This window comes from Haloechinothrix aidingensis (assembly GCF_013450155.1).
Classification (GTDB): Bacteria; Actinomycetota; Actinomycetes; order Mycobacteriales; family Pseudonocardiaceae; genus Haloechinothrix; species Haloechinothrix aidingensis.
The window spans coordinates 1-52,490 of record NZ_JACCKD010000002.1 but is presented as its reverse complement, the minus strand read 5'-3'; the positions used below and the strand labels follow the sequence as shown (position 1 = coordinate 52,490).

At 70.1% G+C, this 52,490-nt stretch carries 43 protein-coding genes; 22 read left to right on the top strand and 21 right to left on the bottom strand.

The annotated features are described in order from the left end of the window. A partial coding sequence (locus tag H0B56_RS04810; RefSeq protein ID WP_180891742.1) for a DUF222 domain-containing protein occupies positions 1-1,067 on the bottom strand: 1,067 nt, incomplete at its 3' end. 128 nt (positions 1,068-1,195) lie between these two features. Here H0B56_RS04810 and H0B56_RS04805 point away from each other — a divergent pair. Beyond that, a complete protein-coding gene (locus H0B56_RS04805; RefSeq protein WP_180891741.1) occupies positions 1,196-1,495 on the top strand; it encodes a thiamine-binding protein in 300 nt (99 codons plus the stop codon). 81 nt (positions 1,496-1,576) lie between these two features. Here H0B56_RS04805 and rpmB read toward each other — a convergent pair whose 3' ends face one another. Next, positions 1,577-1,768 carry a 50S ribosomal protein L28 gene (gene rpmB / locus H0B56_RS04800; RefSeq protein WP_180891740.1) on the bottom strand — a complete coding sequence of 64 codons (192 nt, stop codon included), beginning with the start codon at positions 1,766-1,768 and terminating at the stop codon, positions 1,577-1,579. A 171-nt stretch (positions 1,769-1,939) separates the two neighbouring features. Between rpmB and H0B56_RS04795 the strand changes: the two genes are divergently transcribed. The 4 genes from H0B56_RS04795 to H0B56_RS04780 all read left to right on the top strand — a co-directional run bounded on the left by H0B56_RS04795 (position 1,940) and on the right by H0B56_RS04780 (position 10,950). After that, positions 1,940-3,583, top strand: a complete 1,644-nt coding sequence (locus H0B56_RS04795; RefSeq protein WP_180891739.1) for a DAK2 domain-containing protein — start codon at positions 1,940-1,942, stop codon at positions 3,581-3,583. A gap of 5 nt (positions 3,584-3,588) precedes the next feature. Then, entirely contained in the window at positions 3,589-5,745 is a 2,157-nt protein-coding gene (recG, locus tag H0B56_RS04790; protein WP_180891738.1) for an ATP-dependent DNA helicase RecG, read from the top strand. A gap of 180 nt (positions 5,746-5,925) precedes the next feature. Next, the gene (locus tag H0B56_RS04785; RefSeq protein WP_180891737.1) at positions 5,926-9,300 is read left to right on the top strand and encodes a pyruvate carboxylase; all 3,375 of its coding nucleotides are present in this window, start codon (positions 5,926-5,928) and stop codon (positions 9,298-9,300) included. 24 nt (positions 9,301-9,324) lie between these two features. Further along, the gene (locus H0B56_RS04780) at positions 9,325-10,950 is read left to right on the top strand and encodes an adenylate/guanylate cyclase domain-containing protein (RefSeq protein WP_343063756.1); all 1,626 of its coding nucleotides are present in this window, start codon (positions 9,325-9,327) and stop codon (positions 10,948-10,950) included. Here H0B56_RS04780 and H0B56_RS04775 read toward each other — a convergent pair. Further along, positions 10,910-13,048, bottom strand: coding sequence for a UvrD-helicase domain-containing protein (locus H0B56_RS04775; protein ID WP_180891736.1), 2,139 nt, complete (start codon positions 13,046-13,048; stop codon positions 10,910-10,912). The genes H0B56_RS04780 and H0B56_RS04775 overlap by 41 nt on opposite strands. Positions 13,049-13,346: 298 nt before the next feature. On the opposite strand from H0B56_RS04775, the gene rsmD reads away from it, so the two are divergent. From rsmD to mutM, 7 genes are all read left to right on the top strand, one after another. Continuing rightward, positions 13,347-13,919, top strand: coding sequence for a 16S rRNA (guanine(966)-N(2))-methyltransferase RsmD (gene rsmD, locus H0B56_RS04770; protein WP_180891735.1), 573 nt, complete (start codon positions 13,347-13,349; stop codon positions 13,917-13,919). A gap of 62 nt (positions 13,920-13,981) precedes the next feature. Continuing rightward, the gene (coaD, locus tag H0B56_RS04765) at positions 13,982-14,464 is read left to right on the top strand and encodes a pantetheine-phosphate adenylyltransferase (RefSeq protein WP_180891734.1); all 483 of its coding nucleotides are present in this window, start codon (positions 13,982-13,984) and stop codon (positions 14,462-14,464) included. Between the two features lie 139 nt (positions 14,465-14,603). Beyond that, a complete protein-coding gene (locus H0B56_RS04760) occupies positions 14,604-15,323 on the top strand; it encodes a DivIVA domain-containing protein (protein ID WP_180891733.1) in 720 nt (239 codons plus the stop codon). Positions 15,324-15,497: 174 nt separating this feature from the next. Continuing rightward, positions 15,498-16,133, top strand: a complete 636-nt coding sequence (locus H0B56_RS04755) for a YceD family protein (protein ID WP_180891732.1) — start codon at positions 15,498-15,500, stop codon at positions 16,131-16,133. Between the two features lie 83 nt (positions 16,134-16,216). Then, complete coding sequence (rpmF, locus tag H0B56_RS04750; protein ID WP_089302460.1) at positions 16,217-16,399, top strand: 50S ribosomal protein L32; 183 nt, start codon at positions 16,217-16,219, stop codon at positions 16,397-16,399. Positions 16,400-16,413: 14 nt separating this feature from the next. Next, positions 16,414-17,157, top strand: coding sequence for a ribonuclease III (gene rnc / locus H0B56_RS04745; protein WP_180891731.1), 744 nt, complete (start codon positions 16,414-16,416; stop codon positions 17,155-17,157). Next, complete coding sequence (gene mutM, locus H0B56_RS04740) at positions 17,150-18,049, top strand: bifunctional DNA-formamidopyrimidine glycosylase/DNA-(apurinic or apyrimidinic site) lyase (protein ID WP_180891730.1); 900 nt, start codon at positions 17,150-17,152, stop codon at positions 18,047-18,049. Before rnc ends, mutM begins: the two co-directional genes overlap by 8 nt. Before the next feature lie 44 nt (positions 18,050-18,093). Here mutM and H0B56_RS04735 read toward each other — a convergent pair whose 3' ends face one another. Beyond that, the gene (locus H0B56_RS04735; protein WP_180891729.1) at positions 18,094-18,753 is read right to left on the bottom strand and encodes a hypothetical protein; all 660 of its coding nucleotides are present in this window, start codon (positions 18,751-18,753) and stop codon (positions 18,094-18,096) included. 245 nt (positions 18,754-18,998) lie between these two features. Between H0B56_RS04735 and H0B56_RS04730 the strand changes: the two genes are divergently transcribed. From H0B56_RS04730 to H0B56_RS04705, 6 genes are all read left to right on the top strand, one after another. Beyond that, complete coding sequence (locus H0B56_RS04730) at positions 18,999-19,280, top strand: acylphosphatase (protein ID WP_180892324.1); 282 nt, start codon at positions 18,999-19,001, stop codon at positions 19,278-19,280. Between the two features lie 271 nt (positions 19,281-19,551). Then, positions 19,552-23,214 (top strand): chromosome segregation protein SMC, encoded by a 3,663-nt coding sequence (smc, locus tag H0B56_RS04725; RefSeq protein ID WP_180891728.1) that lies wholly within the window; start codon positions 19,552-19,554, stop codon positions 23,212-23,214. A 72-nt stretch (positions 23,215-23,286) separates the two neighbouring features. Then, a complete protein-coding gene (ftsY, locus tag H0B56_RS04720) occupies positions 23,287-24,750 on the top strand; it encodes a signal recognition particle-docking protein FtsY (protein WP_180891727.1) in 1,464 nt (487 codons plus the stop codon). Positions 24,751-24,909: 159 nt separating this feature from the next. Beyond that, positions 24,910-26,238 carry an allantoinase AllB gene (allB, locus tag H0B56_RS04715; RefSeq protein ID WP_180891726.1) on the top strand — a complete coding sequence of 443 codons (1,329 nt, stop codon included), beginning with the start codon at positions 24,910-24,912 and terminating at the stop codon, positions 26,236-26,238. 52 nt (positions 26,239-26,290) lie between these two features. Continuing rightward, positions 26,291-26,545 (top strand): thiamine-binding protein, encoded by a 255-nt coding sequence (locus H0B56_RS04710; RefSeq protein WP_180891725.1) that lies wholly within the window; start codon positions 26,291-26,293, stop codon positions 26,543-26,545. Beyond that, positions 26,538-26,915 carry a helix-turn-helix domain-containing protein gene (locus H0B56_RS04705; protein ID WP_180891724.1) on the top strand — a complete coding sequence of 126 codons (378 nt, stop codon included), beginning with the start codon at positions 26,538-26,540 and terminating at the stop codon, positions 26,913-26,915. The genes H0B56_RS04710 and H0B56_RS04705 overlap by 8 nt, the downstream gene beginning before the upstream one ends. A 53-nt stretch (positions 26,916-26,968) precedes the next feature. Here H0B56_RS04705 and H0B56_RS04700 read toward each other — a convergent pair whose 3' ends face one another. Beyond that, entirely contained in the window at positions 26,969-27,751 is a 783-nt protein-coding gene (locus tag H0B56_RS04700; RefSeq protein WP_180891723.1) for a DUF899 domain-containing protein, read from the bottom strand. Between the two features lie 295 nt (positions 27,752-28,046). On the opposite strand from H0B56_RS04700, the gene uraD reads away from it, so the two are divergent. The 4 genes from uraD to H0B56_RS04680 are packed head-to-tail and all read left to right on the top strand — an operon-like array spanning position 28,047 to position 31,232. Further along, on the top strand, positions 28,047-28,589 hold the full coding sequence (uraD, locus tag H0B56_RS04695) for a 2-oxo-4-hydroxy-4-carboxy-5-ureidoimidazoline decarboxylase (protein ID WP_180891722.1): 543 nt from the start codon (positions 28,047-28,049) through the stop codon (positions 28,587-28,589). Further along, positions 28,586-28,918 (top strand): hydroxyisourate hydrolase, encoded by a 333-nt coding sequence (gene uraH / locus H0B56_RS04690; protein ID WP_180891721.1) that lies wholly within the window; start codon positions 28,586-28,588, stop codon positions 28,916-28,918. The genes uraD and uraH overlap by 4 nt, the downstream gene beginning before the upstream one ends. Positions 28,919-28,920: 2 nt before the next feature. Continuing rightward, the gene (pucL, locus tag H0B56_RS04685; RefSeq protein WP_180891720.1) at positions 28,921-29,826 is read left to right on the top strand and encodes a factor-independent urate hydroxylase; all 906 of its coding nucleotides are present in this window, start codon (positions 28,921-28,923) and stop codon (positions 29,824-29,826) included. Positions 29,827-29,837: 11 nt separating this feature from the next. Then, positions 29,838-31,232 carry a nucleobase:cation symporter-2 family protein gene (locus tag H0B56_RS04680; RefSeq protein WP_180891719.1) on the top strand — a complete coding sequence of 465 codons (1,395 nt, stop codon included), beginning with the start codon at positions 29,838-29,840 and terminating at the stop codon, positions 31,230-31,232. A gap of 93 nt (positions 31,233-31,325) precedes the next feature. On the opposite strand, the gene H0B56_RS04675 is transcribed toward H0B56_RS04680, so the two are convergent. From H0B56_RS04675 to H0B56_RS04600, 16 genes are all read right to left on the bottom strand, one after another. Beyond that, the gene (locus H0B56_RS04675; RefSeq protein WP_219632409.1) at positions 31,326-31,709 is read right to left on the bottom strand and encodes an allophanate hydrolase-related protein; all 384 of its coding nucleotides are present in this window, start codon (positions 31,707-31,709) and stop codon (positions 31,326-31,328) included. Between the two features lie 84 nt (positions 31,710-31,793). After that, complete coding sequence (alc, locus tag H0B56_RS04670) at positions 31,794-32,975, bottom strand: allantoicase (RefSeq protein ID WP_180891717.1); 1,182 nt, start codon at positions 32,973-32,975, stop codon at positions 31,794-31,796. 121 nt (positions 32,976-33,096) lie between these two features. Continuing rightward, a complete protein-coding gene (locus H0B56_RS04665; RefSeq protein ID WP_180891716.1) occupies positions 33,097-34,272 on the bottom strand; it encodes a glycerate kinase in 1,176 nt (391 codons plus the stop codon). A gap of 6 nt (positions 34,273-34,278) precedes the next feature. Then, a complete protein-coding gene (gene gcl / locus H0B56_RS04660) occupies positions 34,279-36,096 on the bottom strand; it encodes a glyoxylate carboligase (RefSeq protein ID WP_180891715.1) in 1,818 nt (605 codons plus the stop codon). 49 nt (positions 36,097-36,145) lie between these two features. Continuing rightward, positions 36,146-37,030 carry a 2-hydroxy-3-oxopropionate reductase gene (locus H0B56_RS04655; protein ID WP_180891714.1) on the bottom strand — a complete coding sequence of 295 codons (885 nt, stop codon included), beginning with the start codon at positions 37,028-37,030 and terminating at the stop codon, positions 36,146-36,148. Between the two features lie 24 nt (positions 37,031-37,054). Further along, entirely contained in the window at positions 37,055-37,858 is an 804-nt protein-coding gene (locus H0B56_RS04650) for a hydroxypyruvate isomerase family protein (protein ID WP_180891713.1), read from the bottom strand. A gap of 84 nt (positions 37,859-37,942) precedes the next feature. Further along, the gene (locus H0B56_RS04645; protein WP_180891712.1) at positions 37,943-39,052 is read right to left on the bottom strand and encodes an ABC transporter ATP-binding protein; all 1,110 of its coding nucleotides are present in this window, start codon (positions 39,050-39,052) and stop codon (positions 37,943-37,945) included. Beyond that, a complete protein-coding gene (locus H0B56_RS04640) occupies positions 39,037-39,693 on the bottom strand; it encodes an ABC transporter permease (protein WP_219632344.1) in 657 nt (218 codons plus the stop codon). The genes H0B56_RS04645 and H0B56_RS04640 overlap by 16 nt, the downstream gene beginning before the upstream one ends. After that, entirely contained in the window at positions 39,693-40,514 is an 822-nt protein-coding gene (locus H0B56_RS04635) for an ABC transporter substrate-binding protein (protein WP_180891711.1), read from the bottom strand. Before H0B56_RS04635 ends, H0B56_RS04640 begins: the two co-directional genes overlap by 1 nt. Continuing rightward, a complete protein-coding gene (locus H0B56_RS04630) occupies positions 40,511-41,431 on the bottom strand; it encodes a substrate-binding domain-containing protein (RefSeq protein ID WP_180891710.1) in 921 nt (306 codons plus the stop codon). The genes H0B56_RS04635 and H0B56_RS04630 overlap by 4 nt, the downstream gene beginning before the upstream one ends. Positions 41,432-41,563: 132 nt before the next feature. After that, positions 41,564-43,570: a molybdopterin biosynthesis protein gene (locus tag H0B56_RS04625; protein WP_180891709.1), complete on the bottom strand. Its 2,007-nt coding sequence runs from the start codon at positions 43,568-43,570 to the stop codon at positions 41,564-41,566. Between the two features lie 81 nt (positions 43,571-43,651). Continuing rightward, a complete protein-coding gene (locus tag H0B56_RS04620) occupies positions 43,652-44,878 on the bottom strand; it encodes a molybdopterin-binding protein (protein WP_180891708.1) in 1,227 nt (408 codons plus the stop codon). A gap of 19 nt (positions 44,879-44,897) precedes the next feature. Next, entirely contained in the window at positions 44,898-46,589 is a 1,692-nt protein-coding gene (locus tag H0B56_RS04615) for an NAD(P)H-dependent oxidoreductase subunit E (RefSeq protein WP_219632342.1), read from the bottom strand. Further along, a complete protein-coding gene (gene fdhF / locus H0B56_RS04610) occupies positions 46,586-49,492 on the bottom strand; it encodes a formate dehydrogenase subunit alpha (RefSeq protein ID WP_180891707.1) in 2,907 nt (968 codons plus the stop codon). The genes H0B56_RS04615 and fdhF overlap by 4 nt, the downstream gene beginning before the upstream one ends. Continuing rightward, complete coding sequence (locus H0B56_RS04605; RefSeq protein WP_180891706.1) at positions 49,489-51,291, bottom strand: aldehyde ferredoxin oxidoreductase family protein; 1,803 nt, start codon at positions 51,289-51,291, stop codon at positions 49,489-49,491. The genes fdhF and H0B56_RS04605 overlap by 4 nt, the downstream gene beginning before the upstream one ends. A 5-nt stretch (positions 51,292-51,296) precedes the next feature. Continuing rightward, entirely contained in the window at positions 51,297-52,169 is an 873-nt protein-coding gene (locus tag H0B56_RS04600; RefSeq protein ID WP_180891705.1) for an NTP transferase domain-containing protein, read from the bottom strand. Positions 52,170-52,490 lie beyond the last annotated feature (321 nt).

Genomic DNA, 52,490 nt, shown 5'->3' with positions numbered 1-52,490 from the left:
CAGCCGGGTGTGGTGCATTCGGCGTCGCGCACGGCGATGAGGTCGCGGATGGCGGTGGTGGGCCGGTAGCGCTTGCGGCCGACGTCGAGGACGGCGCTGCTGGCGGGGTCGGTGAGGACTTTGCGCCACACACTCTGCTGGCTGGCCATGATGTGCCGGGCGATGGGTGCGGGTAGGGGTCCGTAGCCGGAGAGTTCGCACCCGGTGTCGCTGATGCCGAGGGCGGTGTCGACGGGCATGTGCAGGTACACCGTCGCCGCCGTCTCCGGGGCGGCCACGTCGGGATCCTGCCCCAGCAGGAGGGTGGCGTGGATGTCGGCCCGCAGCTGGTCCAGGGTGCGCTCATCGCCCCGGTGGCGGGCCCGGTGGGCCATCGCATCGATGCGGGCATACGCTGAGGCGGCGACCTCGGCGGGCAACTCCGCCGCCAGGGTCGATAACCCGTCCTCCCCGGGTAGGAGTTCCACCTTCCGCCCGGCCCGGGCCTGCCGCGCACGGGTGGCGTGCCCCTCCGGGTCGGCCTGCTCCACGAGCCGGCGCGCCGCCCGGGCCAGGTTGGCGGGGCTGGTGGGACTGACCCGCCGGGATTCGAGTTTCTCGGCCAGCTGGTCGTCTACCTGGCGGGCCTGCTGGTCGTCCACCGTGTCGGTCGCCTCGGTGATCCGCCCGGCGGCAGTCGCTTCGATCTGCCCGGCCTCCATGGCCGCCAGCACCCGCGGCATCCGCTGCGTGAGCTGGCGCGCCCGGTGCAGCCGCAGCGCCGCCGTATGCCGCGACACCCGTAGTTCGAGCGCGGCCTCGTCGGCCACATACCGGTCACCACCGCGTAGCTGGTCGAGCCGGGCCAGGGCGTGCGCCTCGATCGCGTCGGTGTGCGCCCGGATCCGCCGGGCCGCGGCCAGCGTCTCGATCACCTGCTCGGCACTCAACTCGCCGACCTGCTGCCCGGTGAAGGTGCGGCAGCGGATCTCGGCCTGCTCTTCGGGTGTGAACGCGACCGCAGGCGCCTGCCCGGCCGGGACGAACATCACCCCGGCCGGACCAACAACCTGCACGAACTCCGACACACCCACAGCATATCGCACACACGTTCGACCACCCCGCAACGACACGCCGGACATGCACAACAACCCAGCCGATCCACAATGCGCGTCAAGGTGGCGGCGAACGCCGAGAAACCTGGCAGAGTGAACGCATGATCGTAGCGTTCAGCATCAGCCCGGGCGTGGCCGACGAGCATGGTAGCGCCGGTGAGGCAGTGGCGGAGGCCGTGCGCGTGGTCCGTGAGTCGGGTTTGCCTTACGAGACCAACGCCATGTTCACGAACCTGGAAGGGGAGTGGGACGAGGTGATGGCGGTGATCAAGCGGGCCGTCGAGGTGGTCTCAGCCCGCTCGCCCCGTGTGGGTCTGGTACTCAAGGCAGATATCAGGCCCGGATACGAGGGCCAGCTCCAAGCCAAGGTCCAGCGGATCGACGAGTACCTGGACGGCTGAGCGACCCCCTACAACCGGCATGAGTCGGCCCGGGCACGTGATCCGTGCCCGGGCCGCTGAACCGACTTGGAGATCGCGGCGTCAGCCGTGCGCGACCTTGCCTCCCTTGATGCAGGAGGTGCACGCGTTGATCCTCTTCTTGTTCGAACCATCCGACTTCACATGCACGGTCTGGATGTTCGGGTTCCACCGGCGGTTGGTACGCCGGTGCGAGTGAGAGACCTGCTTGCCGAAGCCCGGCCCCTTGCCACAGACGTCGCACACGGCAGCCACGTCGAACACTCCTTCAGACTAGGGAAATCGAATACGCCTCATGGCGTATCAGGCACCTTGGACAGCGTAGCCGGTGCGGATCCAGCGCCGGCAACGGGGTCGATAAGCTCACGGAGCGGGCTGGGCCCGAGGTGAACACACCGTGATCGACACGACGAGTCGAGGGTAGGGATGCAGGCGTTGCGCGTGGCCGAGGTATCGGCGTGGGCCGCGGCCTGTGTCCGCAGCCTGGAAGGGCTGCGGGCCGATATCGACAGCATCAACGTCTACCCGGTGGCCGACTCGGACACCGGGTCGAACCTGGTGCACACCGTCACCGGTGCCCACGAGGCGCTTGTGCGTTCGACCCCGGACGCAGCGGGTCGTGCGCTGGACACGCTGGCCCGTGGCGCGATCGCCGCGGCGCGGGGTAACTCCGGTGTGATCCTGTCGCAGGCGTTGCGTGGCATGGCCGAGGCGTGCCGGTCCAGGGACTCGGTGGATGCGGAGACGCTGATCAGCGGGCTGATCCACGCCGACCGGCTGGCGACGGAAGCCGTGGCGCGCCCGGTCGACGGCACCATGCTCACCGTGCTGCACGCCGCCCGGCGGGGCGCCGAAGCGGAGTACGACCGCACCGGTGCACTGGAGCGGACCGTGACGGCCGCGGCGACCTCGGCCGCGGAGGCACTGGGGCGCACGCCCAGCCAGCTGGCGGTGCTGGCCGAGGCAGGCGTGTTCGACGCAGGTGGGCGCGGGGTGCTTGCGGTACTCGACGAGCTCGTCGCCGTGGTGACCGGCCACTCCGCGTGCGCCCGGCCGGAGTTCGCTGTGGATGCCTCGCGCGGCCCCGCGCAGCGCGCGTCGTCGGCCGTGTCGTCCCCGGGCACGGCGAGCGCGCAGCCGTGGGAGGTGATGTACCTGCTCAACGGCGCGAGTGAGGCCGCCCTGCCGGCACTTCGTGACGAGCTCAGCGCGATCGGGGACTGCGTGACCGTCGCAGGCGACGGGGCGGGAAGCCACGCGGTACATGTGCACTGCGCCGATATCGGTGCCGCGCTCGAGGCCGGGTTGCGCGCGGGACATCCGCATCAGGTGCGTGTGGAGTCGCTGGCCCCGCAGGAACCGATGATCGACAGTGGTCAGGTGCGCCGGCCGCGCGCCGTGCTGGCATTGGTGGATGGTGAGGACCTGGCGAAGCTGTGCAGCCAGGCCGGGGCACGGGTGCTGGCCGCGCACGGCGGCCAGCTTCCCGGTACGGAGCGAGTGCAGCGATTGATCACGCAGTTGGCGGCCGCGCACACCGCCGTGCTGCCGGCGGGACCCGAGCTGACCAGGGTCGCGGAGTCGACCGTCGCGGCGTTCGACCGCGTGGACCGCGACGTCGTCGTTGTCCCGTGCTCCTCGCCCGTGCAGGTGCTCGCCGCGCTCGCCGTGCATGACAGCAGCAGGCGCGCGCACGACGATGTGGTTGCCATGGCCGAGGCCGCCGCTGCGACCCACCGGGGGGAGGTGAGCGTGGCGAGCCAGGACGCGATCACCTGGGTCGGTCGTGTCGCGGCAGGCGATGTCGTGGGTTTCGTCGATGATGAGGTCGTGCGGATCCAGCAGGCCGGCGAGCAGCGGGACGATGTACTGGCCGATGTGGCGATGGAGGTACTGGAGCGCTTGCTCGGCGTACGAGGTGAGCTGGTCACGGTGCTGCTCGGCGCGCAGGCCCCGGAAGGGGTCGACGCCGAGCTCGGACGGCGGCTGCGTACCGCGCATCCCGAGGTGGAGTTCGTCGCCTATCACGGCGGCCAGACCGACAGCGTCCTGACGATCGGTGTGGAGTAGAGCAAGTGACTACGTTGCGTGACGAGCTGACGCCCCTCATCGGGTCGAAGTCGGCCAAGCCGCTCGCCACGGCGCTGGACATCGCCACCGTCGGCGACTTGCTGCGGCATTACCCGCGCCGATACGCCGAGCGGGGGGAGCTGACCGAGATCGCCGGGCTCGAGACCGGCGAGCACGTCACCGTGCTGGCCCGGATCACGCACGCGTCACGACGCCAGATGCGGTCCCGCTCGGGCCACATCCTCGAGGTCCGTATCACCGACGGGTCCCGCGAGCTGACGTGCGCCTTCTTCAACAAGACCGGATGGTTGGCCAAACAGCTGCAACCGGGCAGGCAGGGCCTGTTCGCGGGTAAGGTAACCGCGTTCCGTAACCGGCTGCAGCTGGCTCACCCGGAGTTCGAGCTGCTCGACGAGCACACGAGCGACGTGGCCGTCGACGAGTTCGTCGCGGAGATCATCCCGGTCTACCCTTCGGCCGAGGGCCTGCCGTCGTGGACCATCGACCGCTGCGTGCAGCAGGTACTCACGACCCTCGAGATCGGCGAGGACCCGTTACCTGCCGAGGTGCGCGCCGAGCACGGGCTCGTCGACCTCGAGACGGCACTGCGCACCATCCACCGGCCACCGGACTGGGAGGCGCTGCGGCATGCCCGGCTGCGGCTGAAATGGGACGAGGCCCTCGCGGTCCAGCTGGTGTTCGCCGAGCGCCGCATGTCGGCCGTCGCGCGCACCGCGCCCGTATGCGAGCCGGTGACGGGAGGGCTGGCCGACGAGTTCGACGCGCGGCTGCCGTTCACCCTCACAGCGGGCCAGCGCTCGCTCGGTAAGGCGATCGCCTCCGATATCGCCACGGAACGGCCGATGAACCGGTTGCTGCAGGGCGAGGTGGGTAGTGGCAAGACGGTCGTCGCGCTGCGCGCGATGCTGCAGGCCGTCGACGCGGGCAAGCAGGCGGCGTTGCTCGCGCCGACCGAGGTGCTCGCCGCACAGCACGCGCGGTCGCTGGGTGAGCTGCTCGGTGACCTCGGTAATGCCGGGGAGCTGGGTGCGGCGGAGAACGCGACCAAGGTGACCCTGCTGACGGGATCGTTGCCTGCCAAGCGGCGCAAGCAGGCGTTGCTGGACGCCGCCAGCGGCGAGGCGGGCATCGTCGTCGGCACGCACGCGCTGATCCAGGAGCACGTCTCGTTCGCCGAGCTGGGCCTGGTCGTCGTCGATGAGCAGCATCGCTTCGGTGTCGAGCAGCGCGACGCGCTGCGCAGCAGGGGGGCCGAGTTCACCAGCCCGCACGTGATGGTCATGACCGCGACACCGATCCCGCGGACGGTGGCGATGAGCGTGTACGGCGACCTGGAGGTCTCCGTGCTCGACGAGCTACCGGCTGGGCGGTCGCCGATCACGACGACGGTCGTGCCGGTCGCGGAGAAGCCGTCCTGGCTGGAACGGGCCTGGCAGCGAGTGCGCGAGGAGGTCTCGAGCGGCAACCAGGTATATGTGGTGTGCCCGCGCATCGGCGACGAGCCGCCCGCGGACACCGGCTCCAAGCGACCCCCCGTCGCGGTTCTCGAGCTGGCCGAGGAGCTGGCGAACGACCAGCTCGCCGGCCTGCGGCTCGGCGTGTTGCACGGCCGGATGCCCCCGGACGACAAGGACGCCGCGATGCGCCGGTTCGCCGACGGCCAGCTGGACGTGCTCATCGCGACGACGGTGGTCGAGGTCGGCGTCGACGTTCCGGCAGCGACCGTGATGCTGATCATGGATGCCGACCGGTTCGGGGTGAGCCAGCTGCACCAGCTGCGTGGCCGTGTCGGCCGGGGATCGGTGCCGGGGCTGTGCCTGCTGGTCACCGAAGCGGTCGAGGGGACGAAGACCAGGCAACGGCTCGGCTCCGTCGAGTCGACGAGTGACGGATTCGAGCTCTCCCGGCTGGACCTGGAGCTGCGTAAGGAAGGGGACATCCTGGGTGCCGCGCAGTCCGGGAGCCGCTCCGCGCTCAAACTGCTGTCGCTGTTGCAGGACGAGGAGATCATCGCCGCCGCACGCGACCTCGCCCAGGGAATCATCGCGCGGGATCCGTCCCTGGGGCACAACCTGGAGCTGGCGCATCTGGTGACCGACCTGGTCGGTCCGGAGCGCGCCGAGTTCCTGGAGAAGGCATGACCGGCCGCGTACGGTGGCGTCGAGCCGGCGCGCGCACCGGTCGTCCGAGGAGCGGAATGGCGTGGCTCACCCTCCCCTCGCGGGGGTGGCACACTGTACCGTGCAGAACCGATTCAGTGTGCCGTGCGTCGTCGAGCTCGTCGTCGCGTCGTCAGGTGTAGCAGGACAGGAAGGACCGGCATGTTCCGTAAGGTGCTCGTGGCCAACCGGGGTGAGATCGCGATCCGGGCGTTCCGGGCGGGCTACGAGTTAGGGGCGGGTACCGTCGCGGTATTTCCCCACGAGGATCGGAACTCGCTGCACAGGCTCAAGGCGGACGAGTCCCATCAGATCGGCGAGCCGGGGCATCCGGTTCGCGCGTACCTGTCGGTCGACGAGGTGGTGCGGGCCGCGCTCAGCGCGGGCGCGGACGCGGTCTATCCCGGCTACGGGTTCCTGTCGGAGAACCCGGACCTGGCGCGGGCGTGCGAGGAGGCCGGCATCACGTTCGTCGGCCCGCCCGCCGAGATCCTGGAGCTGACGGGGAACAAGTCGCGGGCCGTGCAGGCCGCGCGGGAGGCAGGCATTCCGGTGCTGGGTTCCTCCCAGCCCTCCGATGACGTCGACGAGCTGGTGGCCGCGGCCGACGAGATCGGTTTCCCGGTGTTCGTCAAGGCCATCGCCGGTGGCGGCGGTCGAGGGATGCGCAAGGTCACCGAGCCGTCCCAGCTGCGCGAGGCGATCGAGGCGGCCTCGCGTGAGGCGGAGTCGGCCTTCGGGGATCCGTCGGTGTTCGTCGAGCGGGCCGTGGTCAACCCGCGACACATCGAGGTGCAGATCCTGGCCGACGGGACGGGCGAGGTCGTGCACCTGTACGAGCGGGACTGCTCGGTGCAACGCAGGCACCAGAAGGTGATCGAGCTGGCTCCGGCGCCGAACCTCGACCCCGCGCTGCGGGAGCGCATCTGCGCGGACGCGGCGCGGCTGGCCCAGCGGATCGGCTACCGCAACGCCGGTACCGTCGAGTTCCTCGTCGACGAGAGCGGCGAGCACGTCTTCATCGAGATGAACCCGCGCATCCAGGTCGAGCACACGGTCACCGAGGAGGTCACCGACGTCGACCTGGTGGCCGCTCAGCTGCGCATCGCGGCAGGGGAGTCGTTGGCCGATCTGGGGCTGACGCAGGACGTCGTCTATCTACGGGGGGCGGCGCTGCAGTGCCGCATCACGACCGAGGATCCGGCCAACGAGTTCCGGCCGGACGTGGGGATGATCAGCGCGTACCGCTCGCCGGGAGGCTCGGGGATCCGGCTGGACGGTGGTACCGCGTTCGCGGGGACGGAGATCAGCGCGCACTTCGACTCGATGCTGGTCAAGCTCACCTGCCGGGGAAGGGATTTCGACACGGCCGTGGCCCGCGCGCGGCGTGCGGTGGCGGAGTTCCGCATCCGGGGGGTGGCCACCAACATCCCGTTCCTGCGCGCGGTGCTGGACGACCCGGACTTCCGGGCGGGCCGGGTGACGACCTCGTTCATCGAGGATCGGCCGCACCTGCTGACCGCGCGGCGCTCGGCGGACCGTGGCACGAAGCTGCTGACGTACCTGGCCGACGTCACGGTGAACAAGCCGAACGGCCAGCGCCCGAGCCTGCCGGATCCGGCGAGCAAGCTGCCTCGCCTGCCGGAGGGCGACCCGCCGTCGGGGTCGAAGCAGACCCTTGACCAGCTGGGCCCGGAGGGGTTCGCGCGGTGGCTGCGGGAGTCGTCGACGGTGGGCCTGACCGACACGACCTTCCGGGATGCCCACCAGTCGCTGCTGGCCACCCGGGTGCGGACCAAGGATCTCGTCGCTGTGGCACCCGCTGTGGCCCGCACGGTGCCGCAGCTGCTGTCGCTGGAGTGCTGGGGCGGGGCGACCTACGACGTCGCGCTGCGGTTTCTGGCCGAGGATCCCTGGGAGCGGCTGGCCGCGCTGCGCGAGGCGGTGCCCAACATCTGCCTGCAGATGCTGTTGCGTGGCCGCAACACCGTCGGGTATACCCCGTACCCGACCGAGGTGACCGACGCTTTCGTCGCGGAGGCCGCCGAGACGGGGATCGACATCTTCCGCATCTTCGACGCGCTCAACGACGTCGCGCAGATGCGGCCCGCGATCGATGCGGTGCGCGCGACCGGCTCGGCGGTCGCGGAGGTGGCGCTGTGCTACACCTCCGACCTGACCGACCCCGGTGAGTCGCTGTACACACTGGACTACTACTTGAAGCTGGCCGAACAGATCGTCGAGGCCGGTGCCCACGTGCTGGCGATCAAGGATATGGCCGGGTTGCTGCGGGCGCCCGCGGCGGAGCGGCTGGTCTCGGCGTTGCGTAGCGAGTTCGACCTCCCCGTGCACATCCATACCCACGACACCGCAGGCGGGCAGCTGGCGACGTATCTCGCGGCGATGCGGGCCGGTGCCGACGCGGTCGACGGCGCGGTGGCATCGATGGCGGGGACGACGTCGCAGCCCTCGCTGTCGGCGATCGTGGCGGCCACCGACCATTCCGCCCGCCCGACCGGGGTGGACCTGCAGGCTGTCGGCGATCTCGAGCCGTACTGGGAGAGCGTGCGCAAGGTCTACGCCCCCTTCGAGGCCGGGCTGTCCTCGCCGACCGGGCGGGTGTATCACCACGAGATCCCCGGTGGGCAGCTGTCCAACCTGCGTACGCAGGCCAAGGCCTTGGGGTTGGGTGACCGGTTCGAAGACATCGAGGCGATGTACGCCGCAGCCGACCGGATGCTGGGGCGGCTGATCAAGGTCACGCCCTCGTCCAAGGTCGTCGGGGACCTCGCGCTGCACCTCGTGGGCGCCGGGGTGTCGCCGGAGGCCTTCGAGGCCGAGCCGAACAAGTACGACATCCCGGACTCGGTGATCGGGTTCCTGCGCGGCGAGCTGGGCGACCCGCCGGGTGGCTGGCCGGAGCCGTTCCGCTCGCGGGCGCTCGAGGGACGCGGCACCGCGGGCGGTCTCGCCGAGCTGTCCGAGGCCGACAGCCGCGGCCTGACCGAGGACCGGCGCGCCACGCTCAACCGGCTGCTCTTCCCCGGTCCCGCCAAGGAGTTCTCCGACCACCGGCAGGCCTACGGCGACACCAGCGTGCTCAACAGCACCGACTTCTTCTACGGGCTGCGGCCCGGCGAGGAGTACGCCGTCGACCTGGAACCCGGGGTTCGCCTGCTCATCGAGTTGGAAGCCATCTCGGAGGCAGACGAACGCGGTATGCGCACGGTCATGGCGACCCTCAACGGGCAGCTGCGCCCCATCCAGGTACGCGACCAGTCGGTGGTCTCCGAGCTCCCCGCTGCGGAGAAGGCCGACAAGTCCAACGACCGCCACGTGGCCGCCCCGTTCGCCGGGGTGGTCACGCTCTCGGTCACCGAAGGCGACACCGTGGAGGCAGGCGCGACCGTGGCCACGATCGAAGCGATGAAGATGGAGGCCGCGATCACCGCGTCGAAGGGCGGCCGTGTCGCACGCCTGGCGATCAACTCGGTGCAGCAGGTCGAAGGTGGCGACCTCCTCGTAGTCGTGGAGTGAGCGTGCGGAACCAGAGGCAGTGACGTGCTGGGGTGGGTCGCACGAGACGACAGGGTGCTGCGTGAGCGGCCGCTGGGTTCGTGGTTGCTCGGCTCCGGCGAGGAGCACGGTCGCCGGGTGCGGCTGCGCGTCCGGTTCCTGCTGACCGGATCGCTGCTCGCGGCCAACGCCGTGGGCGCTGCCGTGGCGATCGCCCTGGTGACAGTGGTGATCCCTGGTCCGAACGTGTTCGTCAGGGACCTGCTGCTCGTGAACTTCGTTGCCGTGCCCGTGTATATCTTCACGGCCTTGATCGGCGGCACGACCTGGGGCATCGTACGTGGCTTGCGCGTGCTGCGGTGGGCGACGGAGGGTGCCGAGCTCGACGAGTACCAGCGGCGCGCCACCCTCCGGCTGCCAGCCGAGCTGACCCTCATGCAGGCGCTGGCCTGGCTGGGTGGGCTGGTGCTGTTCACCGTGCTGTACGCGTTCGTGCAGCCGGAGGTGGTACCCAAGGTCGCGTTGAGCATCATGCTCAGTGGCACCGTCACGTGCGCGAACGCGTACCTGCTCAGCGAGTTCTCGCTCCGCCCCATCGCGGCGCGGGTGCTCGCCCACGGCCCGACACCGCGCAGGCTCGCTCTCGGGGTGACCGTGCGCACGCTGGTGTTCTGGGGCGTCGGCTCCGGAGTGCCTGTCGTCGGCCTCATGGTCGTTGCCCTGCTCACCCTGTTCCAGCCGGGTGTGACGCAGCTCCAGCTCGTGGTCACCGTGCTGGCTCTGGGCCTGGTGTCGCTGGTGTCCGGGTTCATGCTCACGGTGCTCAGTACCCGTGCCACGACCGCACCGATCCGGACGGTCCGTGCCGCCCTCGCCAGGGTCGAACGCGGTGACCTGGACACCGAGGTAGTCGTCTTCGACGGGACCGAGCTCGGTGAGCTGCAGTCCAGCGTGAACCGCATGGTCGCGGGGTTGCGCGAACGGGAACGCATCAGGGACCTGTTCGGCAAGCACGTCGGTGAGGAGGTCGCGAGGGCGGCGCTGTCCCGGCAGCTCGAGCTGGGAGGTGAGGTCAGGGATGTCGTGGTGCTGTTCGTGGACGTGACCGGTTCGACGCAGATCGCCCAGACGCGGCCGCCGACCGAGGTGGTCGAGGTGCTGAACCGGTTCTTCACCGTCGTCGTCGACGAGGTTCACGCGCACGACGGTTTCGTCAACAAGTTCCAGGGCGACGCGGCACTGGCGATCTTCGGGGCGCCGTCACCGGTGGACTGCGCGTCGAGCAAGGCGCTCGCGGCAGCGCGGGCGACCATCGAGCGGCTGGCAGCCGAGGTTCCGGAGTTCGCCGTCGGTATCGGCGTCGCGGGCGGTCAGGCGGTCGCGGGTAACGTCGGGGCGGAGAGCAGGCTCGAGTACACGGTGATCGGGGACCCGGTGAATATGGCGGCCCGGCTCACCGAGCTGGCCAAGGGGCTTCCCGTCAACGTCGCTGCCGCCATGTCGGTGGTCGAGCGGGCTTCCGAGCGGGAGCGGCGCCACTGGCGCGAGCACGATGTGGTCGCGCTTCGCGGGCGGGCAACCCGCACGCGGGTGGCCGTGCCGAGATCCGGTCCGCCCCCGTCCGGGGAGCTCACTCCGGTAGCCAGTCCGGATCCGACGTCAGCACCGTGAGCCGCTGCGTCGCCCGGGTCATCGCCACGTAGAGTCCGCGCCTGCCCGCCATCGACTCGGCGAGGAACTCGGCCGGTTCGACGAGCACCACCGCGTCGTACTCCAGTCCCTTGCAGTCGAGGCTGCCTGCGACCGTGAGGCGCTTGTCGGACACCGGGGACAGGAACTTCTCGAGGTCGGCCACGCGGTTCATGGCACCGATGACGGCGACCGTCCCCTCGACCCGCGCCAGAACGTCCAGAGCGGCCTGCTGGACCTCGTACTCCAGCGAGGCGGCGTCGACCGAGCGGACCGTGGGGTCGATACCCGTGGCACGGACCGCGGTGGGCAGCTGGTCCGCGCCTGCGTGCCCGGACACGACACGTGCGGCGAGGGAGAAGATCTCCGCGGAGTTCCTGTAGTTGGTCCGGAGGGTGAAGCGCCTGCGTGCCGAGGGGGACCCCAGCACGTTGTCGGCCTCCGCCGCATCGGCATCGGCGCCGTCCGCGGCGCTGTACCAGGAGCTCTGCACGGGGTCGCCGACGACGGTCCAGCTGGCGTGCCGCCCGCGCCTGCCGATCATGCGCCACTGCATCGGCGAGAGGTCCTGCGCCTCGTCCACGATCACGTGGCCGAACTCGTCGTAATGCTCCGGTAGTGAGGAGCGTGCCGCTCCCGGTGACGGGGGCCGCTGGTGGTCCTGCTGGGGATCATCCGCCGCCACGCGCCTGCGCCTCGGCTTTCCCACGAGTGCCCGCAGCTCGTCGAGCAGTGCGATATCGGCTACGGAGTAGCCCGCGCCGCCGTCGGCGAACGAGGCGGCCAGGCTGCTGATCTCGTCCGGCGCCAGCTGCGAGCGCGCGGCCGTGCGGAGGCGTTGTTCGTCCCCGAGCCAGCTCAGCACGTCCTCGGGATGCAGTACCGGCCACCAGTCGACGAGGAAGCGGTGGAACTCGATGCGCTCGCCGAGCTCGGTGACCAGCTGGGTGCGGTCGACCTCGGGGCCGCCGCTCTCGGCGTGGCGTTGCGCGACGTCCGCGAGCGCTTCCAGGAGCGCCTCGGCGGCGTGCACCCGGCAGCGGTTGGGCTGACCCCCGCGCCCGTGTACGCGCCTGCGCACGCGTTCGAGCTGGTCGCCTGCCAACCGCAGCACCTCGCCGCGATAGGTGATGCGCAGCTCGGACGGCACACCCGGGGGTGTGCCGCGCACCGCTCGCCGCAGCACGCCGCGCATTCGCGCCGCCCCCTTGATCGTGGCGACCGGGGCGGGGTCGGTGTGCGTGGCCTCGAAACCGTCGAGCAGCTCGCCGACGGCACGCAGTTCCACGCTGGTTTCCCCCATGGAGGGCAGGACGCGGGAGATGTAGGTGGTGAACGCCTCGGACGGTCCGACCACGAGGACCCCGCCACCGCCGATCTGCTTGCGGTAACGGTAGAGCAGGTAGGCGGCCCTGTGCAGGGCCACGGCCGTCTTCCCGGTGCCGGGGCCACCGGTGATCTCGGTGACGCCGCGCCACGGTGCGCGGATCACCTCGTCCTGCTCGCGCTGGATGGTGGCGACGATGTCGCGCATCCGCTCGCCGCGTGCCCTGGCGAGCGCGGCCATCAGCGCGCCGTCGCCGACGACGCGCATCTGCTCGGGGAGGGCGTGCGGCATGAGGACGTCGTCCTCGATGCCGGTGACCGAGCGCCCGGAACTCTGGATGACCCTGCGCCGGATCACGCCCATCGGCTGCTCGGCCGTGGCCTGGTAGAACGGCGCGGCCGCGTCCGCGCGCCAGTCGGTGACCAGGTTGTCGAACTCGCCGTCCCGGATGCCGAGCCTGCCGACGTAGACCGTCTCGCGCTCGTGCGTGTCGAGCCTGCCGAAGACCAGGCCCTCGTGCTCGGCGTCGAGTACGTGCAGGGTCTGGTTGGCGTGATGCACCATCACGTCCCGCTCGAACAGCATCGATGCCTGCTCGAAGACCGCTTCGTGCCGGGCACCGTGGCCGAGCTCGTAACCGCGGTCGCGCATCGACTCGGCCTGGCTACGGAGCTCGTCGAGCCGCAGGTACACCCGGTCGACGTGGGCTTGCTCGGTGGCGATCTCGGCCCGCAGAACCACAGACTCCGACACGCGGCTCTCCTCAACGACTCACCTCGGGGCTTGGGCGGATTGCCGCACAAGCCGGGTCATTCACTCACCCGCCATCCACCACGGTCAATGGGTGAACCGAGCGATTCCCCGCGCCGGAAGCACCCCCGCCCGCCGGATCGGGAACGACCCGCATCAGTAGCGACGCGCCTGCACCGGGAATGCCCGAGAATACTCCGTACGGCCCGGGCACGATCCGGAAGGCGAGCGCCGTCCACCGAGACTACGCCGTTTCACCGGTGCGTGCGCGTGCCGTCCGGCGGTGCGAGAAGATACCCCTGTGACACGGATCGTGGCAGGAACAGCCGGTGGCCGGAGGCTGCGTGTGCCGCAGCGCGGCACCCGACCGACGACCGAACGCGTTCGGGAAGCGCTGTTCAATGCCCTGGACGCCGCCGACGAGGTCGTCGGCACCCGGGTGCTGGACCTGTACGCGGGCTCGGGGGCGCTCGGGTTGGAGGCGCTTTCCCGCGGGGCTGTCGACGCGTGTTTCGTGGAGAGCAATCGTGCGGCCGCGGGCATCCTGCGCCGCAACGTCGACGAGGTGGGGCTCGGGGGCACGATCCGGCACGGCACCGTCGAGGCGACGCTGTCGCAGCCCGCGGACAAGGCGGTCGACCTCGTCCTGGTCGACCCGCCGTACGCGGTCACCGACGCGCAGCTCCGCGTGGAGATGCAGGCGATGGCCGACAACGGATGGGTTGCCGACGGGGCCCTCGTCATCATCGAGCGCGCGCCACCGGACGGCGAGCAGTGCTGGCCGGAGGGGTTTCACCTGGCGCGGGTACAGCGGTACAGCGACACCACTGTCTACTGGGCCGAGTACCGGCCGGACGATCACGTCGCCGGGTGAGGTCCGCCGGGTAGCCGGCGGCGCGTCGTCGGCGGGAGGACTCGCCTGCTACCGTCCGGCGCATGATCAGTGTGGTGTGCCCCGGTTCCTATGACCCCGTGACGAACGGGCATCTCGACATCATCGAGCGGTGCTCGCGGTTGTTCGACGAGGTCGTCGTCTCGGTGCTGATCAACAAGAGCAAGAAGGGGCTGTTCTCCATCGAGGAGCGGATGGAGATGATCAGCGAGGTGTGCGAGCACCTGCCGAACGTGCGCGTGGACTCCTGGCACGGCCTGCTCGTCGACTACTGCCGGGCCAACGGCATCCCGGCGATCGCCAAGGGGCTGCGTGCGGTCAGCGACTTCGACTACGAGCTGCAGATGTCGCAGATGAACCAGCGGCTGTCCGGGGTCGAGACGCTGTTCATCTCGACCAACCCCGAGTACAGCTTCCTGTCCAGTTCGCTGGTCAAGGAGATCGCCACGTACCACGGGGACGTGTCACACCTGGTTCCCCGGAGCATCGGCCGCAGGCTCACCGCCCGCGTGGACGAGCTCGCCTGAGGGCGGGCGTACCCGCACAACGCGCGGAGGTCGTGCGGGGACACGCCCGGTATCGGGTGACCTGCACGCGCTGGCGGTCGTGGTGAGGCAGACTTGCTCCGGTAAGTGCGTAGTGCACCTTGAGCAAGGGAGAAGTGCCGTGTACCGGGTTTTCGAGGCACTCGACGAACTCGTCACGATCGTGGAAGAGGCGCGTGGGGTTCCCATGACGTCGAGCTGCGTGGTGCCCCGCGGGGACGTCCTCGAGTTGCTCGACGACGTGCGTGACGCGCTGCCCAGGGAGGTCGACGACGCGCAGGACGTGCTGGACAAGCGCGACGAGGTGTTGAACTCGGCGCGCCAGCAGGCCGACGAGACGGTCAGTGCGGCCAACAGCAACGCCGAGAGCACCGTCGCCGACGCCAAGTCCGAAGCCGAGCGCCTGGTCAGCGAGGCGCGCGAGCAGGCGGACCAGATCCTGGCCGACGCGCGTGCCGAAGCGGACCGGGCTGTCGCCGCCGGGCGCACCGAGTACGAGAACCTGACCGAGCGCGCGCGTGCCGAGTCCGACCGAATGGTCCAGGCAGGCAAGGACGCCTACGAGCGTTCCGTGCAGGAGGGCATGACCGAGCAGCAGCGGTTGGTGGCGCAGACCGAGGTCGTGCAGGCGTCACACAACGAGGCGGCCCGCATCGTCGACGAGGCGAACGCGGAGGCGGACCGGCAGCGCGAGGAGTGCGACGCCTACGTGGACGGCAAGCTCGCCGAGTTCTCCGACCTGCTGTCGCAGACGTTGCGTACCGTGGACCAGGGGAGGAACCACCTGCGCGGCTCGGGGGTCGGCTCCAACGGCCGCGGCTCGTACGACTATCACCGGTAGCCTCGACGATAGGGCGACCGGTCTCGCGTAGCCGCCTCCGCCTGCTTACCATCCGCTGGACGGCACGCGGTTACCATGGACAATTGGCATACTCGTACGTGCCGCGCCGAGGTGGCCGTCCTCGACCCGGCTGTGCGCACGTACCTTCCTCCTGCGAGTCTGAGAGTTCTCCCGATGTCTGAGCCGATCGAGCACGACAACCCTGGCGCTCGTGCCGCCCCGACCGGGCAGTCGTCCACGGCCCATGTGGACCAGGGTGCGTGGGTGATCGACACGCGCGAGTTCGGGCGCCAGCCCGGACTCAGCCGGGCCGTGCAGGCACGTGTGTCCGTGGATTACACGATCGGTGTCTCGGGTGTGATCGAGGTCACCGGAGGTACTCCGTTCACGCTCGACCTGCTGCTCGAGTCGGTGGTCGAAGGCGTCCTCGCCACGGGCGACGTCTCGGTGCGCGCACACGGCCAGTGCGCGCGGTGCCTCGATCCAGTGACCGAGGACATCGCGGTCAGCCTCACCGAGCTGTTCGCCTACCCGGACTCGACCACCGAGGAGACCACCGAGGAAGACGAGGTCAGCCACGTCGTCGAGGATCGGATCGACCTCGAGCCGGTCGTTCGGGACGCCGTGGTGCTCGCACTTCCGCTGGTACCGTTGTGCGACGACGGGTGCCAGGGGCTGTGCGATGGTTGCGGCGTCAAGTGGGCCGAGCTCGAGCCCGGACACGAGCATGAGAGTATAGATCCCCGGTGGGCAGCGCTCGTCGAACGCTTCGAAGAACTATCCGACGAGAGCCCTCGTGAAGACTCGTGAAGGTGATGTCGGCCAGGAATGACCGGTACGGACCGGTCGAAGCCCTGCGCCGCATCGGTACGTGACGGTGAGGAGAGTTAACGGTGGCCGTCCCCAAGCGGAAGAAGTCGCGGTCGAACACGCGCACCCGGCGCTCGCAGTGGAAGGCGAGCCCGGTTCACCTGGTGCCGTGCTCGAACCGGGCGTGCAAGGAGCCCAAGCCGCAACACGTGGCGTGCCCGAGCTGCGGTCAGTACGCAGGGCGTCAGGTCGTTGAACCCGCCTGAGTGGCTGGTACATCATGGCGGCTAACTCGGACACAGGTCCAGCGGCCGATACCACGCCACTGGTCGAGGCGCTCGGCGTCGACCTCGACCCGGAACTGCTGACACTCGCGCTGACGCATCGTTCCTACGCCTACGAGAACGGTGGACTGACGCCGAACGAGCGGCTCGAGTTCCTCGGTGATGCCGTGCTCGGTCTGATCATCACCGATCACCTGTACTCGGAGCACCCCGATCTGCCCGAGGGGCAGCTCGCCAAGCTGCGCGCGAGCGTGGTGAACATGCAAGCCCTGGCCGGGGTGGCGCGTGAGCTCGGCGAGGGTGGCCTCGGGGCACACGTGCTGCTCGGCAAGGGCGAGGAAATGACGGGGGGCCGGGACAAGGCGAGCATCCTCGCCGACACGCTGGAGGCGATGATCGGTGCCGTCTATCTCGAGCACGGCATCGAGCAGTCCCGCCGGCTGGTGCACCGGTTGTTCGCCGGGCTGCTCTCCGAGGCCCCGCTGCGGGGGGCCGGCCTGGACTGGAAGACCAGCCTGCAGGAGCTGACCGCGGCCACGGCCCTGGGCGTGCCCGAGTACCGGGTCGTCGACACCGGACCCGATCACCAGAAGGTCTTCAGTGCCACGGTCCTTGTCGGTGGCCGTGAGCTGGGGCACGGCGAAGGTGGGACCAAGAAGGAAGCCGAGCAGAAGGCGGCTGAGACGGCGTGGCGGGTGCTCTCGGCCGAACGGGACGACGCCTCTCCAGAGCGTGCCTGAGCTTCCCGAGGTCGAGGTCATCCGAGCGGGCCTGGCCGAGCACATCGTCGATCGAACCCTCAGTGATGTCGAGGTACTCCATCCGCGGGCGGTTCGACGGTACGTCCCCGGCCCGGACGACTTCCGCGCTCGCCTGCTCGGCGAGCGGGTCGAGGCGGTCCGGCGCAGGGGCAAGTACTTGTGGTTGGAGCTGGCCTCGGGCATCGCTGTACTCGGGCACCTGGGTATGAGTGGGCAGCTGCGCGTGCAGCCGGTGGGGGCGCCCGACGAGAAGCATCTCCGCGTGCGGATGCGCTTCGCGGACGGTGGCGACGAGCTCCGCTTCGTCGATCAGCGTACCTTCGGAGGGTTGCAGGTCACCGACCTGCGGACGACCCAGGGTGGGCAGGTACCCGCGGAGATCGTCCATATCGCGCGTGATCCGGTGGATCCGGACTTCCGGGCCGACGACGTGGTGCGCGTGCTCCGTGCGAGGCGTTCCGAGGTCAAACGCGGCTTGCTCGACCAGTCGCTGGTGTCCGGGATCGGCAACATCTATGCCGATGAGGCGTTGTGGCGTGCGAGGCTGCACGGCGCATGCCCGACGTGGCGGCTGACACGCAAGCAGGGGCGGGAGCTGTTCCGCGCCGTCGCGGAGGTGCTGGACGAGGCACTCACTGCGGGCGGGACGTCCTTCGATGCGCTGTATGTGAACGTGAATGGCCAGTCCGGCTACTTCTCGCGCGCGCTCGCGGTGTACGGCAGGGATGGCGAGCCGTGCGAGCGGTGCGCGGCGCTGATCCGGCGTGAGGACTTCATGAACCGCTCGTCCTACTTCTGCCCCGGCTGCCAGCCGCGCCCGCGGAGCGGTCGACGAGGGCGGACGGGCCCGCCGGGTACGGCACGACGCTGACGGTCGGCCCCGCGGGCTCGGCGGTAGGTGCTACCCGGCCGGTGTCACTCGGCTGACGTCGACGCGTCACCCTCGCCGCTGTCGCCGCCCCCGGAGCCCTCGTCCTCGGTTCCGGTCTCGGACTCCGAGGTCGTGGTCTCGGTGGTCGTGGTCTCCGACTCCGAGGTCGTGGTCTCGGTGGTCGTGGTCGTGGTCTCGGTGCTCGAGCTGGTTGTCTCACTCGTCGAGCTCGTGGTCTCGGTGCTCGAGCTCGTCGTCGACTCCTCGGTCGTGGGGACTCCGCCCGAACGCGCGGACGTGCTGGCACCGGTGGTCCCGGGAAGGCTCGAGCTGATCGTCGTGGTCCCATCCGGCCGGGTGATGATCACCGAGCTCTCGGTGGAGCGCTGCCTGCGCAGTGTCTCGCTGGCGACCGTGTCGTCGATCGGATCGGCGGTGTGCTCGGCGCTGGCATCGCCGGCGACCCGGTCCCTGCCGCCGCCGGAGTCACCCTTGTCACGCTCGTACTCCTGGATACTCTGGGGAGCCTCGGCGCCGTGGAAGCCGTCAGAGGCGAGATCCGCGACGCCGGCGAAGGCGGTCGCCGTGAGCAGGCCGCTTGCCGCCAGTGCGAGGTAACCGCGTCTACGGGACTTGCCGGTTACGGCATCAGGCGGTGCGACCGCGATACGTAACTCGTCGTGCGCCCCATCACTCGGCGGCATACTCACTCCTTGCCTTGCCGGGACTATCTACGTGGGCTGGGTCACAGGCCGATCCTGGACGCGGCTGGCTGCCGCTCCCGATCTCGACAGCGAGCGCACTCTATCACCCGTCAGGGGGCGTGTGGCACGTCAGGTACCGCATGTAGTCCCGGCTCAACTACGAACTGTGACGTTACAGCGGTCACGTCACACGCTTCGGTGTTTCTTTGGCGCTGCTGAATATCAGGCACCATAGAAGCGTGAGCATGGGAGACGGTGCGGCCCGGATGACGGCATGGGTGCACGGCCGCGTGCAGGGCGTCGGATTTCGCTGGTGGACCCGAAGCAGAGCGCTCGAGCTCGGCCTGGTCGGAAGCGCGAGCAACCTGTCCGACGGCCGGGTCGAGGTCGTTGCGGAGGGGCGGCGTGAGCACTGCGAGCAACTCCTCGATCTACTGCGATCGGGTACGTCACCCGGTCGAGTGGAGATGGTCGTCGAGCGCTGGTCAGAGCCGCGTGGTGACGCTGTGGGTTTCGTGGAACGCTGACGTGCAGCTGTAGGATCGGGCGCCGGGCGGCCCCGGGTGGTCCCGCGCCCGGATCGGCACTGCGCTGCACCTCCCGTGTCGTGTCACCGTGCACGCCGGTGTCCGGCGCACCCGCCGTGCCAGCAAGGAACGCGCCGGTCGCGCGGGTATCCTCGGTCGGTGGTTGGGTAAGCACTCCACCCGGCGGCTGTCGACCTCCCGCACGCGAGGGTGGCAGGCAGCGAACGGCCGGATCGATGAACAAGGCGCCGATCAGTAGGGACACAGCTTCGTGCATCTGAAGAGCCTCACGATGAAGGGGTTCAAGTCCTTCGCATCCGCCACGACGCTGCGTTTCGAACCGGGTATCACCTGCGTCGTGGGCCCGAACGGTTCCGGCAAGTCGAACGTCCTCGACGCGCTGCGCTGGGTCATGGGTACGCAGGGGGCCAAGGACCTGCGCGGTGGCAAGATGGAGGACGTCATCTTCGCCGGAACGTCCGGTCGGTCGCCGCTCGGCCGTGCCGAGGTGTCGCTGACGATCGACAACTCCGACGGGGCGCTGCCCATCGAGTACACCGAGGTATCGATCACCCGGCGCATGTTCCGCGACGGTGCCAGCGAGTACGAGATCAACGGCAGTACGTGCCGCCTGATGGACGTACAGGAGCTGCTTTCCGACTCGGGTATCGGACGCGAGATGCACGTCATCGTCGGCCAGGGGCAGCTCTCCGAGGTACTGCATGCCAAGCCGGAGGACCGCAGGGCCTTCATCGAGGAGGCCGCCGGTGTGCTCAAACACCGCAAGCGCAAGGAAAAGGCCCTGCGCAAGCTGAACGGTATGCAGGCCAACCTGGACCGGCTCAACGACCTCACCAGCGAGTTGCGCAGGCAGCTCAAGCCGCTCGGCAAGCAGGCCGAGCTGGCGAGGAAGGCACAGACCGTGCAGTCCGAGCTCCGCGACGCGCGGCTGCGCCTGTATGCCGACGACCTCGTGACCCAACGGACCACCCTGGCCAAGGAAGAGGCCGATGAGCAGGCGGCTCGTGCGCGTCGCAACGAGGTCGAGCAGGCACTGGAGTCGGCGACGGCCGAGCAGACCGAGCTGGAGGAGTCACTCGCCGCCGACGCCCCGAAGCTCGCGGCTGCGCAGGACACCTGGTACAAGCTCTCCGCGCTGGCCGAACGGCTGCGCGGCACCGTCCGGCTGGCCGTGGAGCGCCAGCGGCACCTGTCCGCCGATGTGCACGAGCACACCGGTGAACGCGACCCGGAGGACATGCTCGCCGAGGCAGCGGAGGTCGCCGAGCAGGAAGCCGAGCTCACCGAGGCGATGGAGCAGGCGCGGCAGACGCTGAACGACACGATCGCCAAGCGCGAGGAGGTGGAGCGTGTCGTGCAGGCGGCCGAGGAACGGCATATGGCCGCCGTACGGGCCATCGCCGACCGTCGTGAGGGAGCAGCCAAGCTGCGTGGTGAGGTCGACGCGCTGCGGAGCAAGGACACCGCTACCGAGGAGGAGATCGAGCGGCTCACCTCGGGCATCGACGAGGCAGCCCGGCGTGCCGAGCAGGCGGCCGAGGAGCTCGAACAGGCGCGTTCCGAGGGGGGCATCTCCGACGAGGGCGATGCCGATCTCGACAGCCGCTACGAGCAGGCCGTGCAGGCAAGGGATGCGGCGACCGCGCGTGTCGAGGAGCTGGTCGAGGCCGAGCGGTCCGCGGAACGGGACATCGCCTCGGAGAAGGCGCGACTGGACGCGCTGTCGATGGGACGCGAACGCAAGGACGGCTCGGCTGTGCTGCTGGAAGCAGGCGAGGACGTGGGCGGGTTGCTCGGCGTCGTCGCCGAGTTGCTGGACGTGGCGCAGGGTTACGAGGTAGCGGTCGCCGCGGCGCTCGGCCCGGCCTCGGAGGCTGTCGCGATGCGGGGCACCTCGGAAGCGGTCGTGGCGCTGGACCACCTCAAGACCCAGCAGGCCGGTCGGGTGGGGATGCTGCTCGGTGGCGGGCCGGGTGCCGAGGCCGCCACGTGGCCGGCGTTGCCAGACGGTGCGGTATGGGCCAGGGATGTGGTGACCCCACCGGAGACGTTGCGTGGCGCCGTGGAGCGTGCGCTCGATCGGGTTGCCATCGTGGAGGACCTGCCCGCGGCCGAGGGTCTCGTGCGCGCGTACCCCGAGGTACGCGGGGTCACCCTCGACGGCGATGTGCTGGGCTCGCACTGGGCATCGGGTGGTTCGGTCGGTGGCGAAAGCGCGATCGAGGTGCAAGCTGCCGTGGACGACGCCCAGGAACGGTTGCGCGCGGCCGAGCAACGGCTGAGCGAGACGCAGGCCACGCTCGAGGGAGCGCGGGCGGAGCAGCGCGCCAGGGAGGAGGACCTCGTCTCGGCGAAGGAGGCCCTTTCCGAGTCGAAGGTGCGTAAGGCGCGTACCACGGAGCGGATCGAGCGGCTGGAGCAGGCGGCGCGCTCGGCGGAGGCCGACGTGGAGCGACTCCGCAAGCAGCGTGCCGATGTGTACCAGTCCAGGGAGGACGCGCTGACCAAGCTGGCCGAGCTGGAGGAGCGGCTGGCAGCGGTCTCGGACGAGCCCGCGGACGAGGAGCCGGACACCTCCGAACGGGACGCCGCGGCGGCGTCGCTGTCCGAGATGCGGCAGGCCGAGGTGGACGCGCGCCTGGCGTTGCGTACGGCGGAGGAACGCGTGCAGGGCATCTCGGGCAAGGCCGAGTCCCTGCGCCAGGCGGCGGAGGCCGAGCGGCAGGCGCGCGAGCGCGCCGAGAAGGCACGGATCGCGCGCAAGCGGGCAGCCGACATCGCTGCTGTCGTCGTGGAGGGCGGGGAGAGCGCCCTGGAGCGCATCGAGGTCTCGTTGCAGCGCGCGACGGCCGAGCGCGATGCCGCCCAGCAGGCCCGGCAGCACAGGGAGGACGCGCTCGCCCAGGTTCGCACCAGGGTCCGCGAGCTCAACGGTGAGCTGGAGAAACTGACCGACGCCGTGCATCGTGACGAACTGGCGCGTGCGGAGCAACGCACCCGGCTGGAGCAGCTGGAAGGCAAGCTCGCTGAGGAGTACGGCATCGGGCCGGACGACCTGGTCGCCGAGTACGGCCCCGACCAGCCCGTGCCACCGAGCGCGGAGGAGATGGCCGAGTACTCCGCGGCCAAGGAGCGCGGTGAGGACGTGAGCGAGCCGCAGCCGATCCCGTACCACCGGCCGACCCAGGAACGCCGGGCCAAGCGGGCGGAGAAGGACCTCGCGTCGCTCGGCAAGGTCAACCCGCTCGCGCTCGAGGAGTACGCCGCGCTCGAGGAGCGTTACAAGTTCCTGTCCACCCAGCTCGAGGACCTCAAGGACACCCGCAAGGATCTGCTCTCGGTGATATCCGAGGTCGACGAGAAGATCCTCGAGCTGTTCAACACGGCCTACGCGGACGTGGCGCGCGAGTTCGAGGCGGTGTTCTCGGCCCTGTTCCCCGGCGGGGAAGGCAGGTTGGTGCTTACCGACCCCGACGACCCGCTGACGACCGGTGTGGACGTCGAGGCCAGGCCACCCGGCAAGAAGGTCAAGCGGCTCTCGCTGCTGTCCGGTGGGGAGAAGTCGCTGGTCGCGGTGGCGATGCTGATCGCGATCTTCCGGGCCCGCCCGTCGCCCTTCTACGTGCTCGACGAGGTGGAGGCCGCGCTGGACGAGACCAACATGCGGCGGCTGCTCAACCTGCTCGAACAGCTCAAGGAGAGCTCGCAGCTGATCGTGATCACACACCAGAAGCCGACCATGGAGATCGCCGACGCGCTGTACGGGGTGAGCATGGCGGGCGACGGCATCACGCAGGTGATCTCCCAGCGGCTCCGCTCCGGCGAACCCGGCGTCGAACGTGACGTCCAGCCCGACGCTCAACCGGAGGGCCGGCCGGACGTCCAGCCGGACGTCCAGCCGGACACTGCCTAGTGCCCACCGGAGGGGCACCGGCAGCGGACCGCCCCCCGGTGCTTACCGCGAGCCGGGTGCGAGGATTGCTGCGTGTCGAATAGTCTCTGGTTCTGGATCGTTGTCCTGGCCGTCGTCGTGGCGGCACTGGCCGTCCTCGCGGGGCTGCTGCTCGCCCGGCGACGGAGGATCAGTCTCGCCGAGAACGAGCGCGCGCAGCGCGATGACGGTGCCCGTGGGGGCGGTTACCAGGCCGGCGGTGGCGTCGCGCTGGCTCCGGGCGGTACGCGGGACGGGACGGGGCCTGCGGGGGGCAGTCCCGCCGACCCCGGGGCGGACGCTCCTGCTGACGCCGCTGCTGACACCACTGTTGACGCCGCAGGTGACGCTGCCGGGCCACCGCATCCCGCGGGGGAGCGTACGGAGGTCGACGGCGAGCCCGGCGTCGGAGACGACGCCGCCGTACCCCGCGACGCACCGCGCCGGGACATCGTCGACGTCGTGCTCCCGCAGGAGCCGGAGGTCCAGGGACAGGCGGCCGGTACGGACGAGACCGCCGAGCCCGCGGACGCCGGTGCACCTACCGGGACAGCAGAGCCTGCCGGGGAGCCCGCCGAGGAGATCGCCCCGGCAGGGGGGCGGATCGAGCGGCTGCGCGGCAGGTTGTCGAAGTCGCGCTCGGCGCTGGGGCAGAGCCTGCTCGGCCTGCTCGGGGCGGGCGACCTCGACGAGGAATCCTGGGAGGAGATCTCCGATACCCTGCTTGTCGCCGACCTCGGCGCCGCCACGACGACGGAGGTCGTGGACAGGCTGCGCGCCGAGCTGTCCGCGCGCGGGGTTCGCTCCGCGGAGCACGCCAGACAGGTGCTGCGGGAAGTACTGATCGAGGCCCTGCATCCCGAGCTCGATCGCGCGGTGCGGGCACTCCCGCACGAGTCCGACGGAGCCAAGCAGCCCGCCGTCGTGCTGGTCGTCGGGGTCAACGGGACGGGAAAGACGACGACGACGGGCAAGCTCGCGCGCGTGCTGGTGGCGCAGCGGCATCGTGTCCTGCTCGGGGCGGCCGACACGTTCCGGGCCGCAGCGGCCGACCAGCTACAGACCTGGTCGGAGCGAGTGGGCGCGGAGGTGGTGCGCGGGGACGAGGGCGCTGACCCGGCCTCGGTCGCCTACGATGCCGTGGAACGCGGCGGTGCCAGTCAGGTCGACGCCGTGCTCGTCGACACGGCGGGCCGGCTGCACACCAAGACGGGCTTGATGGACGAGCTCGGCAAGGTCAAGAGGGTGGTCGACAAGCAGGCGCAGGTGGACGAGGTCCTCCTGGTGCTGGATGCCACCACCGGGCAGAACGGCCTCGCTCAGGCGCGGGTGTTCTCCGAGGTCGTCGATGTCACGGGGATCGTGCTGACCAAGCTCGACGGCACGGCCAAGGGGGGCATCGTGTTCCAGGTGCAGCGTGAGCTCGGCGTCCCGGTCAAGCTGGTCGGCCTGGGGGAGGGGGCGGACGATCTGGCGCCGTTCGAGCCGGAGTCGTTCGTCGACGCGTTGCTGGATTAGCCGACCAGGTTGACGAGCGCAGCGTCGTGACGCAGTATCGATTCCACAAGACAATATGATTGTTTCAAGTTACGGAATCTTGGTACGCAGCTGGCGGCAGGCGCGGCGGGTCGCCGGCGATGGCCGTTCCGACGAGGACGAGGGACGTGAGGCCGGCTCATGGATGTGGTTTTCAAGGCACAGCGTGTCATCACCAGTGCGGGGGAAGGCGCTCGCACCATCGGTGTTCGCGGCGGTGAGATCGTCGCCGTCGAACCGTACGAGGCCGAGCTGGATGCCGCTCGGACGGTGGAGCTCGGCTCCGACGTCGTGCTCCTGCCGGGGTTGGTGGACACGCACGTCCACGTCAACGACCCGGGACGCAGCGAGTGGGAGGGGTTCGAGACGGCGACCCGCGCTGCCGCCGCCGGGGGCATCACCACCATCGTCGACATGCCCCTGAACTCGCTCCCGCCGACCGTCGATATCCAGTCGCTCGAGGTCAAGCGCAAGGCCGCGCACGGGCGAGTGCATGTCGACGTGGGGTTCTGGGGTGGCGCGATCCCCGGGAACGAGGCGGAGCTGCGTGGCCTGCACGACGCCGGTGTCTTCGGCTTCAAGTGCTTCCTGCTGCATTCCGGGGTCGACGAGTTCCCGCCGCTGGACGCCGACGCGCTCGAGCGTGTGCTGCGGCAGCTCGGTGGCTTCGACGCGCAGATGATCGTGCACGCCGAGGACTCCGAGGCGATCGAGCGCGCGCCGCGCGCGTACGGAGGTCGCTACGCGAGCTTCCTGCGGTCACGCCCGCGCGGCGCGGAGAACGTCGCGATCGCACAGGTGATCGAGCTGGCCCGCTGGACAGGAACGCGGGCGCACATCCTGCACCTGTCCTCCTCGGACGCCCTTCCGATGATCGCCTCTGCCCGGCGCGACGGCGTCCGGCTGACCGTCGAGACGTGCCCGCACTACCTGAACTTCGTCGCCGAGGAGATCGATGACGGCGCCACGCAGTTCAAGTGCTGCCCGCCGATCCGGGAGGCGGCCAACCGCGAGCAGCTGTGGCGCGGTCTGGCCGACGGGACCATCGACTCGGTCGTCAGTGACCACTCCCCGTGCAGCCCCGAGCTCAAGCGGCTGGATACCGGCGACTTCGGCACGGCATGGGGCGGGGTCTCCGGACTGCAGCTCGGGTTGCCCGCGGTGTGGACGCAGGCGCGCCAGCGGGGTTTCGCGCTGACCGACGTCGTGCGGTGGATGGCCGAGAACACCGCCGCACAGGCGGGTATGCGCAGGAAGGGCCATATCGCGCTGGGATACGATGCCGACTTCTGCGTCTTCGCGCCCGACGAGGCGTTCGTCGTGGACGGGCAGAGCCTGCGGCACCGCCATCCCGTCACCGCTTACCACGGGCGACCGCTCGCGGGTGTCGTGCGCGGTACGTGGCTGCGCGGAACCGAGGTCACCGGTGACCAGCCGCACGGCACGCTGCTCAGCAACGGCGCGTGCTGACCTTCGTGCGCTCGGGTGCACGCCACACCCTGCCGGCGGTAGGGTCTGCGCCATGACGCGCCTGGAGGTGGAGTTCACGACGGAGCCGTTCGAGGGGGAACGGCCGGATCCGCCGCCGCACGCGGTGGCCGCGCGCGACGCCGTGGAACGCGCGGGCCTGGCGTGCGACTTCGGCCCGCTGGGCACCTCGCTGAACGGGTCGTCACAGCAGGTGCTGGATGCCCTGAACGCTGCGATACACGCCGCGCTGGAGCAGGGCGCCACCCGCATGACGGTGCGCGTCGACAGGGTGGCCGACGATGAGTGATGCCGGTGCGCCGGAGCATCCGCTCGTGGATGCGGTGCGGCCGCTGGCCGAGGCGATCCGGGCCACCATCGTGCCCCCGGAACGGGCTCGTAGCGGCGATGTGCCGCTGTGCTGGGAAGGTGTCGAGGTCGCCTACGTCCGGCTCCCGGTCGCCGATGGTGCCGCGGGCCTGACCAGGCTTATCGGTGAGGTATCCGACGAGCTCGGTGGACCGCTGCACACCCTGCCACGGACGGAGAAGCAACGCGCCGTGCGGTTGCTCGAGGAGCGCGGCGCCTTCGAATGGCGCAGGGCGGTGGAGACGATCGCCGAGTCGATCGGGGTCACCCGCTTCACCGTGTACAACTACCTCAACCGGGATCGCGGCTGAGCCGTGCCGCCCGGCGCTCGCCTGCTCGTGCCGTCGCCGTCGGCGACGGCACGTCAGTGGTCGTGGTCGTGCCTGCCGAGGGTCTCTACGGGGGTCGCGCCGGGGCGGGTCCACTGCGGCACGGGGCGGCTGGCCGGGCCCCAGGTCGCGTTCCCGTCCGCGTCCGAGCGCCAGAACCAGCACGGGTCGTGTCCCCCGGGCCAGCCCTCGGGGTTGGCCTCCCACGCCTCGCCGCGGCCGTAGGGCGTCATGTCGAGCAGGCCCAGGGACCCGTTGACCGGCTCGTTGCCACGGCCCGTCGTGGAGTAGGTGAGGAACGCGCGGTCGCCGTCGCGCAGGAAGCAGGCGATGTGGCCCATGTTGTCGCCAACGGGCGCGTCCAGCCCGCGCACCGAGTACCAGGGCTGGGTGTAGCCCATGAACTCGACGTAGGGGGCAACCTCGTCCCACCGGCCCGTGGTCAGGATGGCGAACGAGACGCCCCGGGCGTTGAGGTAGACGGCGTCGTTCATGTGCCAGGCCGTCGTGGTGCAGCCCTCGCACTGCCCCTGGTGCGGTGCGCCGTCGTACCACATGTGCTTGTACACCACGAGCTCGTCGCGGCCCTGGAACAGGTCCAGGAACGGGACCGGGCCGCCGGGTCCGGCGACCTCGACCGTCCCGTCGAGCTCCACCATCGGCAGCCGGCGGCGGGCCGCAGCGAGGGCGTCGCCCTGGCGGGTATGGGCCTTCTCGCGGACCAGAAGCTCGTCACGGGCCGTCTGCCAGGTGGCCAGGTCGACCACGGGCGGGCGGCCGGGCAGCGCGGTGGTCGGGTCGTCCGGCGTTGTCGTCAAGGTGTCCTCCTGGTGTCTCGTGCCGGGCAGCGTCGTACAACGGCGGTCAGCGGTACAGACCCGCGACCCGTCCGGAACTCATCGCGGCAGGGGTGCCCTCGGCTGAGCCCGCACGGACCGCGTCGGGCCGAGAAGCTCACGGGAGGGCGCTGAGATCCGCGTCACGTCAATTTTCAACAAACTGTTGACTCGAGCGAGTGCTGGATCCTACTGTTTCCGTTAACCGAAACCACGATTTCGCGTTGCGGGAAATGCGCAGGTCACCCGCGTGCGAATCCGGGAAAGGTGGCTGGAAATGGCTGCGGCGTATCCGGTACCGGGCTCCTCCGGTGAATTCGGCGAGTCCGGCGTAGCGCGGTTCAACGAGCTACCGGCGGAGGAGGCGAGGGAGCTTCTGCACGCCTGCTGCGATGTCCCCGCCTGGGTGGAGGCGGTGCTGTGCGGCCGGCCGTACGCCGACCGTCGCCGGCTACTCGAACATGCCGATCTGGCGGCGCGACGGTTGACTCCCACCGAAGTGGACCGTGCGCTCGCCGCGCATCCTCGCATCGGCGACCTCCCCGCGGACTCCGGCCGCGAGTCGTCGTGGTCGCGGGGCGAACAGCGCGGCGTGGAACGCGACGAGGCATCGCTGCGGCAGTTGAAGGAGGTGAACCTGGACTACGAACGCCGGTTCGGGCGGGTGTTCCTCATCTGTGCCGCGGGTATGACCTCGGCGCAGATTCTCGATGCCGCGCGCGCCCGGCTCGGCCATGACGAGGCGACCGAGCGGCGCGTCGTTGCGGAGGAACTCCGCAAGATCGCACTACTGCGTGTGGAAAGGGTGCTTGACGGATGACCACGATCAGCACACACGTCCTGGACGCCGCGCGGGGCCTGCCGGCAGCCGGGGTCCCGGTACGGCTGGAGAGCCGGGAGACCGACGGCGGGCGCCTGCTCGGCTCGGACGCCACCGATGCCGACGGTCGGGTCGGATCCTTCGACGGGGCGGCGGGCACGGGTACCTACCGGCTCGTCTTCGACACCGGCACGTACTTCGCCGACGCGGGGCGGCCCTGCTTCTTCCCCGAGGTCGTCGTGACGTTCACCGTCACCGACGCGAACGCGCACTTCCATGTCCCGATCCTGCTCAGCCCGTACTCCTACACCACCTACCGAGGGAGCTGACCATGGCTGTTGTCCTGGGAACGAACCAGTACGGCAAGGCCGAGTGCCACGTCGTCCGGGTATACCGTGACACCGCCCGGCACCATATCCGAGATCTCACGGTCTCCACGGCACTGCGCGGCGACTTCACCGAGGCCCACGTCGACGGTGACCAGGGTGAGGTACTGCCGACCGACACGCAGAAGAACACGGTGTTCGCCTTCGCGTCCGAGCGAGGCGTCGGGCAGATCGAGGACTTCGCGCTCGAGCTGGGGGAGCACTTCGTGCGGCAGACGCCCGCGGCCACCGAAGCCAAGATCGATGTCTCCGAGCACGGCTGGGATCGCATCGATATCGACGGTCACGGTCACGATCATTCCTTCGTACGATCCGGGCAGGAGACGCGCACCACCGTGGTCACGGTGCGCGGGCACGGTGCCGACCGGCAGGCGTGGGTGATCTCCGGGTTGAACGACCTCGTGCTCGCGAAGACGACGGGATCGGAGTTCCAGGGGTTTCGCACCGACGGCTACACCACGCTCGCCGAGACCGACGACCGGGTGCTGGCGACCTCGCTGGTCGCAAGGTGGCGCTACCTCGGCACGGAGGTGGACTGGGGTAAGAGCTACTCGGCGGTGCGAGCGACCCTGCTGCGACGGTTCGCCGAGGTGCACAGCAAGGCACTGCAGCAGTCGCTCTACGAGATGGGCAAGGCCGTGCTCGAGCAGCACACCGACATCGCAGAGATCCGGTTCTCGGCTCCGAACAAGCATCACTTCCTGTTCGACCTCGAGCCGTTCGGGCTGGAAAACCCCGGCGAGGTGTTCCATGCTGCCGACCGCCCCTACGGGTTGATCGACGTGTCCGTGCGCCGTGACGACGTAACCGAGGCCGAGTCCGCGTGGCACGCGGTACCGGGCTTCTGCTGAAGGGAGGCGTGATGTTCTCGCTACGCAGAACGTCCCAGCGGGCCGGCTCGGCGCGGCCGGAGGACGAGAAGCTGCCACCGCACCTGCTGACGCTCTACGGCCTGCAACACATCCTCACGATGTACGCGGGCGTGGTGACACCCCCGCTGATCATCGGTGGTGCGATCGGCCTCACCACCGCCGAGCTCGGCATCCTCGTCAGCGCGGCACTGCTGGTCAGCGGGCTGGCCACGGTGCTGCAGACCCTGGGGGTCTGGCGGTTCGGCGCCCAGCTTCCCGTGGTCATCGGGATCTCCTTCGTCCCCGTCAGTGCCATGACCGCGATCGCCGAGGAGAGCGGCCTGGCGGTGGTGTTCGGTGCGGCCATGGCCTCCGGTGTGTTCGGCTTGCTGCTGATCCCGTTCATGGCCGGGCTGCGCCGGTTCTTCCCACCGGTGGTCACCGGCAGTGTGATCACGGTGATCGGGTTGTCGCTGCTGCCCGTGGCCGCCGGCTGGATCACGGAAGGGGCCGACGGTGGCCCGCCACCCCTGGGTGACCTGGGGCTGGCCGCCGCGACGCTGGTGATCGTCCTCGTGCTCGCCCGGGTACTGCCGGGGGCGGCGAGCAAGCTCGCCGTGCTCGGTGGCCTGATCCTCGGCACCGTGATCGCCGGGATCGCGGGACGGGTCGACTTCAGCGAGGTCGGCGAGGGGCCGGTGTTCTCGTTCGGCCAGCCGTTCTACTTCGGACTCCCGGAGTTCCACATCGCCGCGATCGTGACGATGTGCATCGTCATGGTGGTCATCCTCGCCGAAGGGATCGCGGACATCTTGGCGGTCGGGGAGATCGTGGGGACCGAAGTGGACAGCCGGAGGTTGGCGAACGGGTTGCGAGCCGACGTCAGCGCTGCCGTGTTCGGGCCGGTGCTCAACTCGTTCCCCGGCAGTACCTTCTCACAGAACGTCGGGCTGATCGCGCTCACCAGGATCAAGAGCCGGTACGTCGTCGCCGTCGGTGGCCTGATCCTGATCACGCTCGGCCTGTTCCCGATCCTCGGGCGCATCGTGGCCACCATCCCGATGCCGGTCCTCGGAGGGGCGGGTCTCGTGCTGTTCGGCTCGGTCGCCGCGGCCGGGGTCCGGACGCTGGCGAAGGTCGACTTCGACAACAACCTCAACCTCGTCATCGTGGCGGTCGCGTTGGGATTCGGTGTCATACCCATCGCGGCGCCGGAGTTCTACGAGGCCTTCCCGGAGTGGCTCGCCATGATCATGCACTCCGGCATCGTCGGCGGATTCGTGGCGGCGCTGGTGCTCAACGTGCTGTTCAACGTGCTCGGGCGCGCGAGCAGTGATGGCACCGGTGCCGGTGCGCCCCCGGACGGGAGCCCGGGCCTCGCGGAGGAGGACACGCCCCGCGGGTGAGCCCCGCGCGACGAACACCCCGTGCCGACACGGTCGACACGGGGTGTTCGTGTGCCCGACACGGGGTGCCGGCAGGCCCGAAACGGGGTGGGTTCAGCCGTCCTCGTGCTCGCGGCTGTCCTGGTACTCGCGCCAGGAGCCGAGGTGCGAGATGTCGATCAGACGGGCTTCCTGCCGGTACTCCTTGCGCAGCAGCACAGCCAGGGCGGGTGCGCCGTCCTCGAGCTCGATCACACCGAGCTCGACCTCGGCCGGCTCGGCGGGCAGCAGGGAGTCACGCAGTGTGTCCAGGGGGAGCTCGTAGACCTCACCGGCCACGGACGTGCCCGCCGAGTCGGTCGGCTCCAGCGCGGGGAAGCGGTCATCGACCGAGTAGAAGCGGTACTTCGCCGCGGTGCGCGCCGTCCGCACCAGCGGCGCGCCGCGCAGGTAGGGATGCAGCGGGCCGCCGCGCATGCCGCCGCCGTTGAGGAACATGTGGACCACATCGACCTCCTGAGCCGTTCCTGCTGTGTCGCCTGATTCGTTGGGGTTCGCTGTCGTTCGACGCCGGGTCCGGCGTCAGGTGCCGAGCACGAGCCGCTCGACCGGGGACGGGTCGGTGTCCGCGCGGTGTGCGGCGGTACGGAGTGCCTCGACGTCGCTGTACGGGCGATCGGCGAGGATCGCCCGGGTGGCTGGTGCTGGCAGGCCGCCCTCCTCGCTCAGCAGCGCGTAGCCGCGGTCGTGCTGGAGGCTGTTGAACCATGCGAGGCCGATACGGGCGCGCCCGGCCGGGGTGAGGTCACCGTAGACGCGTAGCCGCGCGAACCCGCCATCCGGGTAGACGTCGACGCGGACGTGGTCCACGGGCTCGTCGGCCGTGACGGGGAACCGGTGCCGGGTGTCCGGCTGCAGGCGGGTGCGGCCGAGGAGCTCCACCTCGCGCGGCTGAGTATCGGTTCGGACCGTGCCGGTGAGCCGGAACCACCCGGGGGCGTTGCCCTTGAAGTGCGTGGTGTCGATCTCCACCTGGTGGACGGTCCCCTCCGCAGCAAGGCGCACCTCGACCCAGTCGTTGCCGTCGTCGCGCCGCCGCGCCGTCTCCCAGCCCTCACCCATCACGCGGGCATACCCGGGCATCAGCAGGTTGTTCGGGGAGGAGAAGAAGCGGTTGGAACAGCCGGTGACTACGCCGCCGTTCTCCTGGGCGGCCAGGTCCAGTGGCATACCGGCGAACGAACGGGGGTCGGCGAGAACCTCGCCGTGCACGCGCAGCCGGGCCACCCCGCCGTCCGGGAAGATGTTCAACCGCACATGGGTGAAGCGCTGGTCGCAGGGGACGGCGAACAGGTTGTTCGAGTCCCCCTTGAGAGCCTCCTTCGGTACGATCTCGACCCACTCCACGCTGTCGTCACCGAGCTCTTCCGGCGACGGGTAGCCGGACACCGAGGTCGCCTCGACCGAACAGTGTTCGGGATAGTTGCCCGTGAAGAACGCGGTGTCCACCGTGATGCCGTGGATGACCCCGGGGGCACCCAGCCGGATGACCGCCCAGTCGTGCCCGGCATCGCGCCTGCGCCGCGTCTCCCAGCCGTCGTAGACCTGCCCCTTGTGGCCGAACGTGTGCGGCCGGAACTCCGGCGCCTGCGGCGTGAGCAGGTTCTCCTTCTCGGCGAAGAACTCGTCGCTCGCCGCGACGACGGCGCCACCGAGGGCGCGCCCGGCCAGATCGGGTAACGCGCCGAAGTCCATGGTCGTCATGGCCGTCCCTCCTGCTTACTGCTGGTGCTGACATTCTCCGCCGTACCGGAGACTCTAGTTCCCGGGCCGCGCCGGTCGCTGCCCGAAGGTCAGCGAGCGTTGCCTGCCACGGCCCGCCGGGTCATCCGCTGTCCGGTTCCGGGACCTGCGGCATCAGCGGGTCCCTGGCCAGCCGTTCCGCTGCCAGCCGCTCGAGCAGGGCGCCCGCTTCGGCGACACACCGGTCCGGGTCGGGTTCGAGGTCGGTCAGCGCGTACGCGCCCGCGAAGCCCGCGTCGACGAGCTCGGTGCCGGTGATGAGGCAGCGGCCCGCGACCGCCAGTACGGGCACCCCGGCACGGCGGGCGGCCTTGGCCACCCCGGCCGGGGCCTTACCGCGCAGGGTCTGACGATCGACCGAGCCCTCGCCGGTGATCACCAACCCCGCGCCTGCCAGCGCAGCGGGAAAGCCCACGAGGTCGAGCAGGTACTCGATACCGGGGCGGACCGTCGCGCCGAGGACCGCGAGCGCGGCGAAACCGACACCGCCCGCCGCTCCCGCGCCGGGGATCTCGGCTGCTCCGCCGGCGATCCCGGCATCGCGGTGCAGGACCTCCGCCCAGTGAGCCAGCGCCCGGTCCAGCTCGCCTGCCAGGACACGGTCGGCGCCCTTCTGGCGGCCGTACACCTGCGCTGCCCCGTGCGGCCCGAGAAGCGGATTGTCGACGTCACACGCCACCACGATGCGCGCGTCGTGCACGCCCGGGTGGAGCCGGGAGGTGTCCACGCGGGCGAGCTCGAGCAGCCCTTCCCCGCCCGGCCCCAGGTCCGCTCCGTGCGCGTCGGTCAGGCGCAGCCCCAGCGCCCGCAACATCCCCGCCCCTCCGTCGGTGCAGGCACTGCCGCCGAGACCGAGCACGATCTCGCGGCATCCCGCGTCCAGAGCGGCGCGGACCAGCTCACCGGTGCCGTAGGAGGACGCGCGCATCGGCGCGCGCACGCCTCCGGGCAGCCTGCGCAGCCCGGAGGCGTCGGCGAGCTCGACCACCGCGACGCCGTCGCGTTCGGCGTAGGACGACTCGATCGGCTGCCCCGTCGGCCCGGTACACGGCACGGGAACGGCCCGGAAGCCCGCTGCGAGAGCGGCCTCCAGGGTGCCGTCCCCGCCGTCGGCCACCGGCACCCGGCGCACGTCCGGGCCGTGCGACCCGGCTGACAACGCGCGGGCCAGGCCCGCGGCCAGGTGCCCGGCGACCTCGGGCGCGGTCAGTGACCCCTTGAACTTGTCCGGGGCGATGAGGACATGACCGGTGCTCATCGCCGGTCAGTCCGTCAGGGCAGGCCGGGCGTGTTCGGCGCCGTCCTGGCGGGCCTGCGGCACCACGCTGGTGGGGGCGTCCTCCAGCGTGGTGGCCAGGTCCTCGAACTCGTTGATGCCGTCGATCTCGGTTCCCATCGATATGTTGGTCACGCGCTCGAGGATAGCCTCGACAAGAACCGGAACCCGGTACTCGAGCATCAGCTTGCGTGCCTCGTCGAACGCGGGGAGGAGCTGGTCCGGTTCGGTAACCCGGAGCGCCTTGCATCCCAGCCCTTCCGCGACCTTGAGGTGGTCCACCCCGTAGGCACCCAGCTCGGGGGTGTTGATGTTGTCGAAGGACAGCTGGACGCAGTAGTCCATGTCGAACTGGCGCTGTGCCTGCCGGATGAGGCCGAGGTAGGAGTTGTTCACCACGACGTGCACGTAGGGCAGGTTGAACTGGGCACCCACCGCGAGTTCCTCGAGCAGGAACTGGAGATCGTAGTCGCCGGACAGCGCGACGACCGTGGCCTCGGGATCGGCCTTGCACACGCCCAGTGCGGCGGGGACGGTCCAGCCGAGCGGGCCTGCCTGGCCACAGTTGATCCAGTGCCGCGGCCGGTACACGTGCAGGAACTGCGCCGCGGCGATCTGGGACAGCCCGATCGAGCTGACGTAGCGGGTCTCCGGCCCGAACGCCCGGTTCATCTCCTCGTACACCCGCTGCGGCTTGATCGGCACGTCGTCGAAGTGCGTCCGGCGATGCAGCGTCTCCTTGCGCTCGGCGCAGTCGCGGACCCAGGCCCGGCGGTCCGGCAGCTGTCCGCTGTCGGCCCACTCGCGCGCGATACCGGAGAACAGCTCGAGCGCGGCGCCCGCGTCCGAGGTGATGCCGTAGTCGGGCGCGAACACCCTGCCGATCTGGGTCGGCTCGATATCGACGTGCACGAAGGTGCGACCCCGCGTGTAAGTCTCCAGACCGCCTGTGTGCCTGTTGGCCCAACGGTTGCCGATACCCAGCACGAAGTCGGACTCCAGCAGGGTGGCGTTGCCGTAGCGGTGCGCGGTCTGCAGACCCGCCATTCCTGCCATCAGCTCGTGGTCGTCGGGGATGCTTCCCCAGCCCATGAGCGTGGGAACGACCGGGACGTCGACGGTCTCGGCGAAGGAGACGAGCAGGTCCGAGGCGTCGGCGTTGATGACTCCGCCGCCCGCGACGATCAGTGGGCGTTCTGCCTGGCAGAGCATCTCGAGCGCCTTCTCGATCTGCGCCCGGGTGGCGGACGGCCGGTAGGCCGGAAGCGGCTCGTACGTGTCCGGGTCGAACTCGATCTCGGACTGCTGCACGTCGAGAGGCAGGTCGATGAGAACCGGACCCGGCCGCCCGGAGCGCATCTCGTGGAAGGCTCGCTGGAAGGCACCCGGAACCTGGGACGGCTCGAGGACCGTGAGCGCCATCTTCGTCAGCGGCTTGGCGATCGACGGGATGTCGACGGCCTGGAAGTCCTCCTTGTGCAGCCGCGACCGGGGTGCCTGGCCGGTGATGCACAGGATCGGCACGGAGTCGGCGGACGCCGAGTACAAGCCCGTGATCATGTCCGTGCCCGCGGGGCCCGATGTGCCGATGCACACGCCGATGTTGCCCGCGGCCGTTCGCGTGTAGCCCTCGGCCATGTGCGAGGCACCCTCGACGTGCCTGGCCAGCACGTGGTCGATGCCTCCGCTGTCGCGCATCGCCGCGTACAGGGGGTTGATAGCGGCACCGGGAATGCCGAAGGCGTTCGACACGCCCTCGCGTTTGAGGACTTCCACAGCCGCGCGTGCGGCCGTCATTCGAGGCATGGCCATTCTCCAGGGGGAAGCGAGGGATGGGGGGACAGGCGGGGGCGTCCTACTGGTCCGCTCGGCCGGACAGCTCCTCGACGAGCTTGAGCAGGCCGGAGTGGTCGAGCGCACCGTCCCCGCGCGCCACCAGGGCTGCGACCAGCTGGGATACCGCGGAGCCCAGCGGGATGGTCACGCCGGCATCGCGAGCTGCCGCCTGCACGATCCCGAGGTCCTTGTGGTGCAGTTCGAGGCGGAAGCCCGGGTTGAACTGGCGGGCCAGCATGGCCGTGCCCTTGCGGTCGAGGATGGCGTTGCCGGCCAGCCCGCCGGAGAGGACCTTGACCGCGGCCTCGGTGTCCACCCCGTGCGCTTCCAGGAAGACGATGGCCTCGGCGACGAGCTCGAGCGTGCCGGCGACGATGAGCTGGTTGGCTGCCTTGACGGTCTGGCCCGCCCCGGCGGGACCGACGTGCACCACGGTCTTGCCGACCGTGTTCAGCACCGGTTCGGCGGCGGCGAAGTCGGCGTCCGCACCCCCGACCATGATCGACAGAGCGCCGTCGATGGCTCCCTGCTCGCCGCCGCTGACCGGCGCGTCGAGTACCCGCACCCCGCGAGGTGAGGCCTGCTCGGCGACGGTGCGCGAGGTGTCCGGCCGGATGGTGCTGCAGTCGATGTAGAGCAGGTTGTCCTTGGCGTTGGCCAGCACGCCGTCCTCACCGAGTGCCACCTCGGCGACGTCGGGGGAGTCCGGCAGCATCGACACCACGATGTCGGCGTCGCGGACGGCGGCACCGATCGAGTCGGCCGCGCGGCCGCCCTGCTCGACGAGCTTGTCGATCGCGGGCCTGCTGCGGTTGTACCCGATGACGTCGTAGCCGGCCGAGGCGAGGTTCGCGGCCATCGGGCCGCCCATGATGCCGAGGCCGATGAATCCCACAGTGGTCATGGTGGTAGCTCCTCGTCGTGTGTCTTACTTGTTGATCCAGTCGAAGCTGTCGGCGCTGGCGCCGGACGGCTTGTACTCGAGCCCGATCCAGCCGGTGTATCCGCGAGCGTCGAGCTGCGTGAAGTAGCGCTCGAACTCCAGCTCGCCGGTGCCGGGTTCGTTGCGGCCGGGGGCGTCGGCGATCTGCACGTGCGCGATCTCCGCGGCGTGGGCGTCGAGGACGTGCGCGATGTCGTCGCCGTTGACGCTCAGGTGGTAGAGATCGGCGAGCAGGCCGACATTGCTCGAGCCGTGCGCACGCACCTTGTCGAGCACGGCCAGCGCGTCGGCCGCGGTCAGCAAGGGATACTTCGGCGCGCCGCTGACCGGCTCCACGAGGACGGTCCCGCCGATCGACTCGACCGTCTTGGCCGCGTGCACGAGATTCTCGATGGCCAGCTCGTCCTGTGCGGCCGGGTCGGCGCCGTCGATCCGGTTGCCGTACAGCGCGTTGAACGCGCGGCACCCTGTGCGCTCGCCGATCGCCGCCACGAGCGCGGCGTTGTCCCGGAACTCCTGTTCCCGGGCGGGCCACGACACCAGGCCCCGGTCCCCGCCCGGCATGTCACCGGCGAAGAAGTTGAGCCCGACGAGCGCCACGCCCGCGTCGCCGAGCGCGGTGACGAACCGGTCGACCTCGGCGCCGGACGGGACCGCCTCGGAGAACGGCCACCAGAACTCGACGGCGTCGAAGCCGGCCGCCTTGGCGGCGGCGGGGCGTTCGAGCACGGGAAGCTCGGTGAACAGCAGCGAGCAGTTCACCGCGAAGCGGCCTGCCTTCTGCGCCATCTTGTCTCACTCGCTTTCACGATACGAAAACTTAGTTTTGGTTTGTGAAATGAGCTTATCGAGATGCTGTGATGCGCGTCAAGTTCAGGGCGTGATCGCGGCGCCGACCCGCACCAGCCGGGAGCACGCGGCTGACTGCGGCGGGCCGGAGCTCGCGGCTTTCGAGCGTGGCAACACCCTGCTGAGGCCGGGGTCGATCGAGAGCCGCACGTGCTGACCCGCAGCGGGAGCGGGAGCGTGCAGCGGGATGCTGGCCAGGATCGGCTGGCCCCCGTCGAGCACGACGGTCCGCAAGCCCGGCCCCGGCACCACCCGCTCGACACGTGCCGGTACGCCGCTCGCCCCGGCCGGCCACACGGACACGCCGATCGCGAAAGCCGCGACCGTGACCGGTCCCGGCGCGCCGTGCCAGGTCAGTCCGGTGCGCTCCCCGCCGACCGCCACCTCGCCGTCCGCGCGGACCTGGGCGTCGAGCAGGTTGTCGTATCCGACGAGCGCGGCGACGCTCGCGTCCGCAGGCCGGTGGATCACGGCGTCCGCCGTGCCGTCCTGGCGCACGTGCCCGCCGACGAGAGCGATCACCCGGTCGGCCAGCCGCAGGGCGTCGTCCGCACGGTGCGAGACGTGCACGACGGTGGTCGTACGGTCGGCGAGAGCGAGGCCGAGATCGTGCAGGAAGGACAGGCGTGACTCGGAGTCCAGGCTCGCGGCCGGCTCGTCGAGCAGGAGCACGTCCGGGTCGATGGCCAGCGCGCGTGCGAGGTTGACCCGCTGCTGCTCACCCCCGGACAGCCCGGCGGCATGGCGGTGGGCCAGGTGTGCCACACCCATTCGCCGGAGCGCGGCGTCGGCGAGGTCACGGCGCTGCTTCCGGGGGATCTTCCGCCATTTCAACGGCAACACGACGTTGCGCAGCACGCTGGTACTGAGCAGCCCGGGACGCTGGGTGGCGTACGCGGCTCGCCGCCGCAGGGCGATACCGCCGTGCCCGGTGCCGGTCCCGTCCACGGTCACCTGACCGGTGTGCGGCGTCTCGGCGGCCGCGAGCAGCCGCAGCAACGTCGTCTTGCCGGCACCGTTCCGCCCGAGCACCGACACCTGCTCGCCGCCGTCGATGCCGAGCGAGTCCACGCGGAGGACCTCGTGTCCACCGCGGTGGTGCCGGACACCGTCCACTCTCAGTTGCGCTCCCATACGGCCGCCCTTCCCTGGACAGAGGCGAGGAGCCCGTTGATGACGAAGGCGAGTCCGAGCAGGATCGAGCCGTAGACGATCGCCACGCCGAACTCGCCTCTGCTGACGTTCTCCACGATCGCGGTGGTCATCACCTGGGTGTGGCCGTGGATGTTGCCCCCGACGATCGTCACGGCACCCACCTCCGAGATCGCGATCCCGAAACCAGCCATCGCGGCGGCGAGCAGCGCCACGCGCGCCTCGATCCACAGGCGGAGCACCATCTGCAGCCGGTTGGCGCCGAGCGTGCGGAGCTGGTCGGACAGCTGGCGTGGCAGTTGCCGCAACGCGGCCATCGTGATCCCGGTGACAAGGGGGGTGACTATCAGCGCCTGGGCTATGATCATCCCGGGCACGGTGTAGATCAGGTCGAGACCGCCGAGCGGTCCGCTTCGCCAGAGCAGCATCGCCACGACCAGCCCGACGACCACCGTCGGCAGTGCCATCCCTGTGTTGACCAGAGCGATCACCACCCTGTTGTCGCCGAGGCGCACCAGAGCCAGGGCGGTGCCCAGGGAGATCCCGAGCAGTGCCGCTATCGACGTCGCGGAGACCGATACCAGTGCCGATCGGGACAGAACCTCGATGACGGGCTCGGACATCAGGCCCCCGCATCCGGGAAGAACAGCGGCTCCCCGTATTCCTCGATGCCGAACTCGGCGATGGCTTCCTGGGTGGGTTCGTCGCGGATCCACTCGGCGAACGCCTCGGCGCAGCCGCTGTTGACGTTCTCGCCGTCGACGACGATCACGTGATAGTCGTTGCGGAGGTCGTCGGTTCCGGCGAACGCGACCTCGGAGTCCAGCCCGGACGTGGCGAGGTACGTGCCGCGATCCGTCAATGTGTACGCCTGCCGCTGGCTCGCGATCGTCAGTGTCTCGCCCATGCCCTGACCTGTCTCGATGTATGCCTGCCCGGAGTGCTCGACACCTGCTTCGTCCCACAGGGACAGTTCCTTGGCATGGGTTCCGGAGTCGTCGGCCCGGGACGCGAACGCCGCGCCCTCGTCGGCGATCCGCCGCATCGCCTCGGCGGCGCTGCCTGCGCCGTCCAGGTCCACCGGATCTCCCGGCGGTCCGACCAGGACGAAGTCGTTGTGCATCACCGGCTGCCGGAGCGAACCGTGCCCCTGCTCCATGAACCGCTCTTCCGCCTCCGGCGAGTGCACGAGCACCGCATCGGCCTCACCTCGCTCGCCCATCGCCATGGCCTGTCCCGACCCGACGGCCACCGTCTTTGCCGTACACCCGGTCGTCGACTCGAACTCGGGCAGGATCGCGTCGAGCAGCCCGGTGTTCTGCGTGCTCGTGGTCGTCGCCAGCACCATGGGGCCGCCGGCCTCGCCCCCGGCCGAGCCTGATGCGCACCCGGTCACCACGGCCAGTACGACTGCCGGGCCGAGGCGGGCCCACCGCATTCTCATGTCGCCTCCCTGAACTCACCTGTCCGGCCGAAGTCGTATCCGGCCATCATGGATAGCCGCTTCCGGAACGAGCGTGTTGCCAGCACGTCGAGCAGCGGGGCCAGCGCCGCCGTGGCATCCGGGCTGACGGCGAGCTCGAAGTCCTCGTGGCCGACGGGTACGAAGTCGGCGTCGACCGCCGTGGCAGCCGAGCGCACGGCCAGTCCCGCGTCGGCCGCGCCGCTCGAGACGGCCACCGCGACCCCGATATGGGACTCTGCCAGTTCGCCCTGTGGTCGGGGCGTCGCTCCGGACTCGCGCAGCAGCCGGTTCAGCAGCAGCCGGGAGCCCGCGCCGGGCGAGCGCCACACGAGGTCCAACCCGTCGAGGTCTGCCACCCCGCGAACGTCCGGTGGGTTTCCCTTCGCGACGACGATGCCCTGTTCGCGGCGCCACAGGTGTACCAGCATGGCGGGTCTGCCACCCAGGATCCCGCGCGCTGCGGCGTCGTTGGCCCGCCCCGTCACCGCATCCCGCAGGTGTACGGCCGCGGCGTCGCTCTCGCCTGCCGCGAGCGATCCGAGCCCCGCGACGCTGCCGCGTACGTGCCCCACGCGCTCGCCCCGCGAACCGAGCGAGGCCAGGAGCAGGTCCAGCGCCGGGTCGTCACTGCCGGATACCCGCGCGCTCACGTCACCGGAGAGCATGGCGCGGGCACACTCGATGCCGGTGGCGGTGACCACAGCGGTCGAGCGTTGTGGGCCGCCGATCACCCCCGCGTCGCGCAGCCGCGCGTGGGCCTTCGCCGCGGTGCCGGGAGAGCACCCGGCCCGGTAGGCGAGGGCGCGCACCGTCGGTGCGGGCTCTCCCGGTCGCAGCCGTCCGGTGAGGACGTCGCTCGCGACAGCGTTCGCCAGTTCCTGTACCAACTGTGTCACGAATACAGTATACAGTTTATGCTGAGGTGCGCATAGGGGTAGCGCGTCACGTGACGGGCCGCGCGCCGGCGCGGCACCCGCCGCCGGGACGAGGAACGATCCGGCGGTGTCGCTGGAGTGCCGGGCCGCCCGTCACGGAGATGTCTGGGCCGGTGGAGTGTCGCGGTCGGGCTCGCGTGTCGCGGGTCGCGCGGAGGCGTGGTCCCGGCCGCCCGGCCGATGAACGACCCGGCCGGTCTCCTCGGTGTCGTAGCCGCCCAGCTCGCGGATGGAGGCCTGGAAGCCGGGGGAGTCCAGCAGCTCCCACAGGGGAGCCAGCAGCGGGTCGTCCAGGGTGTGCGCGTCGAGGACGAGGTCGTAGGGCTCCTGCGCGACAGGCACGAAGTCCAGGCCGAACGCTCGCGCTGCGGCCAGGATCCCGAGCCCGCAGTCCGCGCGGCCCGCCGAGACGGCGGCGGCTACGGCGAGGTGCGTCGGTTCCTCCCGCGCGTACCCGCTGATGCGCTGCGGGTCGATCTCGCGGCGGTGCAGTTCGTGGTCGAGCAGCATCCTGGTTCCCGCGCCGCGCTGCCTGTTGACGTAGGACAGGTCCCGCTCGGCGAGGTCGCCGAGGTCGGTGATGCCGTGCGGGTTGCCTGGTGGTACGAGCAGGCCCTGGTCGCGATGCACGAGGCGGACCACGGCGAGCTCGCGGTCGGGCATCATCTCGTCGAGGTAGGGGAGCGTGTACTCGCCGGTCGCCGGGTGCAGCAGGTGTGAGCCCGCGATATGGCACAACCCGTCCCGCAACGCCACGAGCCCTCCGAGGGAGCCCACATTGGACGACGCCAGCGTCAGCGTGGGGTCGGTCGACCGGAGCGCGTTGGCGGCGAGGTCGAGCACGAGGTCGTGGGAGCCGATGGCCACGATCGTGCGTTCGATCTCCGGGTACCGGCGCAGCAGCTGAACCTGCACCTCCTCGCCCGCGTGGTGCCCCTCGACCGCAGCGGGGACGAACAGTAGCCCGTCCGCGCGGACGAGTGAGGTCAGTACACCCGCGCCACGCGGAAGGGGGGTCGCGACCACCGTTCCGCCGACCGAGCCGAGGCGTACCCGCACCCAGTCGTCCATGCCGACCACCGAGGGGAGTTTCCTGGCCAGCCGGGCACGAGCCGCCGGCCGGTGCGGTGGCGCCGCGCCCTCGAGCTCGGCGAGCATCGGTGCGGCGAAGATGTCGAAGGTCAGGGCAGCCGACACCGGGTAACCAGGGATGCCGATCACCGGTGCGGCGTCGACGGCGCCGAGCACGACGGGGTGGCCGGGCCGGACCGCCACGCCGTGCACCGCGAGGGTGCCCTGCTCGGAGATCACCCTGGCGGTGTAGTCGTCACGACCCGCGCTCGATCCGGCGATGACGATGACCAGGTCGGCCGTGGCCGAGGCGTCGCGGACCGCCGCGCCGATGCGGCAGGTGTCGTCGGGCTGGACGGCTGTGGTCCACGCCTCGCAGCCGGCATCACGTGCCTGCGCGGCCAGCATGAGGGAGTTGGTGTCGACGATCTCGTCCTGCCGCGGCGGGGACCCGATCGGAACGATCTCGTCCCCGGTCGGGATGACCGCCACCCGCGGTGTGCGCCGCACGGTCAGCTCCGTCGCCCCGGCGGCCGCGGCGGCGGCGACGTCGACCGGCCGGAGCCGGTGTCCTTCGGGTAGCAGCAGCTCGCCGGCACTGACGTCCTCACCGATGGACCGGACGTTGTGGTACGGCGGAACCGCCGCCAGGATCTCGGCGCTCTGACCGGAGTCGCCGGCGACGTAGTGCACGTGCTCGCGCATGATGACTGCGTCGCGTCGCTCCGGCATCGGGTCGCCGGTGTCGACGACCTCGTAGGAGCCGGGCGCCAGCCACAGCGGGGTGGTCTCGCTGGCGCCGTGCGTGTCCTGTGCGCGTACGGCGATGCCGTCCATCGCCGCCACGTCGCCGACGGGGGAGGAGCGGGTGGCCCAGACGGGCTCGGCAGTCACCCGCCCGACCGCATCGGCCAGTGCCACCGTGACGGTGTCGGTCCGCTCGGCGCATCCATGGGACAGGCAGGCCCGGCGCCATGCTTGGATGGCCGACTCCGCGGGGACGTCGCTGATGAACGGGCTGTCCTGCACGGTCGCCAACCTACCCCGGCCGATCCGCCGCCCGCACCTCGGCGGCGGGCGGACGCGTGCGGGAACCTGCTCTCATCGCGGTCACCTGTACAGCGTCACCGTGACGTGCTGACCCTCGTCGAGACCGGTGGCCGACTCGTCGATCACCACGTAGCCGTCCGCTGTGGTCAGTAACGACAGCAGGGCGGAAGCTCCGAACAGCGGTACCGCCCGGCCGTCCTGCACGCGTACCTGCACCACGTCGAGCCTGCCCGCGGCCGAGGCCACCCGGCGCGCGAGCTCCGCGGTGGTGCTCGGCTCGGCCGGTGGCAGGGTGACACCTCCGACCCGGCGCACGATGGGGACACCGACCAGTCGGAACACCACCAGTGCCGACAGCGGGTTGCCGGGAAGCCCGATGACCGGGACCTCGCCTGCCTGCGCGAGCAACGTGGGCTTGCCGGGTTTGATGGCCAGCCCGTGGCAGAACACCCCCGGCTCGCCGAGTGCCTCCACCGCGGCCACCGTCTCGTCACGCGCGCCGACCGACGAGCCTGCCGAGACCACGACCACGTCGCACTCCTGGGCGGCCTTTTCCAGCGTCCTGGTCAGCACGCCCGCGTCGTCCGGCACGATGCCGCGCGGGCACGGGATGCCCCCGGCATCGATGACCAGGCCGGCCAGCGCGGACGCGGTGGCGTCGCGGACCTGGCCTGCGAGCAGCTGCTCGGTCTCGGGCGGCACGACCTCGTCACCGGTGGAGACGATGCCGACCCTTGGCTTCGCGCGCACCACGACGTCGCCGGTGCCTGCTGCGGCCAGCAACCCGAGGTCCTGGGCGCGCAGCGGGCGGCCCGCGGGGGCGAGCACGTCGTCGGCAGCGACGTCCTCGTCGGCGCGAACCGTCCCGTCACCGACCGCGACGGGACGGCTCGCCTCGATCATCCCCGGCATGGTCTGCTGGGTGTGCTCCACCATGAGCACCGCGTCGGCGCCCTCCGGAAGGGCCGCCCCCGTCGGTACCGCGACCGCCGTACCGTGCCCGACGGCGACCGCTGCCGGAGCTCCCATCCGCACGGAACCGGCCACCTCGAAGTAGGCCGGTAACGCCTCGCTCGCGCCGTGCGTATCGGCGGCACGTACCGCGAACCCGTCCACGGTCGAGCGGGTGAACCCGGGAAGTGCGGTCCGCGACGTGACCGCGGACGCCGGTACGCGCCCCAGCGCGTCGGCGCGGCCGACACGCTCGGTGCCGGTGCGCCTGCCCGGCCGGAACCCGGCGAGCGCCTCGGATACCGGCAGTGCGGTGAAGAACTCCCTGCCGCTCACAGTGGACCCGTTCCTCCGTTCACGATCGCGCGCCGGGTTCCTCGCGGTTGAGGACGCTGACGACGGGCCCCATGGCGACCTGTCCCAGCCCGCAGATCGAGGTCTTGCGCATGACCATCTCGAGCTCACGCAGCCGGGCCTTGCGCGCGTCGTCGAGCTCACCGCCGTTGTGCAGTGTGTCGGTGAGCAGGTCGTGGGCCTTGGTCGAACCTGCCCTGCACGGCACGCACTTTCCGCAGGACTCGTTGCGGAAGAACCTCAGGACGTTGGTCGCGGCAGCGAGCGCGTCGGTTCCCTCGGCGATGACCACCATCGCGCCGGAACCCAGCATCGATCCCGCCTCGGCAAGGGTGCCGAAGTCCATCGGCACGTCGAGGTGCTCCGGCCCGAGGAAGTCGGACGATGCGCCCCCCGGCTGGACCGCGTGGAGCCCGGACCCGCCCGCGACGCCGCCCGCGAGGTCCAGCAGCTCCCGGATCGTGGTACCCATCGGGACACAGTAGACTCCCGGGTGCTCGACGTGTCCGGAGACCGCGAAGAACTTCAGCCCGCCGCTGCCGTTGGTGCCTTGCTCCGCCCACCAGCTCGCGCCGCGGGAGGCGATGATCGGAACGTCGGCGAAGGTCTCGACCGAGTTCATCAGGGTGGGCTTGCCCCACAGCCCGTAGACACCGGGGAACGGGGGCTTGTTCCGGGGTTCGCCGCGGTGACCCTCCATGCACTCGATCAGGGCGGTCTCCTCGCCGAGGATGTAGCCACCGGGCGAGGTGAAGATGTCCAGGCTCAGCCGGTACCCGCTGCCGAGAACGTCGTCGCCGAGCAGCCCGATGTCGTGCAGGTGCCGGATCTCGGCGTGCAGCACCTCTTCCTCGGGGCCGTACTCGTGCCGGATGAAGACCGTTCCCTCTTCGGCGCCTGCCACGACCATGCCCATGAGCATGCCCTCGAGCACGAGATGGGGCTGCTCCGCGAGGAGCTGGCGGTCCTTGAACGTGCCGGGCTCGGACTCGTCGGCGTTGCAGATGGCGTACTTGACGCCCGCGTCCTGGGCACGCACGATCTCCCACTTCTTACCGGTGGGAAAGCCGGCACCTCCCATGCCGCGCAGGCCGGAGTCCTTCAGCTCGGCGATGACCGTCTCGGGCGCGATCGCGCCGGACAGCAGCGCCCTGAGCGTGCCGTAATGCTCGTCCCTTCGCGTGTACGGGTCGTTCGGCCAGCCGCTCGGGGGAGCGTAGGCGACGGTAGCGCCCAGTTCCGTGCCGCCCGTCCGCCGCTGCTCGACGAACTCGGCGACGTCGTCGACCCTGCCCGGCCGGTCGTCCACCGTAGCGGCGGGGGCGATGTCGCAGCGGCCGGGACAGGAGACCTCGGTGACCTCGACGTCGCTCGTGCCGTCGTACTGCTCGTGCAGGCGCTCGATCCGCTCATCGGCACCCGTCAACCAGCATGTGAGGTCGTGGCAGACGCCAACGGTCACCCCGGTCGGCGGCTCGGTCCTGAAGTGCGGGTAGAAGGTGATCAGACCTTCGATCTCGTACAGCGGGCGCCGTTGGCGCCGTGCGAGCGCCTCCAGCTCCTCCCTCGGCAGCCAGCCACACCGGTCCTGTATCTCCTTGAGCATCGGGATCAGGCTCGGGCCGGGGAACTTCCCGGCCCGAGCCTCGACGCCGGGAACCTTGTCCTGCTTGGGATGGGCCTCCGCAGTCACGCTGTGCTCCCTCCGGCTGGGGCGCTCTCGCGGTCGGCCACGGGGACGATCCGCACGGCGCAGAACTTGAACTCGGGAATCTTGCCCGTAGGGTCGATCTCGTCGATCGTGAGCAGGTTCGCGGCGGCCTCCCGGAAGTGGAACGGGATGAACACGTTGCCGCGTGCCTCCCTGTGGGAGACCTTGACGTGCAGCTCGATCTCCCCGCGCCGGGAGATCACCCTGGCGAGGCCGCCGTCGGTCAGCCCGAGCTCGGCGGCGTCGCCGGGATGAACATAGGCTTCGGCACGTGGCGAGATGGAGTCCAGCGCGTACGACCGTCGCGTCATCGACCCGGTGTGCCAGTGTTCGAGCAACCGGCCGGTGTTGAGGACGTAGGGATACTCCTCGTCGGGTAGCTCCTTGCCGGGCAGCCACTCGGCCGGCACCAGGTGCGCGAGCCCGTCCGAGGTGTTGAACCGGTCGTCGAACAGCACCACGGTGCCGTCCTCGTGCTCCGGGTCAGGGTTGGGGTAGAGCTTGCCGGTAGACCCGAGGTTGTCGTAGGTCAGGTTCGCGTAGTCCGGCATCAGCTCGACCATCTCCTCGAACACCTCACGCGGGGAGCGGTAGTCCCAGCCGAGCCCGAGTCGCTGCGCGATGTCCTGCACGATCTGCCAGTCGACGCGGGCCTGCCCGGGCGGGTCGAAGACCGTACGTCCACGCTGGACTCGGCGGTCCGTGTTGGTGTAGGTGCCGTCCTTCTCCAGGTACGACGACGCAGGCAGGACGACGTCGGCGAACTCGGCCGTCTCGGTGAGGAAGATGTCCTGCACGACGAGGAAGTCGAGCTTGGCCAGTGCCTTGCGGACCTTGTTGATATTGGGGTCGGACAGGAAGGGGTTCTCCCCGAGCATGTACATACCCCGTACGCCGCCGTCCAGGACGGAGGCCATGACCTCGGTGACGGTCAGCCCGTTGTTCGGGTTGAGCTGCACACCCCACGCCTGCTCGAACCGCTGCCGGGACGCGCTGTCCGATGCGGACTGGTAGTTGGGGTAAAACATGGGGATCAGCCCCGCGTCCGAGGCGCCTTGCACGTTGTTCTGCCCGCGCAGCGGGTGAAGTCCGGTACCGGGCTTGCCGACGTTGCCGGTGATGGAACACATCGCGATCAGGCAGCGCGCGTTGTCGGTACCGGTGGTGTGCTGGGAGATACCCATGCCCCAGTAGATGACCCCGGCGCCCGCCTCACCCCAGATGCGGGCGATCCTGCGGATGGTCTCGGCATCCACGCCGGTGATCTGCGCGGCCAGCTCCGGCGGGTACGCCTCGACGGTCTTGGCAAGCTGCTCGTAGTTGGCCGTCCGGTCGGCGACGAAGTCGTGGTCGACAAGGTCCAGCCGGATGATCTCGTGCATGATGCCGTTGTACAGCGCGACATCGGTACCCGGCTTGAGCTGGCAGAAGATGTCGGCGTGGTCGGCGACCGTGCCGGCCCGGGGGTCGATGTAGATGATCGTGGTGCCGTCACGCCGGGCCTGCTTGAAGAACGACGAGGCCACCGGGTGGTTGGCCGTGGCGTTGCTCCCGGTGATGATCGCGACGTCGGCGTTGGCGATGTCGCCGTAGGTGGTCGACACGGAGCCGGAACCGACGCCCTCGAACAGGGCCGCCACGCTGGACGCGTGGCACAACCGGGTGCAGTGGTCGACGTTGTTGGACCGGAACGCCGTGCGGATCAGCTTCTGGAACAGGTAACCTTCCTCGTTCGAGCACTTGGCCGAGCCGAACCCCGCGATCCCGTCGGAGCCGCTCTCGGCGTAGATCTCGCCGAGCCGCCGCGCCACAAGGTCGAGCGCCTCGTCCCATGTGGCCTCCCGGAAGTGCGGCATGACCTCCTCGTAGGGGACGAGGCCGCCCGGTTTGCGCCCGCGCTTTCCGTCGCCGTCCTCGCCGCTGTCGGCCTTCACATCGGCCGAGAGCGGCCCCTTGGGATATGCCGAGTCGACCCGGATCAGTGGTGTGGTCAGCCGTTGCGGGGAGGCGGCGTAGTCCCAGCCGTACCTTCCCTTGACGCAGAGCCTGCCCTGGTTTCCCGGCTGGTCCCGACCCTCGGCGTACGAGATGCCGCCGCGCTCGCGGTCGACGTAGTAGGTCAGCGCGCAACCCACGCCGCAGTACGGGCAGACCGTGTCGACCGCGTCGAGCTGCTCCTTCGGCTGGATCGGGATGTTGTTGATGGGCTTGTTCGTCAGCGCGCCGGTCGGGCAGGCCGATACGCACTCGCCGCAGGTCACGCAGGACGACGCGCCCATAGGGTCGTTGAGGTCGAAGGCGATCCGGGAGCCGTAGCCCTTACCCGTGCGCCCGATGACGTCGTTGCCCTGCACGTCGTCGCACGCCCGGACACAACGGTCGCACAGGATGCAGGCGTCGTGGTCGACCGCGATCACCGGGTTCGAATGGTCGGTGCCCTTGGCCGGGCCGGAGAACAGGTCGTCGACCCCGATGACGTCGTAGTCGTCGGCCACCGCGATGAGCTCGTTGTCGGCCGTCGTCGTCTGCTTGGGGTCCTGCTCGCGCTCCGGCTGGTCGACCACCAACAGCTCGGTGAGCACGCGGCGGCTCTGCTCGACCTCCGGGGTGGAGGTCGTGACCTCCATATCGGGCTCGCACGGGCGCACGCACGAAGCCGCGAATGCCCGCCCGCCCGTGTCGACGACGCACATCCGGCAGACTCCCACCGGCTCGTAGCGCTCGTCGTGGCACAGCGCGGGGATGTCGATGCCCAGCTCACGCGCGGCCTGCCAGACCGTGGTCCCCTCGGGGACCGTGATGCTCCGGCCGTCGATGGTGAGCGTGACGGTGCGCTGCTCGGGGGCTTGTTCGGGCTCCGCCGGAGCACGGTGCGTCAGGGTCATAGTGTCGGCTCCGTTCCTGAATCCGTCTGCACGAGTTGTGGCCGACCGTGCTGGTCGAGTCCACGCTCCGCGTAGTAGGTATCGATCATGGCGCGCAGTCGCTCGGCCGGCAGCGTCGCGGTACGTCCGGACTCCAGCTCGACCGGGTCGTCGAGAAACCGCTCGGGAAGCCAGTCGTCCGCGGCTGTCCACCCTTCCCGGATGTTGAAGGCGCGTTTGGCCAGCACGATGTGCTGAGCGGACCGGCGTAGCTCGGCACCGGTGATGTCCCATCCGGTGATCGGTCCGAGCAGGCCCGCCCATTCCTCGAACGGTTCGGTGAACACCCCGCGCAGGAACTTGCACAGGATCAACGAGTCCATGACAGCCGCGCGGTCCTCGGTCTCGATGGCGGCCCGGACGTGCTCGCTCGTGCCGTGCACCCGGTCGAGGCCGCCTGCGAGGTCGGCCTCGTACGCACCGGAGCGGTTGTGGTCGGCGCCGCGGGCATTGACCGCGAGACCCAGTGCCATCGACTGCATCGTGCGGGGCTCGTAGCCGGGCATCTCCATGCCCTTCACGTGCGGCGCGAATGCCGATGACCCGTGCCCGACGACCTCTGCCGCGCTCCGGGAGCCCTCGGCCAGGAGCTTCCCGATCCCGGTCCGCGTGCCGATCTCGTCCAGCACGCGCAGCAGGGCGGCGCCGTCGCCGAAGCGTAGCCACGGCACGTCGAGCAGCCCGCGCTCGACGCATTCCATCGCCCACGCGATGGTCCCGCCAGCGGATATGGTGTCCAGGCCGAGCTCGTCGCAGCGCGCGCTCGCCTCGAGCACCTGGTCGGGGTCGGACACCCCGCACATCGGCCCGAGCGCGAAGACGTTCTCGTACTCGACGCGCGCCTTCTTCCCTGACTTGGAGGCGTAGATGTGCTCGCAGCCGATGCTGCACGAGGCGCACGTCGAGCGGGCCACCGAGCGGCTCTCCGCGAGGTCCTCCGCCGACAGCGCGGGCGCCTCCGCGAAGGTCGCGCTCTGGAAGTTCCGTGTCGGCAGGGTGTTGATCGCGTTGAACGCCAGCAAGTTGGACAGCGTGCCCAGCTCGCGGTACTTCGCGGTCGCGGGGCCGAAGGAACGATTGCGCAGGTCCTTGGCAGCCGCGAGTACGGCCGCACGGTCGGCGAGCTCCACACGCCTGCCGCCCTGTACGGCCACGCACTTGACGTTCTTCGCGCCGAGTACTGCCCCGAGGCCGCCACGGCCGGCATGCCGGCCGTCGTGGGACATGGTGGCGTAGCGAACCTGCCGTTCTCCCGCCACACCGATGCTCGCCGCGCGCCACCGGCGCCCGTACTTCGCACGGACGGCTTCTTCGGCCTCGCTCGCCGACAACCCCAGCTCCGGCGTGGCATCGACCAGCTCGACCCCGTCCTCGGAGATCAGCACATGCTGTGGCGTAGCCGCACGCCCGGTGATCACGATCGCGTCATGGCCGGTGAACTTGCCCGAGATGGCGAAGTGACTGGAGGCCAGTGCGTCGGTGAGCAGGCCGGTCAGCGGTGACTTGGCCACGACCGCGAACTTCGCGCTGGTGGTCAGCGGAGTGCCGACGAGAGGGGAGAAGACGAAGGACAGCGGTGCCGCCGGATCCAGCGGGTCGATGCCCGCGGGCCCGAGCTCGCTGGAGAGCCAGGTACCGAGACCAGCGCCGCCCAGATACCGGCGCAACACCGCTTCGGGTAGCGGCACACGCCGGACATCCCCATCGGAAACGTCGACGAGGAGTGCCTGACCGAAGTATCCACCTGGAGGTGCCGTCATCACGCTCACCCGCCTGCATCCGCAGAGAGGAACGAGACGGTATCGCCGCTCAGTAGCGGGCACTGACCGTCATCGCGGATCTGGTCGCCATTGACAGCCGCCACGATGTGACCGTCCAGTGTCAAGCCTACCTGCTCTGCGGCCTCGGCGAGCGTGGCCGCGCGGGCGCGAACGGACCCCCGGGTGCCGCCGCGGGTGGCCAGCACGCCGAACCGCTCCACCGTTACCTCCGGAGCCTGCCGAGCACGAGCGCGTTCGTAGTCCTCCGGGGTGTTGACGTTGACGACGGACTCGAGCCCCGGATCGGCCCTGGCCAGGTTCGGATCGGCCAGCAGCTCCTCGTCGGTGAGCCTGCGGACACGGCAGTGCTCGAAGAGCTGGGCAGGCTTGTGCTGGCCGGCCCGCAGCTGTTGCGCCACGAGAGGGGCCAGACCGGTGCGGTAGCCTGCGGCCATCGGCTGCCGGTACCCGTGTACGAGCGGGAGTACCACGTCGATCGGTGCCTCCTCTCCGTGTTCCCGGTCGAGCTGGAAGCCACGCAGCACGGTGTGTACGAAAGCCGCGTGGAGGAACGGCAGGTCGGTCGAGCACACGAACGCGGTCTCGGCGTACGTGTGGGCGGCGTCGAGGCCGACGGCCAGCCCCTGCATCGGGCCGTGGCCTTCTTCCGGGTCTTCCCGGACGACGACCCTCGGGTCCAGTTCCGGGAGTTTCTGGTCCGGAGCGCGGACAACGATCACCGGTCCGGTGACCGCGCGATCAAGTACGCCTGTGACCTGCCGTAGTAGGGTGGAACCGTGCCACTCGAGGGCCGCCTTGGATGTCCCCATCCGGGAGGAGCGGCCGCCTGCGAGCACGATCCCGGCGGCTCCGTTCATACTGTAGACGGTATACGATATGTCAATGTTTGCCTCCTTGGCTTCGAAGTGTCGGCAGGGCGGTGGCGACCGTCCTGCGGGCTCCGACCACAGTTTCGACGGTACCCGCGTTTCAGCACGCTACTCCAGCTTCGGCGCTGGTCACAGGTGAGCGGACGGTCGGCTGTGGTGGCGTCGCCTGCGGTACGCCAGCACGGCCGACCGTGGGCCCCGGCACCCGGCTCAGGAGCGGGTCCTGACAGCTGTGCCGTGGCTGGGTGTGGGTTTAGAGTTGTTTGAGTTCTTCGACGATGTCGGTGGTGGCGGTTTTGGCGTCGTTGA

Coding starts and splice junctions, on each gene's coding strand:
- H0B56_RS04805 (WP_180891741.1), top strand. CDS start 1,196: ATGATCGTAGCGTTCAGCATCAGCCCGGGCGTGGCCGACGAGCATGGT.
- H0B56_RS04795 (WP_180891739.1), top strand. CDS start 1,940: ATGCAGGCGTTGCGCGTGGCCGAGGTATCGGCGTGGGCCGCGGCCTGT.
- H0B56_RS04785 (WP_180891737.1), top strand. CDS start 5,926: ATGTTCCGTAAGGTGCTCGTGGCCAACCGGGGTGAGATCGCGATCCGG.
- coaD (WP_180891734.1), top strand. CDS start 13,982: ATGATCAGTGTGGTGTGCCCCGGTTCCTATGACCCCGTGACGAACGGG.
- H0B56_RS04755 (WP_180891732.1), top strand. CDS start 15,498: ATGTCTGAGCCGATCGAGCACGACAACCCTGGCGCTCGTGCCGCCCCG.
- rnc (WP_180891731.1), top strand. CDS start 16,414: ATGGCGGCTAACTCGGACACAGGTCCAGCGGCCGATACCACGCCACTG.
- H0B56_RS04735 (WP_180891729.1), bottom strand. CDS start 18,753: ATGCCGCCGAGTGATGGGGCGCACGACGAGTTACGTATCGCGGTCGCA.
- H0B56_RS04730 (WP_180892324.1), top strand. CDS start 18,999: ATGGGAGACGGTGCGGCCCGGATGACGGCATGGGTGCACGGCCGCGTG.
- allB (WP_180891726.1), top strand. CDS start 24,910: ATGGATGTGGTTTTCAAGGCACAGCGTGTCATCACCAGTGCGGGGGAA.
- H0B56_RS04710 (WP_180891725.1), top strand. CDS start 26,291: ATGACGCGCCTGGAGGTGGAGTTCACGACGGAGCCGTTCGAGGGGGAA.
- H0B56_RS04705 (WP_180891724.1), top strand. CDS start 26,538: ATGAGTGATGCCGGTGCGCCGGAGCATCCGCTCGTGGATGCGGTGCGG.
- uraD (WP_180891722.1), top strand. CDS start 28,047: ATGGCTGCGGCGTATCCGGTACCGGGCTCCTCCGGTGAATTCGGCGAG.
- uraH (WP_180891721.1), top strand. CDS start 28,586: ATGACCACGATCAGCACACACGTCCTGGACGCCGCGCGGGGCCTGCCG.
- pucL (WP_180891720.1), top strand. CDS start 28,921: ATGGCTGTTGTCCTGGGAACGAACCAGTACGGCAAGGCCGAGTGCCAC.
- H0B56_RS04680 (WP_180891719.1), top strand. CDS start 29,838: ATGTTCTCGCTACGCAGAACGTCCCAGCGGGCCGGCTCGGCGCGGCCG.
- H0B56_RS04675 (WP_219632409.1), bottom strand. CDS start 31,709: ATGTTCCTCAACGGCGGCGGCATGCGCGGCGGCCCGCTGCATCCCTAC.
- alc (WP_180891717.1), bottom strand. CDS start 32,975: ATGACGACCATGGACTTCGGCGCGTTACCCGATCTGGCCGGGCGCGCC.
- H0B56_RS04665 (WP_180891716.1), bottom strand. CDS start 34,272: ATGAGCACCGGTCATGTCCTCATCGCCCCGGACAAGTTCAAGGGGTCA.
- gcl (WP_180891715.1), bottom strand. CDS start 36,096: ATGCCTCGAATGACGGCCGCACGCGCGGCTGTGGAAGTCCTCAAACGC.
- H0B56_RS04655 (WP_180891714.1), bottom strand. CDS start 37,030: ATGACCACTGTGGGATTCATCGGCCTCGGCATCATGGGCGGCCCGATG.
- H0B56_RS04650 (WP_180891713.1), bottom strand. CDS start 37,858: ATGGCGCAGAAGGCAGGCCGCTTCGCGGTGAACTGCTCGCTGCTGTTC.
- H0B56_RS04645 (WP_180891712.1), bottom strand. CDS start 39,052: ATGGGAGCGCAACTGAGAGTGGACGGTGTCCGGCACCACCGCGGTGGA.
- H0B56_RS04640 (WP_219632344.1), bottom strand. CDS start 39,693: ATGTCCGAGCCCGTCATCGAGGTTCTGTCCCGATCGGCACTGGTATCG.
- H0B56_RS04635 (WP_180891711.1), bottom strand. CDS start 40,514: ATGAGAATGCGGTGGGCCCGCCTCGGCCCGGCAGTCGTACTGGCCGTG.
- fdhF (WP_180891707.1), bottom strand. CDS start 49,492: ATGACCCTGACGCACCGTGCTCCGGCGGAGCCCGAACAAGCCCCCGAG.
- H0B56_RS04605 (WP_180891706.1), bottom strand. CDS start 51,291: ATGACGGCACCTCCAGGTGGATACTTCGGTCAGGCACTCCTCGTCGAC.
- H0B56_RS04600 (WP_180891705.1), bottom strand. CDS start 52,169: ATGAACGGAGCCGCCGGGATCGTGCTCGCAGGCGGCCGCTCCTCCCGG.